Source organism: Pedobacter sp. GQ55, from assembly GCF_059758925.1.
In genome coordinates this window covers 689,989-747,659 of record NZ_JCAXEI010000002.1, presented here as the reverse complement: position 1 = coordinate 747,659, position 57,671 = coordinate 689,989, and the positions used below count along the sequence as shown (strand labels likewise).

35 protein-coding genes, 1 tRNA gene, 1 pseudogene and 1 riboswitch (2 of these 38 only partly in view) are annotated in these 57,671 nt (G+C 39.1%); of the genes and pseudogenes, 18 read left to right on the top strand and 19 right to left on the bottom strand.

The window, feature by feature from the left end; all coding sequences use genetic code 11:
• A protein-coding gene (locus tag AC6CH7_RS08025; protein ID WP_498262180.1) for a TonB-dependent receptor crosses the window boundary here: on the top strand, positions 1-354 show its 3' end. The gene continues 2,001 nt to the left of window position 1, outside the view; the window shows 354 of its 2,355 coding nt (coding positions 2,002-2,355); the start codon falls outside the window, past its left edge; it ends in the stop codon at positions 352-354.
• Positions 355-488: 134 nt separating this feature from the next.
• Here AC6CH7_RS08025 and AC6CH7_RS08020 read toward each other — a convergent pair whose 3' ends face one another.
• Entirely contained in the window at positions 489-3,095 is a 2,607-nt protein-coding gene (locus AC6CH7_RS08020) for a DUF7133 domain-containing protein (RefSeq protein WP_498262179.1), read from the bottom strand.
• A 34-nt stretch (positions 3,096-3,129) separates the two neighbouring features.
• Complete coding sequence (locus tag AC6CH7_RS08015) at positions 3,130-3,987, bottom strand: 3-keto-disaccharide hydrolase (protein ID WP_498262178.1); 858 nt, start codon at positions 3,985-3,987, stop codon at positions 3,130-3,132.
• A 209-nt stretch (positions 3,988-4,196) separates the two neighbouring features.
• On the opposite strand from AC6CH7_RS08015, the gene AC6CH7_RS08010 reads away from it, so the two are divergent.
• The 8 genes from AC6CH7_RS08010 to AC6CH7_RS07975 all read left to right on the top strand — a co-directional run bounded on the left by AC6CH7_RS08010 (position 4,197) and on the right by AC6CH7_RS07975 (position 19,198).
• Positions 4,197-6,371: a DUF5916 domain-containing protein gene (locus tag AC6CH7_RS08010; RefSeq protein ID WP_498262177.1), complete on the top strand. Its 2,175-nt coding sequence runs from the start codon at positions 4,197-4,199 to the stop codon at positions 6,369-6,371.
• 347 nt (positions 6,372-6,718) lie between these two features.
• Positions 6,719-8,212, top strand: a complete 1,494-nt coding sequence (locus tag AC6CH7_RS08005) for a L,D-transpeptidase family protein (RefSeq protein WP_498262176.1) — start codon at positions 6,719-6,721, stop codon at positions 8,210-8,212.
• 153 nt (positions 8,213-8,365) lie between these two features.
• Positions 8,366-11,650, top strand: coding sequence for a cytochrome c biogenesis protein (locus AC6CH7_RS08000; protein WP_498262175.1), 3,285 nt, complete (start codon positions 8,366-8,368; stop codon positions 11,648-11,650).
• A gap of 21 nt (positions 11,651-11,671) precedes the next feature.
• Positions 11,672-12,244 (top strand): 2'-5' RNA ligase family protein, encoded by a 573-nt coding sequence (locus AC6CH7_RS07995; RefSeq protein WP_498262174.1) that lies wholly within the window; start codon positions 11,672-11,674, stop codon positions 12,242-12,244.
• 303 nt (positions 12,245-12,547) lie between these two features.
• A complete protein-coding gene (locus AC6CH7_RS07990; RefSeq protein ID WP_498262173.1) occupies positions 12,548-12,931 on the top strand; it encodes a hypothetical protein in 384 nt (127 codons plus the stop codon).
• A 136-nt stretch (positions 12,932-13,067) separates the two neighbouring features.
• The gene (locus AC6CH7_RS07985; protein WP_498262172.1) at positions 13,068-14,033 is read left to right on the top strand and encodes a carboxylesterase family protein; all 966 of its coding nucleotides are present in this window, start codon (positions 13,068-13,070) and stop codon (positions 14,031-14,033) included.
• A 137-nt stretch (positions 14,034-14,170) separates the two neighbouring features.
• On the top strand, positions 14,171-16,441 hold the full coding sequence (locus tag AC6CH7_RS07980; protein WP_498262171.1) for a glycoside hydrolase family 95 protein: 2,271 nt from the start codon (positions 14,171-14,173) through the stop codon (positions 16,439-16,441).
• A gap of 99 nt (positions 16,442-16,540) precedes the next feature.
• The gene (locus AC6CH7_RS07975; protein ID WP_498262170.1) at positions 16,541-19,198 is read left to right on the top strand and encodes a family 78 glycoside hydrolase catalytic domain; all 2,658 of its coding nucleotides are present in this window, start codon (positions 16,541-16,543) and stop codon (positions 19,196-19,198) included.
• Positions 19,199-19,263: 65 nt separating this feature from the next.
• Here AC6CH7_RS07975 and AC6CH7_RS07970 read toward each other — a convergent pair whose 3' ends face one another.
• Positions 19,264-20,700 (bottom strand): SusD/RagB family nutrient-binding outer membrane lipoprotein, encoded by a 1,437-nt coding sequence (locus AC6CH7_RS07970; protein WP_498262169.1) that lies wholly within the window; start codon positions 20,698-20,700, stop codon positions 19,264-19,266.
• Positions 20,701-20,705: 5 nt separating this feature from the next.
• On the bottom strand, positions 20,706-23,834 hold the full coding sequence (locus tag AC6CH7_RS07965) for a SusC/RagA family TonB-linked outer membrane protein (protein ID WP_498262168.1): 3,129 nt from the start codon (positions 23,832-23,834) through the stop codon (positions 20,706-20,708).
• A 251-nt stretch (positions 23,835-24,085) separates the two neighbouring features.
• Positions 24,086-24,194: riboswitch (SAM riboswitch) on the bottom strand.
• 166 nt (positions 24,195-24,360) lie between these two features.
• Between AC6CH7_RS07965 and AC6CH7_RS07960 the strand changes: the two genes are divergently transcribed.
• The 6 genes from AC6CH7_RS07960 (at position 24,361) to AC6CH7_RS07935 (ending at position 34,123) form a co-directional block, all read left to right on the top strand.
• Positions 24,361-27,027 carry an alpha-L-rhamnosidase gene (locus tag AC6CH7_RS07960; RefSeq protein WP_498262167.1) on the top strand — a complete coding sequence of 889 codons (2,667 nt, stop codon included), beginning with the start codon at positions 24,361-24,363 and terminating at the stop codon, positions 27,025-27,027.
• Between the two features lie 53 nt (positions 27,028-27,080).
• Positions 27,081-28,109 (top strand): GntR family transcriptional regulator, encoded by a 1,029-nt coding sequence (locus AC6CH7_RS07955; protein ID WP_498262166.1) that lies wholly within the window; start codon positions 27,081-27,083, stop codon positions 28,107-28,109.
• Between the two features lie 118 nt (positions 28,110-28,227).
• Entirely contained in the window at positions 28,228-29,307 is a 1,080-nt protein-coding gene (rhaT, locus tag AC6CH7_RS07950) for an L-rhamnose/proton symporter RhaT (RefSeq protein ID WP_498262165.1), read from the top strand.
• Between the two features lie 28 nt (positions 29,308-29,335).
• Entirely contained in the window at positions 29,336-31,456 is a 2,121-nt protein-coding gene (locus AC6CH7_RS07945) for a bifunctional aldolase/short-chain dehydrogenase (RefSeq protein WP_498262164.1), read from the top strand.
• 18 nt (positions 31,457-31,474) lie between these two features.
• Positions 31,475-32,749 carry a sugar isomerase gene (locus tag AC6CH7_RS07940; protein WP_498262163.1) on the top strand — a complete coding sequence of 425 codons (1,275 nt, stop codon included), beginning with the start codon at positions 31,475-31,477 and terminating at the stop codon, positions 32,747-32,749.
• A 15-nt stretch (positions 32,750-32,764) separates the two neighbouring features.
• A complete protein-coding gene (locus AC6CH7_RS07935; protein WP_498262162.1) occupies positions 32,765-34,123 on the top strand; it encodes an FGGY-family carbohydrate kinase in 1,359 nt (452 codons plus the stop codon).
• A gap of 54 nt (positions 34,124-34,177) precedes the next feature.
• On the opposite strand, the gene AC6CH7_RS07930 is transcribed toward AC6CH7_RS07935, so the two are convergent.
• Together AC6CH7_RS07930 and AC6CH7_RS07925 are read right to left on the bottom strand one after the other, a co-directional pair.
• Entirely contained in the window at positions 34,178-35,125 is a 948-nt protein-coding gene (locus tag AC6CH7_RS07930) for an EamA family transporter (protein ID WP_498262161.1), read from the bottom strand.
• A 96-nt stretch (positions 35,126-35,221) separates the two neighbouring features.
• Positions 35,222-36,148: a hypothetical protein gene (locus tag AC6CH7_RS07925; RefSeq protein WP_498262160.1), complete on the bottom strand. Its 927-nt coding sequence runs from the start codon at positions 36,146-36,148 to the stop codon at positions 35,222-35,224.
• A 213-nt stretch (positions 36,149-36,361) separates the two neighbouring features.
• On the opposite strand from AC6CH7_RS07925, the gene AC6CH7_RS07920 reads away from it, so the two are divergent.
• Positions 36,362-36,436: transfer RNA gene (locus AC6CH7_RS07920), tRNA-Arg, on the top strand.
• Between the two features lie 126 nt (positions 36,437-36,562).
• On the opposite strand, the pseudogene AC6CH7_RS07915 reads toward AC6CH7_RS07920, so the two are convergent.
• The 3 genes and pseudogenes from AC6CH7_RS07915 to AC6CH7_RS07905 form a co-directional block, all read right to left on the bottom strand.
• A pseudogene (locus AC6CH7_RS07915) lies at positions 36,563-36,802 on the bottom strand (recombinase family protein); the annotation flags it as partial.
• Between the two features lie 105 nt (positions 36,803-36,907).
• Entirely contained in the window at positions 36,908-37,573 is a 666-nt protein-coding gene (locus AC6CH7_RS07910) for a hypothetical protein (RefSeq protein WP_498262159.1), read from the bottom strand.
• A gap of 2 nt (positions 37,574-37,575) precedes the next feature.
• Positions 37,576-37,794 (bottom strand): hypothetical protein, encoded by a 219-nt coding sequence (locus tag AC6CH7_RS07905; RefSeq protein ID WP_498262158.1) that lies wholly within the window; start codon positions 37,792-37,794, stop codon positions 37,576-37,578.
• 1,017 nt (positions 37,795-38,811) lie between these two features.
• Between AC6CH7_RS07905 and AC6CH7_RS07900 the strand changes: the two genes are divergently transcribed.
• The gene (locus tag AC6CH7_RS07900; RefSeq protein ID WP_498262157.1) at positions 38,812-40,218 is read left to right on the top strand and encodes a sialate O-acetylesterase; all 1,407 of its coding nucleotides are present in this window, start codon (positions 38,812-38,814) and stop codon (positions 40,216-40,218) included.
• A gap of 18 nt (positions 40,219-40,236) precedes the next feature.
• On the opposite strand, the gene AC6CH7_RS07895 is transcribed toward AC6CH7_RS07900, so the two are convergent.
• From AC6CH7_RS07895 to AC6CH7_RS07855, 9 genes are all read right to left on the bottom strand, one after another.
• Positions 40,237-41,031 carry an SDR family NAD(P)-dependent oxidoreductase gene (locus AC6CH7_RS07895; RefSeq protein ID WP_498262156.1) on the bottom strand — a complete coding sequence of 265 codons (795 nt, stop codon included), beginning with the start codon at positions 41,029-41,031 and terminating at the stop codon, positions 40,237-40,239.
• Positions 41,032-41,131: 100 nt separating this feature from the next.
• Positions 41,132-41,932, bottom strand: coding sequence for an endonuclease/exonuclease/phosphatase family protein (locus tag AC6CH7_RS07890; RefSeq protein WP_498262155.1), 801 nt, complete (start codon positions 41,930-41,932; stop codon positions 41,132-41,134).
• Between the two features lie 17 nt (positions 41,933-41,949).
• The gene (locus AC6CH7_RS07885; RefSeq protein ID WP_498262154.1) at positions 41,950-43,698 is read right to left on the bottom strand and encodes a RagB/SusD family nutrient uptake outer membrane protein; all 1,749 of its coding nucleotides are present in this window, start codon (positions 43,696-43,698) and stop codon (positions 41,950-41,952) included.
• A gap of 18 nt (positions 43,699-43,716) precedes the next feature.
• A complete protein-coding gene (locus tag AC6CH7_RS07880; RefSeq protein WP_498262153.1) occupies positions 43,717-47,007 on the bottom strand; it encodes a SusC/RagA family TonB-linked outer membrane protein in 3,291 nt (1,096 codons plus the stop codon).
• A 57-nt stretch (positions 47,008-47,064) separates the two neighbouring features.
• Positions 47,065-48,057, bottom strand: a complete 993-nt coding sequence (locus AC6CH7_RS07875; protein WP_498262152.1) for a FecR family protein — start codon at positions 48,055-48,057, stop codon at positions 47,065-47,067.
• Between the two features lie 108 nt (positions 48,058-48,165).
• The gene (locus AC6CH7_RS07870; RefSeq protein ID WP_498262151.1) at positions 48,166-48,720 is read right to left on the bottom strand and encodes an RNA polymerase sigma factor; all 555 of its coding nucleotides are present in this window, start codon (positions 48,718-48,720) and stop codon (positions 48,166-48,168) included.
• 59 nt (positions 48,721-48,779) lie between these two features.
• Entirely contained in the window at positions 48,780-50,042 is a 1,263-nt protein-coding gene (locus tag AC6CH7_RS07865; protein WP_498262150.1) for a hypothetical protein, read from the bottom strand.
• 148 nt (positions 50,043-50,190) lie between these two features.
• Positions 50,191-51,699 (bottom strand): RagB/SusD family nutrient uptake outer membrane protein, encoded by a 1,509-nt coding sequence (locus AC6CH7_RS07860; protein ID WP_498262149.1) that lies wholly within the window; start codon positions 51,697-51,699, stop codon positions 50,191-50,193.
• Between the two features lie 17 nt (positions 51,700-51,716).
• Positions 51,717-54,779 (bottom strand): SusC/RagA family TonB-linked outer membrane protein, encoded by a 3,063-nt coding sequence (locus AC6CH7_RS07855; protein WP_498262148.1) that lies wholly within the window; start codon positions 54,777-54,779, stop codon positions 51,717-51,719.
• Between the two features lie 568 nt (positions 54,780-55,347).
• Here AC6CH7_RS07855 and mgtE point away from each other — a divergent pair.
• Positions 55,348-56,721 carry a magnesium transporter gene (gene mgtE / locus AC6CH7_RS07850; protein WP_498262147.1) on the top strand — a complete coding sequence of 458 codons (1,374 nt, stop codon included), beginning with the start codon at positions 55,348-55,350 and terminating at the stop codon, positions 56,719-56,721.
• A gap of 174 nt (positions 56,722-56,895) precedes the next feature.
• Here mgtE and ychF read toward each other — a convergent pair whose 3' ends face one another.
• Positions 56,896-57,671, bottom strand: partial view of a redox-regulated ATPase YchF gene (ychF, locus tag AC6CH7_RS07845; RefSeq protein ID WP_498262146.1) — the 3' portion only. The gene runs 319 nt beyond the window's last position; 776 of the gene's 1,095 nt are visible here — the last part of the coding sequence; its start codon lies beyond the right edge, outside the window; its stop codon occupies positions 56,896-56,898.

Genomic DNA, 57,671 nt, shown 5'->3' with positions numbered 1-57,671 from the left:
GATAAGGAGGTTGTGAATTTTGATGGTAACAAACAGATATACACACCAGAGATGACTTCTATGCTTGCATTGCAGTACAGCTATCAAATTGAAAACCTTAAGAAGCTGAATTTAATTGCCCGAGGTGAGTGGGCATACACAGGAGATCAATTTTTTGACCTTCAAAACCGTTTTGAGCAAAAAGGCTATCATTTGTTTAATGCAAAAGTTGGTGTTTCTAATAAGAGATTTGACTTGTTTTTCTGGGGAAGAAATTTGAGTGATAAAACCTATGTAGATTATGTTTATGATTTCGGTGCTGCCCATTTGGGTAATCCGAAAACATATGGAATTTCATTGGCAGGAAAGTTTTAAAACGATCGCGACGGTCAGGTCGTCATCTCTCCTATCGAGATGACGAATGTACAGGAAAGACGATGTATAAAAAAACAGAGTGCACTTCAATTGAAGTGCACTCTGTTTTTTTAGCAAAGGCTCTTGAATATGCCTTATTTCTTTTGCTGAGAAAGGAAAGTAACAAGTGAAGCAAGTTCCTCGTACGACAATGAATTGGCTAAACCTGCTGGCATCATAGATGAATCCATTTCTTTGCGCGATAAGATGTCGCTTGCTTTAATAGTGAAAACTTCACCAGCAATATTACGCATCACAACCTTAGCAGCTGTTTCTTCAGTAATAAAACCCATATAAGTTTTATCTCCTTTAGCAGAGATCATTACAGTAGCAAATCCTTGCGAAATTGAAGCACTTGGTTTAAGGATAGATTCAGCAATTTGCTCACGATTCATAATTGAACCAATTTGGCCCATAAATGGTCCTTTCATTTTTTCGCCTTTGCTGATGCTATGGCAGGCAATACATCCCTGACGGGTAAATAATGCTTTACCTTTAACCGCGTCACCTTCTAGTTTATTGATGGCCAATAAAACATCCTCAATAGATGATTTACCAACCTGGCCTTTTTGATTCTTAATCTTTTCAAGGTCTACTTTAGGCTCTTCGGTAGCAGCAACTTTTTCTTCAGTAGCAAATGCACCAATATCCATACGGTTGCGGGCATCTAAGTCTACGAAAAATTGTTTTCCATTAGCATCTGCTTTTTCCCATTCTTCTTTTAAGAATTTCTCAATAGCAGGAGAAGCTTCCCAAACAACGCCTTTGTAGTATGGCCCATGAGAATCGGGTCTTGTACCCCACCACCATGATGCATCATATACGTCCTCTTTTTTATAAAGACGTGCTAAAGTAATCAGGATCTGTTTCTTTAATTTTTCATCTTTCGATTTCTGATAGGTATCGATTAATGCGTTAACCGCTTTTTGATCATGCATATAACGTAAAGCCCACAATGCAAGCGTTGAATTTTCGCCATTAATTGCTGCTATAGCAGCATCCACAGCTTTAAGGTTTACTAATGCCTGTACAGCTAAGTGAGGTTGAACAATAGCAGAATTAGGAGTAGCATGAGGACCTTCTACATCTTTAGCAGGTTCTACAAATGATGCGGGAACTTTGGTTTGTAATAGGGCAGCGGCAGTTTCTACATGTCCTAAACGACCTAATCCTATTGCAGCAACAGCTTGAACACGTGGCGAAGGATCTTTAAGCCCGTCTAAAAACGGCTCGGTGGGAACATTTTGTAAGTTGTTTTTGCGATCTGCAAGTGTTTTCAAAGCGAACTCCCTCATCGCATCTTCTTTCGTAAATGCTAATAAAGCGGGGATTCCATCAACACCAGCAGCTTGTGCGTAAGTGTAAATACCAGCAACACGTGCATATAAAGGAAGTTTTTTGTCAGACGCTATTTTTAAAGCAGCTGCAGTAGCTTGTTTGTTTGAACGGCTAATCAGTTCCTGTGAAGCACTCAAACGGGCTACTGCACTGGCTGATTTAAGCAATTCTGCTAATTGTTTAACAGAGGCTTTTGTAACATTTGGAAATGCTTTATAAGTCCAATTGTTTGGTACTGCACGAACTACATAACCCTTACTTGGGCTACCAGAATAGCCTGCGCCATCCCATGCAGAAAGGTAAAGCCTGCCTGAACCATCAACATCCAAATCTGTGATTTGAGGAAGTTTAATAAACTCTTCTTCTTTTTGGGTGAAAGTAGGACCATCTGGTGTAACCCTATGGATATACAGCATGCTTCTTCCCCAATCAGCCATCATTGGAACGTTGTTGTATTTTTCAGGCCAGTTTGGTTCGCTCATAAATAAAGCGCCTGTACCTGAACCGCCACCAACATCTACTAATGCAGGTAATATTTCATCAGTAAAGTGTTGAAACAAAACAGGGTATCCATATTCTCCAGACTGGATAAAATGCGAAAAGCGGACATTCCATCCACCGCCATCATTGGTGTTTTCTCTTGTGAAAACATTCATGTAGGGATCAATAGCAACATCATAAACGTTGCGCGTTCCATGAATAAATATTTCCATTTCGGTGCCATCAGGACGTACGCGGACAATACCACCACCTAGCATAGTTAGCTTTTTGCCAGAACGATCTACGGCATTATGAAATCCAAAATCACCAACAGAAATATAAATCCAACCGTCGATACCCATTCTGATTCCATTAGTAGCATGGTCTGTTCCACGCTCCTGGATGTATTTAGTATTACTAAGGTTTTCTATAAGAGGTTTTGCAGGGCCATCAGCCTTTCCGTCACCATCTTTATCTTCAAAAACGACCAGGGCCATTCCTGTAGCTTTACCGGTTTCTTTAGAGAAGGTTGTGTGTAATACAAAGACCTGATCGCCTTGCACGATAATACCACGGGGGTTATCAACCATTGCAAATTCTACATGCTGGTCCATTTTACCATCGTTGTCTTTATCAACAAGTTTAAGGATACGGCCTTTGCCCGGATCTTTACCTAATGATCCGATCATATCAACACCAACAAAAATTTCGCCCGTTGCAGCAACAGCCAAACAAGCCGGACTTGGTGTAACATCAGGGCCGGCAAACGGGGTAATTGTTAATTCAGGAGGGTCAAAGGAGGTGGCTTTAGGTTCGCCCACGAAGCTTTTTATTCCCAGGAATAGTATCAGGGAATAAATAAGGCTTAAAGAAAATTTAATCATTTGTGTATTCTATTAAGTGTTTGCTGTAAGTATGTTATTGTTTTGCTACTCTTTTTTCTGCCATTAGTTTTTGAACTACTTCCTGTAGCTTAGCAGGGTTCTTGGCATACTTTTCTAAATTGATGATTTCAACTTTTCTGAAATCTACCGGATGGCTTTCACTTTGTAAGGAAATCGAACCACCTTTTAAAAGCTGGCCTTCTGCAGCATCGCCAACAGGGTCTAGTTGTGGTCTGGTGTAACGTAATACCTCTTCGCCATTCACATAGTGAACCACTAAAGAGTCGGCAAGTACAAGAACTTCAACGCGTACCCATTGATCGCCATTGAAAGTTTTCGAGTTAGATTCAATGCAGTGGGTTTTGATCACTTTGCCGTCTTTTACAAATTGAGTACCAGGGGTACATAGGTTTGCAGTTGAGCGTTCGCCATTTCCGGCACCGCCTAATAGCTGAACTTCGATAGAGTTAGGGAAGTCCTGATCTTTTTTCATAGTAGCGGGGTCCTGGCCGTGGATCATGATGCCGCTGTTGCGGTATGCCCATCCCGGACCACCTTTTACCTGATCTTTGACAAAACGATACTCTACTCCTATAAGATAATATGAGTAAGGTTTTTTGTAAAACAGGTGACCATATTGCTCATCAAATTCAGAATATTGGTCATATCTTACCTGAATGTTTCCGTCTTTAACACTAAAAGTATTTCCGTAATTATCATTCAGATCATGCTTTCTTATTTTAACATCCCAGCCATTTAAGTCCTTTCCATCAAACATTTGTTCCCATTTTGGGCCTGGTGAGGACTGTTTAACTGAACAGCCAAAGAAAACAAGTGGGAAACTCAGGGCAATCGCTACCCTGAACATTGAAGAAATGAAGTTTTGTTTCATTATTGTGGTTTATGTGTAGGTTTTTCATTGTAAACTTAGGAATAATCTTTTTTAGATAAAGCCAATTTGTTGTTTCATCCTGTTTTTTTCCCAAAATTTTTCAGATTCATGGGTTTTATGCGCTATTATGTTCATCATGTTACAAATACATTATTGCAGTGCCTATCTTTTTTTTATACTTTGGCCCCCTTAACCGAACCTAACCTATTGTGCGAATTAGCCTCTTTTTATTTGCTTTCTTTTTCTGTTTATCTCTTTCAGCTCAAAAAAAGAATGATGCTTATCAGTTACGTATCAATAAAGCTTCGTCGACCATTAAACTAGATGGGGAATTAGATGAGCAAGCCTGGCAAGATGCCGATGTAGCATCAGATTTCTACATGATCCTGCCGATGGATACCAGTTATGCCAAAGTGCGTACTGATGTGCGGATGACCTATGATCAGCAGAATCTTTATCTTTCAGTAGTAAACTATAATGGGGCACCGGGCCCTTATATGGTAGAATCTCTGCGCCGTGATTTTTCTTTTTTAAAGAACGACAACTTTATTATGTTCATGGATCCATTTGATGATCAAACCAATGGTTTCGCCTTTGGTGCCAATGCTGCGGGTGCACAATGGGATGGCTTGATGTACGATGGAGGTAAGGTCGATCTGAGCTGGGACAATAAATGGCAATCTGTAGTAAAGAATTATCCTGATAAATGGGTTTTTGAAGCTGTAATCCCATTTAAAAGTATCAGATATAAGAAAGGTATTACAAAATGGGGAATAAACTTTGGCAGAAATGATCTGAAGACTACAGAGAAAAGCAGTTGGGCACCAGTGCCAAGACAGTTTCCATCAGCTTCGTTAGCTTATACAGGCACGCTGGTATGGGATATGCCACCACCAGACCCGGGAACTACTGTTTCTTTAATTCCGTATGCACTTGGTGGCGTTATTAAAGATTATGAAACTGATAAGCCCTCAACATATCGTAAAGATATAGGACTAGATGCTAAGGTGGCTATTACCTCTTCTTTAAACCTGGATCTTACTGTAAACCCTGATTTTTCGCAGGTAGATGTCGATAAACAAGTCACTAATTTAGATAGGTTTGAGTTATTTTATCCTGAAAGAAGACAGTTCTTCCTTGAAAATGGAGATCAGTTTACCAATTTCGGGTATGCAGGTATTCGCCCTTTCTTTTCACGCAGGATAGGTCTGGGGGTACCCATTAAATTTGGTGCACGCTTAAGCGGCAAATTAAACAAGGACTGGAGACTGGGCATTATGAATATGCAAACGGAGAAGCAAAACTCGACTGCCTTACCCGCTCAGAATTTTACGGTTGCAGCTTTGCAGCGCCGTGTATTTGCCCGCTCTAATGTTGGCTTTTTATTGATCAATAAAGAATCTTTAAATTATAATCCAAGTGATCTGGCTCCGGGCACAGCTACTTATTCCCGCTACAATAGAAACTTTGGGATGGAATACAATCTGGCTTCGGCCAATAACTTCTGGACTGGAAAGGCAATGGTGCTTAAATCTTTTAGTCCGGGGAAAAGCGGACACGATTGGACGCACGCCGCTAACCTGCAATACACAAGTGGTAAATGGAACATTAGCTGGCAACATGAATACGTAGGACGGAATTATACTGCTGAGGTAGGTTACGTGCCGCGCCAGGGATATGTTAAAATGGTACCACAGATTACTCGTCTTTTCTTTCCAAAGAAAGGACCATTGCTGAGTCATGGGCCACAAATTACATCTACCAATTTCTTTGATGAAAATATGCGCCGTACCGATAATGAGCTGTTGGCATCTTATGGGATGGTTTTTAGAAGCAGGAACACACTTACCGTATGGGGGTCTGGTACTTATATCAAGTTGCTGCAGCCTTTTGATCCGGTAAGTACTAAAATAGATACGCTTGTAGCTGGAAGCGAACATAATTGGACTACCGTAGGGGCCGATTATGTATCTAAACCTCAGAGCTTGTTTACATATGCATTGAATGCTCGCTATGGAGGTTACTATGCTGATGGTAAACGATTAACATTAGGCGGGGAATTTGGTTATCGTTTTCAGCCGTATGTAAGTATTGCTCTAAGTGCAAACTACAATAAGTTGAACCTACCAAAGCCATGGGGTTATAACGATTTCTGGCTTGTAGGCCCAAGACTGGATGTTACCATGACAAATACATTGTTTCTTACCGGCTTTGTGCAGTACAACGAGCAAATGAAAAATATGAATGTAAATACGAGGTTCCAATGGAGATATCGCCCAGCTTCAGATCTGTTTATTGTATATACCGATAACTATTTGCCCGAACCTTTTGCTGTCAAAAACAGGGCTTTGGTAATAAAATTGGTGTATTGGTTAAATATTTAGAAAAATTCATCAAATCTTCATAATTGGTCCATATGTTTGTATCGAGAGCGTTAATTTAAATAGCCTGCGACATTCATTTGTCGCGGGTTATTTTATGCTTTTTTTTACGAAAACTACAAATGTTTAGTAGCATTTACATAAATTTAGGCGTATTGATATTTCTGGCTAGTTGCCAGAATGTTGCTTAGGGGGTTGCTAAGGCATTGTTTGGGGTTGTTTCGGATGGGAGCCGAATAAACCGCTTAAGAAGCTCAAAGCAACCACCTGGCAATATTTCAGAAATGGGGGGGATGCAGGCAAAAACAAGTTGTTACTTTATTTGTTAATGAATAATAAGTCTCATCGAGATGATTAATACAAATCATTCCCTTAAACTCCCTTTTATGAGGGACGTGGCCATTGTAATAATGACTTGTATATTGTTTTGTCTATCCTGTACGGTTAAGCGTGCTGCTACTCCAAGTCCGTTGGTGCGGTTAAATAAAATAGAGCCTCCAATTTTAAGGAAACACGCCGAAAAAATGAATGTAGCGGCTGAATTCAAAAAAGTTTTTGAAGCCAGCCGTCTTACTTTCACTTATCCCGAAGAAATTGACTCTTTTTATAAGAGAAATGAGTTTCAACCTGTACTGGTGTCCAGGTTCATGCCAGATGATCAGCTACGAACTTTAGAGGATTATTTAGTGAAGGCGAATGTTCATGGAATAGATCCGGAAGTTTTTTCGGTAAGCCGTATAAAAAAGTTATTGGATAATTATAATGATAAAGATTCCCGGAGAAAAGAACGGGAAGTTTATCGGGATGCTATGGAGCTTGAATTGGTTATTGCCGATGCAATGATCAAATACAGCAATGCTTTGCAATTTGGGATTACTGATCCGGCAAGGGTTTATGCTAATTACAGCACTCCAACATTGCGGCCTGATAGCATGAGTGTTATACAGGTTTTCGAAGTAAGAAATATCAAAACTTATCTGGATAGCATACAGCCAAAAGACAAACAATACCTTGCTTTGCAAAAAGCACTAAAATCAGAAAAGGAAAGTGTACCGGAGAGTGACAGTATTTATCGTGCCCTAATGGTAAACCTGGAACGATTGAGATGGAGAAACAAGCCTGCAGCTGATAAATATGTATTGGTAAATATTCCCGAGTTTATGCTGAGTGTGATAGATAGTGGAAAAGTGGTGCTTCGCATGAAGGTTTGTGTTGGTGAAAAGGAAGTTAATAAGGAAACTCCTCAACTGAGCAGCATGATCTATAGTGTACAGGTAAATCCGGTTTGGAATATCCCACAAAGCATTGCAAGTAATGAGATCATCACTTCCGCTAAAAGAAACAGGTATTATTTTGCTAACAACGATATCAATGTATACCAAAATGGTAAGCTCGTAGGCGATCCGGAAGCCATCGACTGGAAATCTGAAGAAACAGGGTCTTATTCATTTAAACAACAGCCGGGTGAGCAAAACCCCCTTGGCAGAATCAAATTTCTTTTTAATAATGAGAGTAGCGTTTACCTCCATGATACACCCACACAATCACCCTTTAAGCAAAGCATAAGGGCAGTAAGCCATGGTTGTGTACGGGTAGAACAGCCTTTAAACCTTGCCTATGCATTGTTTGGTAAAGGGCAAAAGTTTGATCAGATAAAAAAAGCGATGGTTAATGGTTATCCAAGAGCAAAATATATCGGATTATCTCTTCAGGTACCTGTTTGGATTCGCTATTATACCGCCTGGGCAGATAAAAAGGGTGTTGTTCATTTCTATCAGGACATCTATGGTTTGGATGATGTTTTATATAAACAGATATCTTTCCCCTTTTCTCAACTCTATTAGGTGACGTTTAGTCTTATTTTTGCCATAAATTCATTTACCCTTATTTTTTTTGATTTGCTAGGGGCATCTTTGCCACCAATTATAATACACAAATCATTTTTTTGGTAAGATTCAGAAAATCTTATCGATAGAAATAAAAAAGAAATATTAATAATGATTAACAGGTTAGGTAAAATTCTCTTTTCAACCCGTACCACGGGTGTGATGTTGTTGCTTTATGCTTTTTCTATGGCAATGGCCACTTTTGTGGAAAATGACTATGGAACGTCTGTAGCCAAAGCGCTAATTTATGACTGTTGGTGGTTTGAATTGATTATGCTAATCCTGGTATTGAACTTTATTGGGAATATTGGCAGGTACCAGCTTTTGCAACGTAAAAAATGGCCTTTATTGGTATTCCACCTTGCATTTGTGCTTATTTTTATTGGTGGTTATATTACAAGATATATAAGTTTTGAAGGATCAATGCATATCCGAGAAGGCGAAACGAGTAAAGATATTATTTCGGATAAAACCTTTATTAAGGTGCAGATAGGTAAAGGTGATGCAGCATTGGCATATGATGATGTACCTGCCAATTTAACTTCTAACCGCATTCCGGTGTATTTAAAGCCTTTTAAAAAGACGTTTACTTCTGAGTACGATTACAATGGAGAGCGTGTTAAGTTAAAGGTGGTTGATTTTTATGCAAGGGCGCAGGATTCACTGGTGCGTGGGGAGACTGGTAAACCTACCTTACATCTTGTTGTACTTGAAAACGGTAAACGTGTAAATAAATATATTCCTACTGGTGGTGTGCAGCTGATGCAGAACATGTTGGTTTCTTTTAATAAAGAAACCCCGGGCGCCATCAATATAAGTGATACTAGTGGCGCGCTTCAGATTTTTTCTCCATACGAGGGTAATTATATGATTATGGCTACTCAGGAAAGAAAGCCTGTTGTTGGGAATAATGTTGCTCAGCCTTTCAATTTAAGAAGTTTATATACTTATGGAGGACTTGCTTTTGTTGTTCCTGAGCCTGCAATACCTGGTCGCATCATTTATTTTGAGGGTGATAAAAGGACTCATGAGCATGATCTGGATTTAGTGAAAGTACAAATTACTACACCAACTGCTGTTGATACTGTATCGTTTTACGGTGGAAAAGGGATGACGAATTTCCAACACCAAAGTGAGGTTGGTGGTTTGAGGATTTCGTTGGCTTATGGGTCTAAGATCTATCAAACACCATTTTCGCTTAAATTGGCAGATTTTAAAATGGAGAAATATCCAGGTAGTAATAGTCCGGCTTCTTATTCTTCTGATGTAATGATTTTGGATGAGGCTGGAGAAACACCATATAAAATATTTATGAACCATGTATTGGATCATTCAGGTTATCGCTTTTTTCAGGCAAGTTTTGATGAGGATGAAAAGGGTACGATACTGTCTGTAAATCATGATCAGTTGGGTACTAACGTTACCTACATTGGTTATATTTTACTTTTCTTAGGCATGTTTGTTACGCTATTCTGGAAAGGGACTCATTTTTCGAAATTGAATGAGCAATTAAAAACAATCTCTAAATCGAAAACATTGCTGTTGCTGCTTTTCTTTTTGCCTGTTGGCGCAGCTTTTAGTCAGAAGATAGATATGCATGGCACTGATGGTGCAACGACTCATGTTCATGAAAATGGTGAGGTTCACGATAATGAGCATAATGTTGTGCCCGGAAATGGTACTGCACCAGAACATAAACATGAGCATAATGATACGCAACTGTTTTTACCTACTAAAACCTTAGATCCTGTACAATTTGCTTCGTCTATTAAAATAGATGAGACGCATGCTGATAAGTTTGGTCATTTATTGGTGCAAAATATTGATGGCAGGATTGAACCGGTTAATACGATGGCACTGGAAATCCTTAGGAAATTACACCGCAAGGATCGTTTTTATACATTAAATGCAAACCAGTTTTTCTTATCTATTTCCACAATGCCTTTTAACTGGATCAACGTTCCGTTGATTAAAGTAAATACTAAGGGTGGGCCTGAATTGCTTAAAACTGTGAGCGCTACTCCTGAAGGTTATACTTCGATGGTAAATTTGATAAAGATTAATCCGGATGGGACTGCTGAGTTTAAGTTAAAAGACGATTATGCAAAGGCGTTTGCTAAGAAACCCGCTGAACAAAATAGCTATGATAAAGATGTAATTGATCTGAATGATAAATTACAGGCTATGGAACAATTGATTTATGGTCAGTATTTACGTGTTTCACCAATTATTGGTGATGCAAATAATACCTGGATTGCTATGACAATAAGTGATTTGGATAGTATTTCTGTTAAGCCAAGCGCCATTAGTCGTTATGTTAAGGCTGTAAATGAGGCTCAGGTATCAGGTAATTGGTCTTCGGCTGATGCCGCGCTGAAAGATATTGGCGAAGCGCAACAGAAATATGGTAAGAATGTAGTGCCTTCGCAGTCGAAAGTTGAATGGGAGATCAGTTATAACTCATGGAATATATTCCTGAATCTGATGATTACTTATGCCATTTTAGGGGTAGTGATACTTTCACTTGCATTTATGAAGTTGTTTAAGAATTCTAAATCACTTGATACACTGGTTAAGGTGGTTTTAATACTTATTGGCATTGCCGCAACTTTGCAGGCTGTAGGTTTGGGAGCTCGTTGGTATATTTCGGGGCATGAGCCTTGGAGTAATGGTTATGAAGCGGTATTGTTTATTAGCTGGATAGGTGTTTTATCTGGTTTATTGATGTATAGAAACAGTAATGCATTCATACCTGCTGCGGGGTGTTTAATTGCCGTGATTTTGATGGGTTTTGCACATGGTGGTTCTCAGATGAATCCTCAGATTACGCCGTTGGTTCCCGTATTGAAATCATATTGGTTAATGATTCACGTAGCAATTATTACTTCTAGCTATGGTTTCTTTGGGTTAAGTGCATTGATCGGAACAGTTGTATTGATACTTTATGTGATTGATAATAATAAAATTAGTGCAAAGGTTAAGGCTTCTATTACTGAGCTAACGATTGTGAATGAAATGTCGTTAACGGTAGGTTTATTTTTACTAACTGTTGGTACGTTTTTAGGTGGTGTGTGGGCTAATGAGAGTTGGGGCCGTTATTGGAGCTGGGATCCGAAAGAAACCTGGGCGTTTATTTCTGTTATTGTTTATGCGTTTGTGTTGCACGTTCGTTTAATTCCGGGCTTAAGAAGTAAATACTTGTTTAATTTGCTGTCGCTGTTAAGTTTCTCCAGTATAATCATGACTTATTTTGGGGTTAATTACTACCTGACTGGTTTGCATTCGTATGCGCAGGGTGATCCTGTGCCGATTCCATCGTGGGTATATATTACGCTGGCGGTAGTTTTTGCTTTGGCGTTTGTTTCTTATAGAAGATTTAAAGCAAGGAGTAAATAATCTCTTATCTTTAGTATAGATATGAGTGAAATTTCTGTTTATTCAGTGGCGATATATCCTATTTTCTCCATAATGGAAAAGGTGAAGGCTATGAAGGATGAGCTGGCATCCGTAGCTGGTTGGTATGGCAGTAGAAATTCAAAGGCTCACATAACAATATGTGAGTTTAATGTAGTTGGTGAAAGAGAATTGCTAGCTATTAAAAACCAATTACTTAAGCTTTGTTCTTCTGAACCGCCTTTAGATTTAACATTTGATCGTATCGACTTATATGAAAATGGAGTAATATGCATATTGCCAGATATGGAGTCAGAGATTATACTTAAACCATGTATGAAGAGGATTCAACAAGGTATGAAAGTTAAGTTGACTCATAGAAGTTATAACCCTCATATATCAATAGGTAGGAGGTTAAACCACGAACAATTATCCGTGGCAAGAGATCTGTTTATGGATGCAAAAGTAAATCTAAACTTTATTTGCGATAGAATAGTTCTTCGTGTTCGTGCAAACGAAGGCCAATTTGTAGTAATTGAAGAGTTTGTTTTTCAAAGTAACTCTCAATCGAGAGACGAGCAACTATCAATGTTTTAGGTAGACTGACATGGGGTATATATAGATATAAAACAGTCTTGTTTTTTTCTTATTTTTGTAATGAGGATATCAATTTTTAGTGATTTCATCGTAGTCTTAAGATATGGCGCACAGTAGAAAAATAGCTATGGTAGTTAATCAGGTCAAAATGGAAGACGAGGACAGTCTCGATGTTCTATTTTGGCTTAGCAGAACAGTTTCCGAGAGATTATCTGAAGTTAGTCGCTTGAGAAAAAACTATTTTACCTGGGCAGATGGTAAATTTCCTGAGAAAATTGAAAAAGTAGTTCAACAAAGGAAATTATGATCTTCGAACAAGATTTTATTGATTTTATAGAATTGCTCAATCTTCATAAGGTTGATTATATGATAGTGAGGGCTCATGCACTTGCGTACCATGGCCGCCCCAGACATACCGGAGATTTAGATATTTGGATTAAACCAAGCGCCGAAAATGCATCAAGAATGATTAAGGTACTGAACGATTTTGGTTTTGGATCATTAGGTTTAACTGAACAAGATTTTTTAAAGGAAAATTATGTTACTCAATTGGGATATCCGCCCTTACGGATTGATATTCTAAATGCAATATCCGGTGTTGAATTTGATGAAGCTTATATAAATAGGGTGGATGTCGAGGTTGATAATCTTAAAGTTAACTTTATTAATGTAACCGAGTTCATATAAAATAAAGAAGCCTCGGGAAGAAAAAAAGATCTCGGAGATATCGCTTCTATAAAAAAGATAAAATCTTAGCTTTAACTAACTGGTTAATTTAGTAACATTCTCGTATATTAAGAGTCTGACTACTAAATTGTTCAATATGAAATTCTTACTCGCTTTCTTTGTCGTTTTCAATCTGTTTTGTGGTGCTTTATTAGCCCAGCAAACTCAGGAAAAATATACCAACGAATTAAAGTACCTTCTTTATTTGCCAGAAAATTATAACAAGGATGACCAACAAAAATTTCCTGTTGTATTATTTTTACACGGTAGTGGTGAACGTGGGGAGGATGTAAGCAAGGTGGCAGTAAATGGTTTACCAAAGTTGATCGCCAACGGCAAAAAGTTTCCTTTTATTGTGGTATCGCCCCAAGTGCCGGAAGGAGAACGTTGGGAAAGCACAGATTTAATGCGTTTAATGAAGGATATTAAGAAAAAATATAGAATTGATGAGGATCGTTTGTACTTAACAGGTTTAAGTATGGGCGGTTATGGCAGTTGGGATATGGCAATGAAATATCCTCAGATGTTTGCCGCAGTTATACCGATCTGTGGAGGGGGAGATGTTTCTAAAGTCTGGACAATAAGGCATACGCCTGTTTGGGTTTTTCATGGTGGAAAGGATAATGTTGTTCCGCTTAAAGCAAGTCAGGATATGGTTGATGTGCTAAAACCTATAAATCCTGATGTTAAATTCACCATTTTTCCGGAAGACGGCCATGACAGCTGGACTTCAGCATACAATACCGATAGTTTGTATATCTGGATGTTGGGCATCAAAAAATTTAAGTACACTAAGGTTTCGGTAAATCAGGAAATACTGGATACTTATCAGGGTTCTTATTATAATGATCTTGCCAACGATACCTTGAAGATAACGGTCACAACCGGTGTAGTTACAATGATTCGTAAAAAAGGAGTCACTGAACTAAAGCCCTATGCAAATGACAAGTTCTTTGTAAATGAAAATGATCCGGTTGATGCTGTATTCTCTGGCAAAAAACGGAAAATGCAACTCCTTGTAAATGCCGACAGACAGTATATTTACAAAAGGATTGGTGATTAAAAAGTACAGCTAATCTCAGGGATCATTACCTATTGTATGTTAAAATTCCTTAAGATGATGTAAGAATTGCTGAATTTTTATGTGCTTTATTTAAGTATCATTGAAAAAACTTTTTAACCAAACCTGTATATCACAAAATGAAACCACACAAAAAACAAATTTATGCACTTTTTATTTTCCTGCTATTTCAGCTTAGTCTGTCTGCTCAGGTAAAAAAAGTAGTGCAACCCACGCAGGACTTAAAACTATGGGATAATAAGCCTGCCAAAGAATGGATGACGGAAGCTTTCCCTATGGGAAATGGAAGAATTGGCGGGATGGTATTTGGCGGAATCTCACAAGAACGCATTCAATTTAATGAAATTAGTTTTTGGACCGGGGACGAAACAAATACAGGAGCTTATCAGGCATTTGGCGATGTATATATCAATTTTAAAGACAAAGATGCTGTTCCTGCCGACTACCGCAGAGAAACCGACATTAGCAAAGCTGTTCAGAAAATCTCTTTTACAGACAACGGCGTTGCCTATAAACGTGAATATTTTTGCAGTTTCCCTGATAAGGTAATGGTATTGCGTTTTACTGCCAATAAAAAGGCAGGCTACTCGGCTACTATACAACTTAAGGATGCTCATGATGCAAAAGTTACTGCAGATGGAACAAGGTTAACCATTGCAGGCAAACTTGAAAATGGAATGGCATACAGTTCTACTTTATTGGTAAAAACGGAAGGTGGATCTGCGGTTATAGAATCGGATGGTAAAGGTGGCTCTCAATTAAATATTAATAAGGCTGATGCATTTACCATTTTACTCTCGGCAGCAACTGATTATAGCAATAAGCGCGATCAGCAATGGAAGGGTGATGCTCCTGATGCTAAAGTTAAACAGATTTTGGCCACAGCATCAACTAAAAACTATCAGCTGCTGTTAAACAATCACATTAAAGACTATCAGAATTTATTTGGCAGGGTTTCATTAAACCTGGGTGCTACCCCGACAGCTACGCTATTGCTTCCAACTTATAAAAGGATAATTAATTATAAGAAAGCAACAGATCCTCAGCTGGAAGCGCTTATTTTTCAGTATGGAAGATATTTGTTAATTAACTCATCAAGAAAAGGTGGCTTGCCTGCCAATTTGCAAGGCTTATGGAACGAAAGCAACAACCCGCCATGGCGGTCTGATTATCACTCGAACATTAATATACAAATGAATTATTGGCTTGCAGAGCCTACCAATCTTTCTGAATCTCATTTCCCGTACCTGGATTACATAAACAGTATGCGCGAGGTGAAAAAGGAAAATACTAAAAAGGAATATCCTGGGGTACGTGGGTGGACTGTGAAAACGGAAAATAACATTTTTGGTGGCGAAAGCTTTTTATGGAATACACCAGGTAGTGCATGGTATGTACAGTCTATTTGGGAACATTACGCATTTACAAGAGACAAAGCTTATCTTAAAAACTTTGGTTACCCGATACTAAAAGAGATCACGGAGTTTTGGGATGATTATTTGAAACGCAGAGATGACGGCACTTTGGTAGCACCAAAGGGCTGGTCACCAGAACATGGACCTACTGAAGATGGTGTTTCCTACGATCAGCAAATCGTGTATGATCTGTTTACCAATTACATTGAAGCTGCTGATGCTTTAGGCGTTGACAAAGCTTATAGAGATAAAGTAATAGATATGCGTGAGCATTTATTGAAACCTAAAATTGGTAAATGGGGACAGTTACAAGAGTGGGAAACGGATCGTGATGATCCAAAGGATAACCACCGACATGCATCTCATCTTTTTGGTCTACATCCGGGCAGACAGTTCAGTACGACTGAAACACCAGAACTAACAAAGGCAGCTAAAGTAAGTTTACTTGCACGTGGCGATGCGTCAACTGGTTGGTCTATGGCCTGGAAAATGAACTTCTGGGCAAGGTTACATGATGGTGATCATGCCTATCTGATCCTTAAGAACTTTATCACACTTGTTGGTGGCTCTGGTGTTGATTATAATGAAGGTGGTGGAATTTATGCGAATTTGTTTTGCGCACATCCTCCTTTCCAGATAGACGGTAACTTTGGTTATACTGCCGGTGTTGCAGAGATGTTGCTTCAAAGTCAGACGTCAGAAATTGAATTGCTTCCCGCTTTACCTAAAGAATGGACTAGTGGGAGTGTAAATGGCTTGCGTGCAAGAGGTAATTTTGAAATTACTGATCTGCAGTGGAAAGATGGAAAGATCGTTAAGCTTTCTGTAAAATCGCTATCTGGCGGAGATTGCAATCTTCGTGTGCCAAATGCTTTAAAAGCAGTTTTTGCTGTAAAAAACAGCAAAGACGAAAATGAATATAAATATGGTTTTAAAACTGTCGCTGGTAAGGTTTATGGTTTTGTAGGCCAGTAATTAATTAAGGACAGGATAGTGCATGACACTTATGTCAAATTAATTACGGATAATAGTGAGTTGCTTAGGATTTCCGGGCAACTCATTATTAAATCAAATATGAGACCATGTATTAAGACGTTGCTGCAGAAATGTGCAGTATTTGGGCTTTTGTTTGCCGTTAACCTTACGGCCCTTGCCCAGAAATTAAGTGTAAATGACCTTAAGGTTGAGCATCTTAAAAATCCATTGGCCATTGAAACGCCAAAACCCAGATTTAGCTGGAAAATCATTTCAACAGTAAAAAATACCTTACAATCTTCTTATGAAATCAGAGTAGGCACTAGCAAGGCCTCAGTAAATGCAGGTAAGGACCTTGTCTGGAAAGGATCTACCACAGGAGATCAATCTGTATTGATCGAATATGCAGGATCAGAGTTACAATCAAAAAAGAGATATTATTGGCAGGTTAGGGTAAAAGACAATCACGGTAATACCTCTGCCTGGTCTGAACCTGGTCTCTTTCAAATGGGAATTGCTCCGGCAGACTGGACCGCAAAATGGATTACCGTAGCGGGAAAAGATAGCTCTGCAAGAAGTCCGCTTTTTAGAAAGGAATTCTCCTTACAAAAGAAAGTCAAATCGGCTATAGCCTACATTACTGCAAAAGGATTATACGAAGCCAACATCAATGGCCAGCGCATAAGCGATACCTATTTTGCACCGGGATGGACCAGTTATAAAGATCACCTGCAATATCAGGTATATGATGTGACCGCTGCTTTGAAAAGTGGAGCTAATGTACTGGGTGTAAGTTTAGGAAACGGATGGTATAAAGGGCGAATCGGTTTTGGAAATCAGCACAACTTTTATGGTGATACACGCGGATTGTTGATGCAGGTAGAGGTGGAATATACTGATGGCACCGAGGAAACGATAAATACTGATGAGAGCTGGAAATATACCTACGGACCAATCATGGCTTCGGACATTTATGATGGCGAGATTTATGATGCCAGGATGGAAATAGCCGGTTGGAATAATACGGGTTTTAAAGAGGATGCTGCATGGATTGGAGTTGGCACGATGGAGAAAGGGACTGAAAGGCTGGTGGCTATGAGTGGTCCGCCGGTAAGAAAACATGAGCAATTTAAAGCACTTAAAGTTTTCAAAACACCAGCAGGTGAAACGGTAGTGGATTTCGGACAAAACCTGGTAGGTTGGGTAATGCTTAAAGCCAAGGGTGTTGGCGGAACTAAGATCACATTGAGCCATGCCGAGGTGCTTACAAAAGAGGGTAACTTTTATACGGTAAATCTGAGATCTGCAAAGGCACAGGATATTTATATTTTAAAAGAAAATGCGGAACAGGTTTTTGAGCCTCATTTTACTTTTCAGGGATTCAGATATGTGAAGGTAGAAGGCTATCCAGGAGAATTGAAGACGGAAGATTTAACCGCAGTGGCTGTGTATTCGGATATGGAAACGACAGGTAAGTTTTCAACTTCTAATGCCATGCTGAATCAATTGCAGCACAACATCCAATGGGGACAAAAAGGAAATTTTGTAGATGTACCAACTGATTGCCCGCAGCGTGATGAGCGCCTGGGCTGGACAGGGGATGCACAGGCTTTTGCCAATACAGCAGCTTATAATATGGATGTGGCTGGGTTTTTTACCAAATGGTTAAAAGATGTAAAGACAGATCAGCAGCCTAATGGCTCAATTCCGCATGTGATCCCAAATGTATTAGGACCAAATGATGGTGCCTCTGCTGGATGGGCAGATGTATCTACGATTATTCCATGGGATATGTATGTAGCTTATGGAGATCGCAGGATATTAGAAACACAATATGAAAGTATGCAGAAATGGGTGGGGTATATTTCATCCGTTGCAAAAAATAATCTTTGGAATTCAGGTTTCCACTTTGGCGACTGGCTGTTCTATCGTCCGAATGATGATAATGATGGCAGGGCCGCGGTAACCGATAAATATTTGATTGCACAGACCTTTTATGCGCATTCTACACAGTTGCTGATCAATGCGGCAAAAGTATTAGGTAAACAGGATGATGTAGCTAAATACACGGCACTTCTTGCTGAGATCAAAGCAGCGTTTGTGAAGGAATACATGACGCCAACAGGCCGACTGGTATCTGGAACGCAGACCGCATATGTTTTGGCTCTTAATTTTGACATGCTGCCTGAAGAACTGAGAGCACCGTGTGCTGAACGTCTGGTGGCCAATATCCGTGACTATGGAAATCATTTGACAACCGGTTTTTTGGGAACACCTTATTTATGTCATGTGCTAACGAGATTTGGACACAACAATGTGGCTTATGATCTTTTGATGCAGGAAAGCTATCCTTCGTGGCTTTACCCTGTAAAAATGGGTGCTACTACGATATGGGAAAGATGGGACGGTATTAAACCTGATGGATCTTTTCAAACTCCTGATATGAACTCTTATAACCACTATGCTTATGGTGCTATAGGTGACTGGATGTATAGAACAATTGCAGGAATCAATTCGGTAGCTGATCAGCCAGGATATAAGTCTATTGTTATTGCACCAAAACCGGGCGGAAAAATAACTAATGCATCGGCAGAATTAGAAACTGTATATGGTACGGTAAAATCTGCATGGACACTGGAAAATGGATTGTTAAAACTTGATGTTACAGTGCCGGCAAATACCAAAGCTAAGATAGTATTGCCAGATACAACTAAAGAGATTGGATCTGGTAGTTATCACTTTGAAAGTAGGATTTAATAAAAAAGACCTGTATCAATATGAGGTGATGATACAGGTCTTTTTGTTTACTGGAATTTATAATATTATTTTATGTCAAACCACACCCTCGTAGTTAATATATCCGCACCTTGTCTTGCGACTGCGGCTTTGTAATTTGCACCGTTAAGCGATTGTTCACGTCCTGGATATATAAATCTTACAGGTAGTTTTCCTCCTAATGTACCTGCAGCAGCAGGAGCAAGTTCCGGATAATCCAATCTTCTCCACTCAGCAAAGGCTTCTAATCCTTGTCCAAATAAAGCAATCCATTTCTGGTCTCCAATAGATTTTTTGTAGTTACCAGCATTGTATTTAACCGAAGACTGGTTTGTATATGTTGCGATTTCACCTTCTGTAACCCCATACTGTCTTAATGATTCTTCAACAGCTTGTTTGTATAAAGCTGCAGGATCCTCACTGCTAAAACCGCGTGCTGCTATTTCTGCACGATCAAATAATACCTCGGCATAGCTGATGATAACTGCAGGTGCTGAAGGAGCAAGGAAATAAGTGCCGGGTTTAGAAGTTTTATTTAAACCAAGGCTGTTGGCATCACTTGTTAACAAACCATTTGGAACACCAACATAAGTTTCTGGTGTAGCATCTTTAGTTGGACTGGCAAATATTGGAAGACGGGGATCGCTTAGACTCCTCAATTTATCTACAATTGTTTTGCTTATCCTATGGTCATTACGCGTGTCAAATGTATTGCTTATAGGGTTCTGATTAGGAGAAGTAACATATACCAATTGAGCTATTTCGGCATTGCTGCTAATATAAGCACCATCTTCTGCTGCAATTTCAGCTAATACAGCCTTAGTTTTTTCTGGTTCACGGTCGGCTATTCGAAGTGCAATGCGCAATCTTAATGCATTTGCAAACTTTTTCCAACGATCTATCTTACCAGCATAAATGATGTCACCTGCAATTGCTGTACCATTTTGATTCAAATCAGCTTGCGCTGATTTCAGATCCTCAAGTAATCCAAAATAAACATCTTTCTGGCTATCATATACTGGAGTTACGAATTCCTTTATCTGGATAGATTGAGAATAGGGTATATCTCCGTAAGCATCTGTTAGCAATAAAAATGTCCATGATCTTAATATTTTAGCCACCCCTCTGTAATTGGTGTTTTGTTGTATATCGGCTAGCTCAATCAGTTTATTAAGGTTAGTAATACCTTTTGTATATCCGGTGTTCCATAAATCCTGAAGATCGGTATTAGAAAAAATATAACGATCGGCATCGGTATACTGTATTTTTGACCAATGCTGAACAAATAGCAAACTTGAGTTAATATTGTTAGTTCCCCAGTATGCATCAGCAGTGTTCTTTATAGCACCTGTTAACAAATAATCAGGAAGTGGGTTTTCTGCAGCATTGGGATTTTTGTTGATATCTGCCAGCTCATCTTTGCACGAAGTGAAAACAGTTGCTATTATTGCAGAAAAAAGAATTGGAATATATTTGAATTTCATGATGTCTAGAATTTAAAGTTAAGGTTAAAACCAAATGATCTTGTTGTTGGAAGAGTTAGATCCTCCAGACCTTGAGCGTTTCCTGTATTGAATGCAGTTTCAGGATCAATGTTTGGCACATCTTTATGGATGATCCAAAGATTACGTCCCACTATTGAGAAAGTAGCGTCTTGTAACCCGATCTTTTTAACCCATTGCGAAGGAATGTTGTAACTTAATCTAGCTTCTCTTAATTTGATATAAGAAGCGCTGTAAACAAATTGCTCATCTGCATTGGTTGTAGCTTTGTAATACTCTTCTGCAGCAATAATTTTATTGTTCTTAGTGCCATCAGCCAGAACTCCGTCAAAGATCATCCCGTCATTAAATGTAGTACTACCCACGGTATAGGTAAGTCCGCCATTTTCAGCATTTCTTCCTCTCATTGTACTTGCCAGTACTCCTGTGTAAGTTCCTGTAGCGTTACTGCCAGAGAATACTTTACCACCAATTCTGGCGTCTACAAGGAAATTCAGATTGAAATTCTTGTAAGTAAAGTTATTCGTAATTCCGCCTATCCAGTTTGGTGTAAACTTGCCAAGAATTTGTTTTTCAGGATTGATAACCGGAGTGCCATCAGAGCTTACCAGAATTTGTCCGGTAGCATCACGCTGATAGGCAGTTCCGAAGAAAGTACCATAAGGCTGGCCTACTGCAGCCAATACATCAAGCGTTCCACTGGTGCCAATTGTATAGCTGCTAATGCGTCCTTCTTTATCAAGTTCTGTAACCTTACTGCGATTACGTGAATAGTTTAAATTGATGTCCCAGCTAAAGTCTTTAAGTTTAACAGGAGTTAAACCTAATTGAACTTCTATTCCCTTGTTATTGATACTGCCGCCATTAATAAGTTTTTGTGTATATCCTGTTCCTGAACTTACATCAACTTTTAAAATCTGGTTAATACTGTTTGTATTGTATACACTTAGATCCAGCTTAATGCGGTTATCAAACAAGCCAATTTCGGCACCCGCCTCAGTCGATTTAGTGATTTCTGGCAGAAGGTTTGGGTTAAGGTCGATCGTATTGACTGATTGTTGTGGGTTTCCATCAAATGGAGCGGTGAAGCTATAGGTGTTGATCAGCTGATAAGGATCTGTTGCCTTTCCTACTTTAGACCAACCTCCTCTTAGTTTAGCGAAACTGAGCACCTCGCTTTTAATGTCAAAAGCTTCTGTAAGAATTAAACTTCCGTTAACAGAAGGATAGAAGTAAGATAGGTTCGGTTTTGGTAAACTGGAATCCCAGTCGTTACGTGCTGTTAAGTTCAGATATGCATAGTCTCTAAAGCCCAATTGAGCGGATCCAAATAAACTATAGGTTCTAAGTTTGGTGTAAACGTTTGAAGATACCAATGGATCTCTTGAGTTGCTCAATGTATATAAGCCGTTTACTGCCAGCTTGGTCGCTTTCTGATTGTTTTGTTCGAAAGTAGAGGTTCTAATGTTCCCGCCACCCAAAATATCTATCGAGAAATCTGAATTCAGTTTCTTATTGAACTCTAAACGACCTTCGGTATTATTTTCATTAACCGTGTATGCATCTTCCTCGTATGAACCGAAGGGGGTACCATTTGTGCCGTAAGCGATTTTGATCTTTCTACGATCTGTATAGTAATCATTTCCTGTTCTGAAGTTGGCAGAAAGTGCACTTGTAATTTTATAGTTTAATTCGGCATTACCAATAATACGATCGCGTTTCTGGCCAACGGTATTCTCGTAGGCTATGAAGTACGGGTTACTATAGTAACTGTTGTTCCAGTTGAAATCGTTTCCGTTTTCGTCTTTATAGTTTTTAAGCTGATTAACATCTACCTGTCTTCCAAACCATGTAAATTGAAGCATCGGGCCTGTTGCACGTTTTCCGCCAGATGCAGGAAGGTTATCGGCATTGCTTTTTATATAATTTGCAGAAGCGTTTAATGTTAATTTAGGAGTGATTCTGTATGTGGTATTTAATAATAACGAATTCTTGTCCTGAGAAGAATTTGGCAGTATACCACCTTGCGTAAGGTTGTTGTAAGAGAAACGGACATCTTGTTTTTCTCCAGAGCCTGCAATAGCAATACCATTATTAAGCGCAAAACCTGTTTCGAAGAAGTCCCTAACATTATCTGGATGAGCAATAAATGGAACAGCAACACCTTTAGAGTTAAACTGCGGAATTAAACGGCCGTCTAATGCAGGTCCCCAGCTTTCATCTACACCGTCATTTACACCTCCACCTTTTCCATCTACAAAGCTAAACTTGCCGCTTGTGCCTTGTCCGAATGAGTTTTGATAATCGGGTAAGGTTAGCAGATTTGAAAATGTAGCATTAGAGTTAACGCTGATACCTAAGCCTTTTTGACCTCTGCCTGTTTTGGTTTTAATAAGGATAACACCCGCTGCTGCACGTGATCCATATAGTGCTGCTGCATTTGGACCTTTAAGCACACTGATTGATTCAATGTCTTCTGAATTAATATCAGAAATCGTGTTGGCAAAATCCCTTGATCCAGCTATACCTAGATTCTGCGAGTTATCAACAGGTACTCCGTCCACTACAAAGAGGGGTTGGTTGTTACCTGATATAGAGGTTTCGCCACGAATAATAATTCTTGATGAACCCATATCGCCCTGGCTACTTGTAGTTTGTACACCTGCAATTTTTCCGGCCAAAGAGTTGATCAGGTTGGTTTCTTTTGCAGTAGCAATATCTTTAGATTTTAATTCCTGAACTGAGTAGCCCAGCGATTTCTTTTCTTTAGAGATACCAAGGGCTGTAACAACAACTTCACTTAAAGCATTGGCCGAAACATCAAGTGCAATATTTAATGTAGTTGTGGCTGCGGTAACGGTTATCTCTTTTGTAGTATATCCAAGATAAGATATACTAAGCACATCATTAACATCTGCAGCAAGAGAAAACTTACCGCTACCATCTGTAGTGGTTCCGCTTTTTTTACCTTTTATAGTAATTGATGCCCCTGGAATGGTTTCGCCATCAGGATTTCCGGTAACAGTACCTGTTATCTTAACAGATTGTGCCTGTACGGTTTGCAGGAAAAAAAAGGATATAAGTATCCCCGCAAAAATTTTGTATATTTTTAACATGTGAATTAAATAAATGGGTGTATAATAAATTCTTTTGGTTTGTATTAAATAACGCAACAGTGCATTCGTTTTTGACTGATCATAAGACCAGATGAAGGATAATGAGATGGAGATGAGCAGCGCATTTCTTTTTGGTGTACTTTCTGTGTCATGTTTTTATACATTTATAGTTTAGGTCATCCCTTACATACTTTGTCGTGAACAGAATTAGATTTGGTTATGATGATTGATAAGGAGCATTGCGCTGTTTAATCTTATCTTTTCCGCTTTGCAGCGAATTGGAATTAGCACCTTTTACAATAAATTGTAGAGGTTGCTAAGACATCATAGGGCCAATCCCTCAGTCTTTCTTGATAAGCAGGAAGTTTTAAGAACCATTTGCTGCGACAAATATAGGAATAATCTAGTATTCCTATAGAAATTAATAAAATAAATATTCTGTATTTTGAGCAGGACAGTACAGGTTGCTGAAAATGCCTAAGAAAATTAACATTGTAAACACACTCAACTTTACCTGAATATTCTAATGAAATTTCTTTATTCTTTCTTGCTGATACTTTTCGCCATTCCTATGGTAGAAAAAGCATACTCTAATGAAGTTAAACCCTCCGGTTTGCAATGCGAACATTTGATAAACCCAATTGGGGTAGATTTGTTAAATCCGCGCTTGTCGTGGATGATGGCAGATACCCGTCAGGGTGCTAAACAAACTGCCTATAGAATTATTGTAGGTAAAGATTCATCAGAAGTAGCAAGAAAAAAGGGGCTTTCATGGGAGTCTGGCAAAGTAACCTCGTCTGCCAACCTTGTTAATTATAAAGGCAAAACCCTGGAGCCATTTACTAAATACTACTGGTTTGTTGAGCTTTGGGATAAAGATGGTAAACCAGCTTCATCTGGTGCGGTGGCGAGTTTCGAAACAGGAATGATGAAAGTCGACAACTGGAAAGGTACCTGGATTAGTGACGGTAACGATATTGATAAACGTGAGGCTCCATATTTCAGAAAAGTATTTGAACCCGCTAAAAAAATAAAATCTGCAAGGGCATATATTGCTGCTGCTGGTTTATACGAATTATATTTAAATGGGAAAAAAGTAGGCAATCATAGACTTGATCCTATGTACACCCGTTTCGACAGACGTAACTTGTATGTTTCTTACGATGTTACTGCGCAACTTCAAAAAGGTAAAAATGCTGTTGGTGTTTTACTTGGCAATGGATGGTATAACCATCAATCTATTGCGGTATGGAATTTTGACAAGGCACCCTGGAGAGCAAGACCTACTTTTTGTCTGGATTTAAGAATCACTTATGAAGATGGAACTGTTGATGTGGTTACTTCCGGTGGCGACTGGAAAACAAGTTCAAGTCCAATAGTGCTTAACAATATTTATACTGCCGAGCATTATGATGCGCGTAAGGAACAACCAGGTTGGAATACTGCAGATTTTGATGATAAGAAGTGGAATGGAATCTCGCTTAGAGCTGCTCCATCAAATAATGTTGTAAGTCAGGTAATGCAGCCAATTCGTAATGTCGAAGAAATTCCTTCGAAAACAATGCAAAAGGTTAATGACACCGTATATGTTTTTGATCTGGGTCGCAATATTTCCGGAGTTACAAAAATGAAAGTAAGCGGAGAGGAAGGAACTGTTATTCGTATTAAGCATGGCGAACGTTTGCATGCTAATGGAAGATTAGACCTATCTAATATTGATGTTTACTATCGCCCGAAAGACAATACCGATCCTTTTCAAACAGATATCGTTACCTTATCAGGTAAAGGGGAACTTGAGTTTATGCCTAAGTTCAATTACAAGGGATTCCAGTATGTTGAGATAACCAGCAGTAAGCCTATACAATTAACTAAAGAAAGTATCACCGGCTACTTCATGCACAGTGATGTTACCGCGACAGGTAAAATAAGCTCTTCAAATAAGCTAATTGACCGGTTATGGTGGGCAACCAACAATTCTTACTTGTCTAACCTAATGGGGTATCCTACCGATTGTCCGCAAAGAGAAAAGAATGGATGGACTGGCGATGGGCACTTTGCTGTTGAAACAGGCCTGTTTAATTTTGACGGAATCACGGTTTATGAAAAATGGCTTGCCGACCACAGGGATGAGCAACAACCAAATGGCGTACTTCCTGATATTATACCTACAGGTGGATGGGGCTATGGATCAGCAAATGGAACCGACTGGACAAGTACAATTGCAATAATTCCATGGAATATATATATGTTTTACGGCGATAGCAAGTTGCTTTCAGATTCTTATAACAGCATTAAAAGATATGTGAATTACATAGAGCAAATTAGTCCGGCGGGATTAACAACCTTTGGTAGGGGCGATTGGGTGCCTGTTAAATCACAATCATCATTAGAGTATACTTCTTCTACTTATTACTATGTAGATGCAGTTATCCTCGCGAAGGCGGCAAAAATGTTCGGTAAGCAGGGTGATTACAGTTACTACAGCAACCTTGCCGAGAAAATTAAAAAAGCAATAAACGATAAGTATTTAAACCGCGCAACGGGCATTTATGCATCAGGTGTACAAACTGAATTAAGTGTTGCCCTGCAATGGGGATTGGTACCAGAAGAGCTTATTGCAAAAGTTGCAGAGAATCTTGCCAAAAGAGTTGCTGCCGATGGAATGCATCTTGATGTGGGTGTTTTGGGTGCAAAAGCAATATTAAATGCATTGAGTGATAATGGCCAGGCAGAAACTGCATATAAACTTGCCGCTCAAGATACCTACCCTTCATGGGGATGGTGGATTGTGAATGGAGCAACTACTTTATATGAAAACTGGGATATAAAAGCTGAAAGAGACATTTCTTTAAATCACATGATGTTTGGTGAAATAGGAGGCTGGTTCTTTAAAGGTTTGGGTGGAATTCATCCTGATGAACAACAACCAGGATTTAAGAATATTCAGCTTCGTCCTAATTTCGTTTCAGGATTAGAACATTTCGAGGCAGAGCATGATGGTCCTTATGGTAAGATCGTGTCTTCATGGAAAAGATCTGGAAATGCTGTAATCTATACCGTAACTATTCCTGCAAATTCAAGTGCTACAATTACTTTTCCATTAACAGAGGGGAAAAAAGCCTTTAAAGATGGTAAACCTGTTACTGGTAAAACAAACGTTGGGGCAGGTAAATATCAGTTTGAAATCAGATAGCAGTTATTTGTCTGATATAGCCGAATTGCATTAAATTACTTACTTTTAGAAAGATGAAGACTAAGTTTTTTGATTTTATTCATATTGATGAGTATTCTGCAACACCTAAATATTTGCAACTGTCCAGCGCAATTATAAAAGCTGTTGAGCTAGGTAAGTTAAAGAAAGACAATTTATTGCCCTCTATTAATGAGTTGAGTTATAAGTTGGAGATTTCGCGTGATACCGCTGAAAAAGGATACAAGTACCTTAAAAACATAGGTGTAATTAACTCCGTTCCGGGTAAAGGCTATTATATTGCCAATATAGATTTTAAGCAGAAACTAAAGGTGTTTCTACTTTTCAATAAACTTAGCGCACATAAAAAGATTGTTTACGATGCATTTATTGCTGCATTGGGCGAGGATGTATCCGTGGATTTTTATATCTATAACAATGATTTCAGACTTTTTAAACGATTTCTGACCGATAAAAAAGAAGAATATTCTCATTATGTGATTATTCCTCATTTTATTGAAGGCGAAGAATATGCCAGAGATATCATAAATACCATTCCAAAAGAAAAACTCGTTTTACTGGATAAAAAAATAAAAGGGGTTGATGGCGATTATGCTGCGGCTTATGAAAACTTTGAAAAGAATATTTACGATGCTTTAGAACAGGCTCGTAATGAGCTTAGCAAATACCACACACTAAAAATCATTTTTCCTAAAAAAAGTTATTTTCCTAAAGAGATTTTAGATGGGTTCCATCGCTTTTGTCACCAGTATGCCTTTTCTCATCACGTAGTAAGTGACATATCTGTAGAGCCGATAAACGAAGGAGAAGCTTTTATTAATTTAATGGAAGCCGATCTGGTGATTTTATTAGAGCGGCTTATTAGTATGAAATATAAAATAGGAAAGAATGTAGGCGTAATATCTTACAATGAAACACCTTTAAAGAAAATATTATTAAACGGTATTACTACTATTTCTACTGACTTTAGATTTATGGGTACTGTGGCTGCAAATCTTATCCTGGATAACTCCAGACGTCATATTGAAGTGCCTTTTTACTATACCCGCAGAGCATCAATTTAATTTTTTTTAGACTGTAATGAATTTATTTGTACTTCTTCATGATAGTACATGACAGTTTTAAAAATCTACTTGTATAAATTAGGCTTATTATTTTAACCAAATATAAAGTTCAATAAATATGCAAGTAATTTTCGGGGTCATTTTCCATTTTATAGGAGGTTTTGCCTCTGGTAGTTTTTATATTCCTTATAAGAAGGTTAAAGGATGGGCCTGGGAGAGTTACTGGATTGTAGGTGGTATCTTTTCGTGGTTACTTGTGCCGCCTTTTGCAGCATGGCTTACCATCCCGGGTTTTACAGATATCATTGCTGCAACAAACGGTAAAATCTTATTACTTACTTATTTTTTCGGCGCGTTGTGGGGAATAGGCGGATTAACTTATGGTTTAGGCGTTAGGTACCTCGGGGTATCATTAGGGAGCTCTATTATTCTCGGACTATGTTCTGTTTTCGGAGCAATAATTCCTTCAATATATTATAATTTTAATCCAAAACCCGGAAAGGATAGTTTAACAGATATGTTGAACAGCCAATGGGGACAAATGGTTTTACTGGGATTAGCGATCTGCGTTATAGGGATTATAGTTTGTGGTAAGGCCGGCGGTATGAAAGAAAAAGACCTGGTAGCGGCAGGTAAGGCCGATCCATCTAATAACGAATACAAAATTGGTCTGGGCCTTACCGTATCAATTATTTCGGGTATCCTTAGTGCTTGTTTTGCATTTGGTATTGATGCCGGAAAAGACATGGCCAATGCCGCAAATGATATTTGGAAAAGTACACATCCGGGGCAGGGCGAATTCCTTTTCCAAAACAATGTAACTTATATCCTCATATTATGGGGCGGGTTAACTACCAACCTGATCTGGTGTATGATCTTGAATTTCCGTAACAAAACTTTCGGTGATTATACCAACAAAGAGACACCTCTTTTAAAGAACTACATATTTTCTGCGCTGGCAGGTACCACCTGGTTTTTGCAATTCTTCTTTTATGGAATGGGCGAAAGTAAACTAGGTAACGGAGCCAGTTCATGGATACTGCACATGGCATTTATTATTCTAATTGCTAATGCCTGGGGTCTTGCATTGAAGGAATGGTCGGGAGTAAAGAAGAAAACTTTCGGTACCGTGATAGCAGGTATAGCTATTATTATTATTTCTGTGCTAATTGTTGGCTACGGAAACTCAATCAAGTAAATACAAATTTAATTAATGAAATATTTTTATGACTGTTAGAACAACTGATTTTAAACATGTAAGTTATTTGTGGGATGATGCAAAGGCTGCTGAACTGGCTGGTGACGAGGTTGCATTGTTAATCTACCGTTCAAATTTACTAGGTGCTGATCTAAGACTTACAAACTATGGAGGTGGCAATACCTCTTGTAAGGCAATTGCAAAGCACCCTTTAACCGGGCAGGATACCGAAGTAATGTGGGTTAAAGGATCTGGAGGAGATTTAGGTACATTGAAACAAAGCGGTTTGGCTGCATTGTATGTGGATAGCTTGCGTAATCTTAAAAATATTTACAGAGGACTTGCACATGAAGATGAAATGGTTGAATTGTTTAACCATTGCATATATGACTTGAAATCTAAAGCTCCGTCTATCGATACGCCATTACATGGTTTTTTACCTTTTAAACACATAGATCACCTGCATCCAGATGCTGCAATTGCGATAGCAGCAGCTAAAGATGGTGAACGTATCACTAAAGAATTATTTAACGGAACAATTGGCTGGGTACCGTGGCAAAAACCAGGCTTTGAGCTTGGATTACAATTACGTAAATGTTTAGATGAAAACCCAGGCATAAGAGGCATTATGTTAGGCTCGCACGGGTTGTTTACCTGGGGAGATACAGCCTTCGAAAGTTATATCAATACCCTTGAAGTAATAGAAAAATGTGCCGAATATCTTGAAGCCAACTACGGTAAGAAAAAACCTGTATTTGGAGGTCAGAAAATTGAAAGTGCCGCACAAAATCTACGCCGTAAACAAGCCGCTGCTATTGCTCCTGTATTAAGAGGATTCTGCTCAAGTGAAAAGCATATGGCAGGTCATTTTACTGATGATGCAAGAGTGCTGGAGTTTATTAACTCTAATGATTTAGATCGTTTAGCGCCACTTGGAACAAGCTGTCCTGATCATTTCCTGCGCACTAAGATAAGTCCGCTGGTACTTAAACTTGCACCTAATGAGGACATCAGTGAGGTTAAAGCACTGAAAGAAAGATTGGCTCCTGAATTTGAAGCATATCGTAAAATGTATGCCGAATATTATAATTCTTGTAAACATGATAACAGTCCGGCAATGCGCGATGCTAATCCGGTAATTATATTATATCCTGGAATAGGAATGTTCTCTTTCTCTAAGGATAAACAAACTGCCAGAGTTGCTGCCGAGTTTTATACTAATGCCATCAATGTAATGAAAGGCGCTGAAGCCATATCTGAATACACTTCTTTACCGAGACAGGAAGCATTCAATATTGAATATTGGCTTTTGGAAGAGGCAAAATTGCAAAGAATGCCTAAACCAAAACCACTTTCGGGTAAAGTAGCCCTCATTACTGGCAGCGCCGGCGGTATTGGTAAAGCCATTGCCCGCAAATTTATAGAAGAAGGTGCATGTGCTGTAATCAATGATAATGATGCAGGCAGGCTGCAAAAAGCTAACGACAGCTTTAACAATGAGTTCGGTAAGGATGCTTATACTGCTGTAATATTAGATGTAACCGATTCAGCAAGCATTAAAAATGCTTTTGAAGACGCAAGTCTGGAATTTGGAGGGGTGGATATAGTGGTAAATTGTGCCGGTATCTCTATTTCAAAACCTATTGAAGAGCATACTGAAAAAGATTGGGATCTATTATATGATATTCTGGTAAAGGGTCAGTTCCTTGTTACCCAGGCCGGGGTAGAGATAATGCGTAAACAGGCTACTGGTGGCGATGTATTGAATATAGTTAGTAAAAATGCATTGGTTTCGGGACCAAACAACGCTGGCTATGGATCTGCAAAAGCTGCTCAGTTACACTTAAGCAGATTAAATGCAGCTGAACTTGGGGCCGATCATATCCGCGTAAATACGGTTAACCCTGATGCTGTAATATCAGACAGTAAGATTTGGGAAGGCGAATGGGCTGCAGGCAGAGCTAAAGCATATGGAATTACGGTACAAGAGTTGCCAGCTTTCTATGCAAAGCGTACCTTGCTTAATGAAGTGATATTGCCTGAGGATATCTCTAACGCATGTTTTGCTTTTGTTGGCGGACTAATGAATAAATCAACAGGTAATGTATTGAATGTGGATGGGGGCGTTGCAAATGCCTTTGTTCGTTAAAACTTAAAACCTACACAGATGAAACTAGAAAATTATCAATTAGAATCACATAACAGCGAGCTTTTGGCCAAACATGAGCGTCAGCTTGACTTCATTACATCAGAAATTTCTAACGCTCAAGGTATTATTCAGAAACTGGTAGATTTCCAGATCGCTATTCCAAGCTGGGCTTTAGGTACAGGCGGAACAAGATTTGGGCGTTTCTCCTCAGGAGGTGAACCTAGAAATCTGGAAGAAAAAATTGAAGATATAGGTTTGCTACACAAGCTTAACGGCTCAAGTGGTGCTATTTCTTTACACATTCCATGGGACGTAGCTGATAATACAAATGCAATTAAAGCTTTGGCTGCACAGCATGGTTTACGTTTTGATGCTATGAACTCAAATACGTTTCAGGATCAGCCAGATCAGGCACAGAGTTATAAATTCGGATCGTTACAGCACGTAGATAAAGCTGTGAGAAAACATGCCATTGACCATAACATAGAAGTTATTCGTCAGGGTATTGAATTGGGTTCCAAAGCGCTTACTGTATGGCTGGCAGATGGATCTTGTTTCCCGGGGCAGCTTAATTTCAGAAAAGCCTTTCAAAATACTTTAGAAAGTTTGCGCGAAATCTATGCAGCTTTACCAAGTGACTGGAAGATATTTGTAGAATATAAAGCTTTTGAGCCTAATTTTTATTCAACAACAGTGGGAGACTGGGGGCAATCTTTATTATTTGCCAATAAACTAGGGCCAAAAGCATATACTTTGGTAGATCTTGGCCACCACCTGCCAAATGCAAATATTGAGCAAATTGTTTCGCTTTTGCTAATGGAAGAAAAACTAGGTGGTTTCCACTTTAACGATTCAAAATATGGTGATGATGATTTAACCGCCGGTAGCATTAAACCGTATCAACTGTTCCTTATATTTAATGAACTTGTTGAAGGTATGGACGCCCGCGGAATGGATCATAGAGAAGACCTGGGTTGGATGATTGATGCATCACATAATGTAAAAGATCCGCTTGAAGATCTTTTACAATCTGTAGAGGCTATAATGATTGCTTACGCTCAGGCACTATCTGTTGATCGTGTTGCTTTACAGGAAGCACAAGCTATGAATGATGTAGCACGCAGTCAGGAAATCTTACAGCAGGCCTTCAGAACAGATGTACGTCCGTTGGTAGCCGAAGCACGTTTACGTTCAGGTGCAGCATTATCACCGCTTGAAGCTTTCAGGAAATTCAATGTGCGACAAGAGTTAATTAAAAACCGTGGAGCAAAAACGGTAGCAACAGGGTTGTAATTGATGGGAGTTAAAATGAAGGCAATCCCTGTAATAGCGATTTTTGATGTTGGTAAAACCAATAAGAAGCTGTTTCTTTTTGATGAGAACTATAAAATAGTTTTTGAAAGATCAGCACGTTTTACTGAAACTGTAGATGAGGATGGGGACCCGTGCGAGAATTTGGAAAGCTTAAGGTTATCTATTTTTGATTCCTTAAGGGAGGTTTTTAGAAATCCGGCTTTCGAAATAAAGTCTATTAATTTTGCAACTTACGGTGCCAGCTTTGTTTATATAGATGAGACCGGGAATCCTTTGGCACCACTATATAATTATCTGAAGGCCTATCCAGAGGAACTCACGGAACAATTTTATAATACCTACGGAGGAAAAGAAGCGTTCTCTAATCTCACCGCATCTCCGGTATTAGGGAGCCTGAATTCGGGAATGCAATTGTATCGGATTAAATACGAGAACCCTGAACTCTTTAAAAGAATAAAGTATGCGCTTCATTTACCGCAGTACCTTAGCTATCTGATTTCAGGCGAAGCATATTCGGACCTTACCAGTATAGGCTGTCATACCAACTTATGGGATTTCACTAAAAACACATACCACGAATGGGTTAAAAAAGAAGGTCTATTTGACAAGCTTGCACCCATTGTTCCTTCAAACAGTGTAATGCCTGCTGCATTTCCAGGCAACAATTATGCTGTAGGGGCAGGGCTTCATGATAGCTCAGCGGCTTTGGTGCCTTATTTGGTAAATTTCCACGAACCATTTATTTTATTATCTACAGGTACATGGTGTATTAGCCTTAACCCTTTTAACGCTAGCCCGCTTACAGCAGAGGAGCTGGAAAATGATTGCCTTTGTTATCTGCAATACGAGGGTAAGCCGGTTAAAGCATCACGTCTTTTTTCAGGATATGAGCATGAACAGCAGGTGAAACGAATTGCAACTCATTTCGGTACAGACATCATCACTTATCGCTCTGTTCCGTACGATCCAAAGATTATCGAAGAGCTGGAGCAAAAGCCCCAATCGGATATTACTTCTTTTGGAGAGCGAAGCCTGGCAGACTATTCATCAGATATTATAGCTTATCATCAACTTGTTTTAGATCTGGTAAATCTGCAGTATATAGCTACAAACAGGGTGCTTAAGGGGACCAAGGTAAAACGAATATTTGTAGACGGAGGATTTAGTAAAAATGCCATATTTATGAATTTGCTGGCCATCGCATTTCCTGAACTTGAAGTATTTGCAGCCTTTATGGCGCAGGCAACTTCAGTTGGAGCAGCTTTGGCCATTCACAAATCATGGAACACTAAACCCTTACCAAATGATATTATTGAACTAAAGTATTATTCTGTAGTTCAGCACCAGAATTAATTATCGTGAGGCAAATTTAGCGGTAATTAATATTGGTTAATTTTAGTTTATGAATTAAGTCGCCTTAACGGGCGACTTTTTATATTTAGACAGGTTAATGAGTAAAACACTGGCCAAAATAATAACTAGACCTGTTATCTGAATAATGCTTATGATCTCATTTGCAAAAAATACAGCAAGTAATACCGCGACCACAGGGTTTACATAAGCATAAGTGCTTACCTGTGTTGCAGGGCGAACCTGTAACAGCCATACATAGGCGCTAAATGCCACTATTGATCCAAATATAATCAGATAGACAATTGACCACCATGCAGATTCAGGAACATTTTGGAACTGAAAGCCATTCATTTCTCCAGCAATCATACTTCCCGGTATAAATAAAACTCCTGCAATTAACATCTGCCATGCGGTAGAAACTGATGCAGGGGTATCAGGTGCGGGATGATATTTTGAATACAAGGACCCGCCAGCCCAGCCAATTGGGCCAATGATTAAAAGGATCATGCCAAGAACATTTCGAGAGTCTTGCTGCACAGAGAAGCTGGCAGTTAGCTGTTCCCAGAATAAAAGAATTACACCTAAAAAGCCGATGATTAAACCTGCAACAGTAAATTTGTTGCTAAAGTTTTCTTTCCATTTACCCTTATCTAATATCACGAACCAGATTGCTGCTGACGAAACCATAATGGCAACCAGTCCACTCGGTAAAAATTGTTCTACCCAGATCACTATTCCATTACCCACGCCAAGCATCAGTATACCGCTTATGCCTGCATGAAATATATTCTTTTTATTAAATACGGGTAAACCATTAAAAATGCACCAGCCAAGGAGGAGGGTGCCTGCAATGATAAATCTAAATGCGCCTAAAAAGAATGGTGGAAAGCCGGCTACAGCTTTAGAAATGAAAAAATAGGTTGAGCCCCATACCGCGTAAACGATAAGAAAGGCCAATACAACAAGTAAAAGTGGGGCAGATTTCTTTTGAACGGAGGGCATAATTATTTTTTAACAAATAGAACATTTATCAAAGAGAAAATCCTTCTTTAATAAATTATATAACAATTCTATTACCAAAGGTGCCTTGTATTGGCTTTACAGCTCTTCTCCGGTTGTTGACCTTATTTCGTTTCTGACATCGATGCTTACACCGTCTTTGTTAACCACCGAATAATCGATTTCAATTGAACTGCTGTTAATCTTTATTTCATTAATAACACCGCTTCTAATTTCTCCGATTTTTTCCAAAAGATCTATGTCGTATTTTACAGAATTATCAGCCAGTCTTTTACAAACAAAATGAAAATCGCTGGTTACTAGGATATATTCAGAATCAGATAAAGCCTTTTCAGCATATTTAAGGTCTCTTGGAGAAGGAAAACTTCCTGCCAGGGTTCCTTGTTGGTTGTATATATAATTTACAGAGCTTATAATCTTACCAGCAATGTCTAATTTGCTTTTTGTGATCTCGGTAAGGCTACTAGTCCATGGCAACATTTCAGAAGTGAAAGGCTCATCTTTGCCAGGTATTACAGGGGTGTAAGTATTCGTAATTGCACTGCTGTTGATGTCAATTTTAGTGAAGTCTTCAATAAACGGATCGGCCGCATTATTTATCTGGCTTTCTCTCATTTGTCGGGTAATGTAAACAACTTTATTTACCTCTTTTATTCTGATATAAAAATTATAGCCCACCTGGACTTTAGTTCCACTAGCTGTTGGAATTTCAGTAGGATCTTCTGTGTAAGTTTTAACCTTTAATTGATTTCCAGACCCATCAAAATAGCCTATCCAGTATTTTTTGTCCTTAGCTCCGGCAATTACATAACTACCTTTACTATCTTTAAAAACCAATACTTTAACGATCAGATTTTGTTTATCAGTAATTTTTAGATTTAATCTTTTAACCAAAGAGTCATTACCTAAACTAACATCATCGTCGGGTTGGTTTTCAGTAGGCTTTTTACTGCAACTTGCAATTACAAGGCATATCATTACCAATAGAGTTAAATGTAGTTTCATAAGGTTAATTTGGTTCTTTGTTGTTATATTGATTTTTCTGATCCGTACAGAACTTGATAGGGTAAATATATTGTTTTGTATTAAATAGTTAAAGCGTAGTTGCTATATTTTTCTGGTGATAATAGTTATTGATTGCTTTTAATGTTGGATAATGCGTTAATGTCTAAAACAGGCATTAATGTATTCAATCAATTTTATATATTTGCGGACTTTGTCTTCGTAGTTCAATGGATAGAATGTCAGATTCCGGTTCTGATGATGGGGGTTCGAATCCCTTCGAGGACACCAGACTGGATGCCGTATTTTAAAAGATCTGGCATCCTTTTTTCGTTTTAAGGGGGGTATTGGGTAGTTTGTTTCTATTTTATTAATAATGGAACTTCCATCTGCTGCATTTCTGCTGAACCTGTGCCATTTGGTAAATAGGATAAGGTTGGGCCTGTTTGCCTTGCCACCGTTGAAATCTGCCATAAGTCCTGACCAGGCGGGCCTGTGGAATGTTTTGGCAGGATGATCTTCGTAGATGACCCCGGAAATTTCGATATTACTGGCTGTGCAGAATTTTTGAAGCCGGTCTCCCTGGCTTCGTTCTGAGTAACCTTTTTGAGCTTGCTCATCGGTGCTTACACCAATGTATATAACCGCGGTTGACACGATTGAAGGTATAATTACATATATAACGTATTTCTGCAATTATGTATATCAAGTCGTATAGTTAGTCTGGATTTCAAGAAAAGATAGCTAAAGTAGATTAGATAATTAGATACCTTTGCCTTTTCTTCTTTTAATGCCCTTAGTCCTTTTGTGAATTTTAGTTTTTAATGATTGTGACTGTTTAACCTGTGATTCTAGAAAGTTTAAAAGATCATCTTCTATCCATTTGGGGTGCTGGTTGTCTAAGATTAGCTTATTTTCTGATCTACTATATTCAAGGCAGATTTTTGGTAGATCTTCAGGGGTTACATTTACAGCAACAAAAGTTGACACCAAAGGAAAATTTGCCATTAACAGAGGAATAGTATTTTGATACATCTCTTTGATGGTGTCAGGCTTAACAAGATGAAGTCCTGATTGGTATCTTCTTTCCGCTCTTTGGAGGCAAAGATTAATGGTGTCTGTGTGGAATAGTAGTACGTCGATAGTGTTATCGGTATTGAAATTTTTGATAGAGGTTATAAAGTCATAGTGATTTTGATAACCCAGATTTAATTCAATTACAAAGTCATCTCCTTTAAAAAGCTTTTTTTTTACCAGCTCATTAAATCTTAAATTACCTATGTCCTTATAATCTGAAAAGCCTTGGGTTTTATAGCGATTAGCAATTTGATCTGGATCTAATATAGTAAGTCCATCGGGAACAACCGAACTTCCTGATGTACTTTTGCCAACACCTGGAGGGCCTGCAATGATGTAAATTTTAGCCAAAGCTAGATGTTTTCTACTCGACCATCAGCATACTCAGCTACCATTTTGCCATTTTTTTTATAGACCAATGGCTGGCCAATAGAAAATAGATAATTACGAACGTAGGCTTTTTCCTTTTCTTCCCATCTTTTTAATTCTTCAGGTTGCATATGAAAGGGTGATTTTTTCATGCGCCCCTTTTTTACAAAGCCTTCTTCAGAAATAATACCTTGATTAATCATATTACTAAGTTAAAAATTTAATAGTCCATCTTTTCACTCTCTGTAAAGATACAACAAATGATAGATTGAAAAAAAGAATCCCCACACTATCTGCAAATCTAGATCCGATATGAACTGGATCTTGAAAAATTTGAACTATGTAGGAAAAATGCTGTTGTCAAGGTAAAGTTATTCTTGAAGGAACGATTTCAAATGAACTAGAGTTGGCTCAGGATCTTTTTTGCGTGATATATTGACGAAATTTAAACATATTGTAGCCATTACATAGGTAGGTTTGGGTGTTTTCTTTAATTTCTTCATGTTTTTTAAGGATGAATTTTTGGGCAAAGTGCAACCATTACGATAATTTGATTCGTTTTTTAAATGTTGTTATGTTAGTATGGAGTAGCTAGTAATTAGTATTTAGACAATTCAAAATTGCTTATGCAATGTGTAATGATTGCGTGGCATTGTATAAACCCTCAATTCATGGCGGCTTTGCTCAATCTGGTGGGTAAAGAATTAGAGCGTAAAGTATTGTTATGAGTACTTCCATATTTAATGATCATGGCTGATATTATATGGAATCTGATAGGAGGGGTGAATGCAAAAAACGCGGAACCCCACTTATCGAGCCAGAGGTACTAGGAGACCGCACAACGGATAAGCAGGGCCCACGCGATAAGCGTGAGCTCTGTTTATCGTCTTGCTACTATTTGAAATTTCTTAGGTTTCTGGCTCAAGATTCTTAAGGGCTAAATGCGTCAAATATTTTGAAGATTTCGCAAATTTATAATAATAGCTTGTTACATATCTTTTTAGTTTTATCAAATATACTAAAGCGCTATTCCAAGAACGATAATTTCTAAATAATCAATTTATGTAATAATAATTAAAAATTTGAAATAAAAATCAGGATTTTGTAAATATTCAAGTTGATTTAATGCTACAGAGAGGTCACTTTATAAATAATTTTATATATTAAAGACAAAATCTCTTACGGAGAAACCGCTTTTAAACTATTGAAAATATAACCAAATGAAAAAAACCTTACTATCCCTGATTCTTTCTTTTTTGACCTTTTCCCTATATGCGAATATCCGTTTGCCAAATATATTAAGTAGCAATATGGTATTACAGCAGAAATCGGCCACTAAGCTCTGGGGCTGGGGTTCGCCTGGTGAGAAGATAAAAATTACTACTTCATGGGACAATAAAACCATCGAAGCATTAACAGATGGAAATGCAAGCTGGCAAATTAGTATTCAAACACCACAAGCAGGTGGCCCTTATACTGTTGTGCTTGAAGGTGAAAATAAAATTACACTCGAAAATATATTTATCGGAGAAGTATGGATATGCAGTGGACAATCTAACATGGAGTGGAGCCACAATAATGGACTTACTAGCATTAAGGAAGAATTTGCGCAGCTTAGTAAGCTAAATATTAAACTCTTCAAAATACCTAAAACAACTTCAAAAACACCTCAGGATAATACCGAGGGTAGCTGGGTCGCTTGCGATAGCAATACCTTAAAGGCATTTAGTGCTGTAGGCTATTATTTTGGGAAAGAGTTGAACAAAGATTTAAACGTGCCGATAGGACTGATCAGCAGCAATTGGGGTGGTACACCTGCCGAAGTTTGGACACCTGAAAATTTAGTAGAAGGTAATGCGATTTTAAAGGATGCGGCAGCAAAAAAAACGCCTGCTCCATGGTGGCCTATCGCCCCGGGTTACGCTTACAATGCAATGATTGCTCCCCTTGTTAATTATAACATAGCAGGTTCTATCTGGTACCAGGGCGAAAGTAATACCACAACTGCATCAAGCTATGCTGAATTAATGAATACCATGATAAGTGCCTGGCGCAAGGCCTGGAATAATAATTTCCCTTTTTATTATGTACAAATAGCTCCTTATAAGTATGATAGTTATAATATTGGTGCATTATTGAGGGAAGCACAGACAAAAAACCTCGCTATAGAAAAGACAGGAATGGTAGTAGTTTCTGATTTGGTTAGCGATACATTAAACATCCATCCAACCAATAAAAAGGATGTAGGTCTACGGTTGGCTAATTTGGCTTTAGTTGAAACCTACGGCTTAAAAAAAGGCGCTTATAAAAGCCCAATTTTTAAATCTTTAAATGTGAATGGAAGTAATGCAGAGATTGATTTGGATTTCGCCGAAACAGGACTAGTGCTGAAGGGCGACAAACCAAAGGAGATTTTTATAGCTGGCACCGATAAAGTGTTTTACCCTGCAGCGGTTAAAATAAAAGGTAATAAAATCATTGTTTCAAATAAGCAAGTAAAAGCACCGGTTGCTGTCCGCTACCAATTTAGTAATGCAGGGCTGGGTAATCTTTTTAGTAGGGCCGGTTTGCCCGTAGCACCTTTTAGAACAGACGACTGGGAACTTGATACCAGTAAGATAAAGTAATATTTGACAGCTTTTTCTTTACAGGATCGATCTTACCAATCCACCTTCCACTCGAATTGCAGCTCCATTTGTACCAGATGCTAATGGACTTGCATAGTAGGTAACTGTATTGGCAATTTCATCGACTGAAAGAAATCTTTGCAGTAAAGAGGTTGGGCGCATGTTCTTAAAAAAATCGACTTCTACTTCGGCAACTGAAATGTTTCCTGCTTTTGCTAAATCTTCAATAAAAGCACCTACACCCTGAGATTTAGTTGGGCCGGGAAGAATGCTGTTTACCGTTACTCCAGTGTTCTTACTAAGCTCCGCCAAGCCTCTGCTAATAGCTAACTGTGCTGTTTTGGTCATTCCGTAGTGGATCATTTCATCCGGAATAAAAACTGCGGATTCGCTTGAAATAAATATGATCCGACCCCAGTTTTTCTTTAACATTTTTGGAAATAGGTGACGGGACAGCCTGATGCCACTCATAACGTTTACTTCAAAAAACCTGAACCAATCCTCGTCCGGTATTTCTTCAAAGGGTTTTGGTTCAAAAATACCTGCATTGTTAATGAGTATATCAATATCAGTAAGGTTTTTGACTAATGTATTTACTTCTTCCGCATTTCCGAAATCGGCAGCCAGCCCTGAAACATCTGCGCCCTTTACAAGGCTTTTCAATTTTTCTACGGCAGCATTAACACCTTTCTCCGCGCGACCGTTGATAATCACTTTTACGCCTTCCTTTAATAAGCTGTGTGCAATGGCAAATCCTATTCCTGCTGTAGAACCACTAATAAAAGCGACTTTACCCTGAAGTTTTAAATCCATAATCTAAATTTAAGTTAAAACAAATATACGTTATGAGGATTTAAGTAGGAGATATTTAAGCGCGTATCTGCATGGGCAGATGCGCGCTTAAATAAGGTTCCTATTTGGAGTAAGTAACCACCAAAGGAAGGTGATCTGAGGCATGAATATCATTTATAACCTGATGAGAGGTAACCTTAAGTTTGCTTCCCTTTTTTAAGAGGATAAAGTCAATCTCTTTATTTGGATTTACATCTGGGATGGTAGGCGCACAATGCTGTTCGCAGCTGCGGGTAAAATGTTTCTCCAATATAGCCATGGCAGGAGTAGTAGCGGTAAGGTTAAGGTCTCCGGCGAGAATAACATCTGTTTTCCTACTTCCCAATATCTTGCTGATCTCGGCAACCTGCAATAAGCGATGCTCGTCTTTCAGATCAAGGTGGGTACAAGCAAAAACCAGTTTAGTCCCATCTGGCAGTGTAACATTTACTATTGCCAGTGAGCGTTGCTCTGCTTTTAGCCCTTCTTTAAACGGAAGCGGGAAGCGCTCAGATTTGTTGATTTTAAATTTAGAGAGTATCGCAACGCCATATTCTCCTCCATCATAATCTATTCCTTTTGAAAAGAAACTATACATACCTGTTAATTCTGCCAGCTTTTTTACCTGATCAACATTGCCGCTTCGCGGAGTTAATACATCCAGTTCCTGCAAAGCTACAAGGTCTGGCGACTGGCTTTTGATGACATCGGCTATTGCCTGAAGATCAATTACGCCTTCCTGAGCCGGAGGATTTGCATGATGAATATTATAGGTCATTATTTTTAAAGAGTCTGCTCCTTTATTTACAATATTTGCCATAGCAAGCAAACTGAAGCTACTTAAGACCAAAATTACTGTCAGATGTTTAAGATATGTTTTCATATACGTGTTAAATTAAATTAATTTCTGCCTTCCCAATTAGGGTTTTGTACCAGGTTCTCATTCAACTGAAGCTCTTGTATTGGAATTGGAAATAGATAGTCTCTGTCTTCACGGAAAGTTTTGGGCGTTCCCGGATTAACCAATACGTTACCCCCACTAGTGTTGTTTTCAAGGATGATCTCACTTCCTAGTTTCAAGAACTGTACTCCTGGTCCTGTGGGTTTGTCGCCAGTATAGATTTCCACATCCGTTGTCCCATTTTTATCCAGGTCATATTTACCAAGCCCCGGAAAATACATGCCTTTATATGGTTCTGCATTTAGGTGACCCTCTTTCCATCTCATCAAATCATTCCAACGCAGACTTTCCATCACCAGTTCAATTCTGCGCTCACGTCTAACTTCCAAAATCAAACCTTTGTTTCCTCCATTTACGTTTTGATACTGTGAAGCAAGATAAGCATCGGGGTTAGCATTTGCAGCAACAATATTTAAATTTGGCATTGCAACTCTATCGCGTAATAGCTTAATTGATCGATCAATATCTGGTTGGGTTGCTTCTCCCAGTTCAGCTTTTGCTTCAGCGAAATTTAGTAATACCTCTGCCATTCTAAAAATAGGCATATCATTATCAGATTTATTGAATGAGTCATTTGCTTCGCTGGTCACGTATTTTATAACCTGGTAACCGGTAGTTGAAGCATTAAACTCGGGCACTAACACTTTGGTATTTCCTATACGTGTGTAACCAGGCGTACGGATGGTTTGTGCTAAGCGTGGATCACGGTTTTGTACTTCTTCAAAGAATTGAATCTTATTAAATTCAGGTTTGTCGGTAAATCTGCTGCCGTCTTTCATTAGATAGGTGTTCACCAGACTTTTGTTTAATCCCGGTCTGCCATATGATGCCGTAATGGTGTAATAATTCAAGTTATGCCAAACCTGTAATCCGGTACTAAAGCGTCTGGTTAGAATAACTTCCTGATCTATTGCAGCTTTTGATGCAAAAAGATCGAGGTAAGACTTTTCGGGAGTTGATTTGTATATACTATATGGGCCTGTCGACATTAATTGATCTGAAGCTGAAACCGATTCTCGCAGAAAACGATCTGCATCGGGTAGTGTAAATTCAGCATGATATTTTCTGAATGTACCTTCAAAAAGACATATTCTAGATTTTAGTGCAAGCGCAGTCCATTTGGTTACCCGTTCTACATTCTTACCCTCATCAGCATTGGCAATAGCAAAATCCAGATCGGCAAGCACTGAATCCATTACCTGAGCTCTTGGTGTGCGCGCTTTTGATAAGGCTTCTTCGTCCTCAAATGCAATTGTTTTTGAATACCATGGGACATCACCAAATCTCGAAACTTTGTCGAAATAAAAATATGCCCTGAAAAATCTTGCTACTGCTGCATATTTTTTACCAGCTTCTGATGGCATAATGTTGTCGTAATTTTCCAGAAAATAGTTGATCTTTCTCAGTTCAGTCCACGTCCAACCGCCTCCGGAAATAGGCACTGTACGGTTTCCTGTAATCAGCTCTCCAAGATCGGACTTTACAACGTTATCTACGCCCTCGTTATAGATGCCTTCGGCAGAGGGAATAACAGTATAAAAGGAATTGGTATAAAGTTTTAAGTCGCTTTCTGTTCTAAAAAAAGCATCAGGTGAAATCTGAGCCAAAGGTTGCCTGTCAAGGAAGTCCTTTTTACATGCCGTAAAAAGAATACAAAGGGCAATTGTTGATATTTTTATATTTTTCATCTTAAGTATAGTTAATAATTAAAAGGATATATCTAAACCGAAAGAGTAAAGTTTACTGAAAGGATATACTCTTGCGTTTGGATCTGCAGTAGTATTGTTATAATCTCCGGCTGCTTGTTCAGGGTCAATATAATCGGATCGCAGTTTGGTGAAAGTAAACAGGTTTTCTCCACTTAAGTACACCCTTACTTTTGACAGCTTGATCTTTTTTAATACGGTTTCAGGAAGGCTAAATCCTATTGTTAGATTTTTTAATCTGATGTATGCCAGATCCTGTAAATACCTGTCGTTTTTTACATTTAACTCTCCCCTGTCATTTAATGCTTCGTAACCTCTCAGCTTTGGGAAATAAGCATTTGGGTTTTCTGGAGTCCATACGTCACTAAGGAAGTCTTTATCTACGAAAGAGTAATAAGGTCGGGAGAAGGGGCCCCAGAATTTATCGGCATTGTTTCCAGGGTACCACTGTTGTTTTCCTATCCCCTGGAACATAACCGAAAGGTCAAAATTTCCCCAGTTAACCCCTGCGTTGATGCCGTAAGAATAACGGGGCAGAGAATTCCCTATCACTTCCAAATCTCCATGATCTGTTAATGTATTTTTTCCGTTATTTACAACTCCATCTCCATTGACATCGAGAAATTTTACATCACCAGCGGCTAGTTTAGCCCAGTTTCCGGGTGCTCTTAAGCGCTGCTGGTTTACATAGTCTTGATTTATTTTATAAGCCTGGGCTTCTGCATCTGTTTGGAAGAGACCACCTACACGATAACCCCAGATCTCGCCTATTTGTTGTCCTACATAGTAGGTGCTCAGCAGGTTGTTTGGGTTATCAAATCTTGTGATTTCGGCAGTGTAATCCGATATACCAAAGCCAACATTCCAGTTAAACGGTTTTCCGGCCAATGAGCCGTTCTGTGTCCAGTTTAGGGCAAGTTCCCATCCCTTGCTTTGCAAATCTGCTGCATTTTGTTTTGGTGAAGCAGCACCGAAAACCGACGATACGGTTCTGCCTTCCGTTAACATGTCGAATGTATTGCGAACATAGTAGTCAAATGTCGCGGTTAAACGATTATCCAGAAATCCGGCATCTGCTCCAAAGTTTGCAGAAGTTGCTCTTTCCCAGGTCAGGTTGGGAGAAATAGGAGTTGGAGAGGATAAATATTCAGTCTTTTTTCCATCAGTTATATAGGCTATAGTTCCACGGGATAATAACGGGATATAGCCATATTCTGCTGCTTCTTGCTGATTGCCGAGCGAACCATAGGATCCTCTGAATTTCAGCTCGTCAACAATGCCTTTTAGGGGGAAGAATTTCTCCTGACTGATACGCCATCCTGCTGAAATAGACGGGAAAAATCCAAAACGACTTCCGGGAGGGAATTTAGAGGTGCCGTCATAACGTCCATTTATTTCTAAAAGATACCGGCCTTCGTAATCATAATTTACCCGAAAGAAACCTCCTAATAGTGCATATTCATTAGCATTTCCATTAGCAAGAACATCACCTGATCCGAGATCGAGATCATTTAGGTCCTGTGATATCAGGTCGTTTCTTTGCGCAAACACTCTTTTGTAAGTGTTCAATTCCTGATTATAACCTAGTAATGCTTTGAAGGTGTGTTTGCCTAAAGTCTTGGTATAATCTCCGAAGATATTCACCACATGTGATTGTCTTGTGTAACTGGTTTCAGAATACTGATCAAATCCAAACTGACTGATTACTCCGGGATATATTGACCATGGTGCCTGTGCCCTGCGTATCCAGTTGTCTGATGGCATAAAGGAATAGGTGTAGTTACCTTTTAGTTCCAATCCTTCGGCCAAATGAGCGTTTACGTTAAATAAGTTAATAAATTCATATTCTTTTTCATTTCCTTTAGATTTTCCGTGTAAAAGATCTGCAAAAAGACCGTCCCCAATAGTATAGTTGTTCAGTTCTGTACGATAGGTTGCTGTGCCGTCTGGATTCATTGGCAAATAGGAGGGTAATGCATGCACGGATACTGAAACAAAGTTGGCATTTACGCCCCAGCCGGGATAATCGTAGTTAGAGGCATTGAACTGTAGGTTATTGCCAATGGTTAACCACTTATTTACTTTGGTGTTTATTTTAGCGCGCAAGTTATAGGATTTATACTTGTCTTGATTTATTTGCATCATTCCGTTTTTCTGATACATACGTCCTGAAAATAAGAAGTCGGTGTTTTCACTTCCTCCAGATACGGATAAGGAATGATCCATACTCGTCTGCCTGTCGCGGAATATGGTATGCCACCAATCGGTATCGCCATAATAAACGTATTGGTCTTTACCTTTTCTGTTGTCAATAATATAATTAGGCAGACTTTTATCAGTTTTGCGTCGTAACAGGTAAGCGTAATCCTCATCCGTATAGCCTGTATATGAATTTCCAACTGCACGGATGAAAGCCTCATCGTTCATTTTTGCAGCATCATAGGCATCGGTCATAAAATCGGTACTTGTTGTTGGGGCTGTAAAACCAAAATTGTTGCTGTAACTGATTGTGGTTCTACCTTTTTTTCCATTTTTAGTGGTTACCAGAACCACACCAAAGGCGGCGCGGGCACCATATATAGCCGCTGACGAAGCATCTTTTAATACAGAGATGCTTGCTACATCTTTAGGATTCAGGTTGTTTATTGATCCGGGAACACCATCAACTAATACAAGCGGACCGCCGCCATTAGCACCACTGTTAATGGAGGTAAAGCCGCGTATATTAATCTTTCCGCCTGATCCAGGCCTGCCATCTCCAAAGGAGATGTTTAAATTAGGAACGGCTCCTTGTAAGCCCTGCGTTATGTTGGCTATCGGACGATCTTCAAGGGTTTTAGTATTTACAGTGGCTACTGCACCGGTCAGGTTCACTTTTTTCTGTGTGCCATAACCAACTACTACAACCTCATTCAGATCGCTCTGATCTTCGAGCATTCTCACAATTAATGAAATTTGCTCACCGGCTTTAATTTCATAATTCTTTAAGTTCTGGGTACGAAAGCCAACGTAACTGATAATAAATGAATATCCTTTGCCAGCAGGTAGATCGGTAAAGGTGAAAAAACCTTTGCTGTCGCTAGATGTGTTTTTTTTCAACTGAATAGACTCGTTAATAGCCATAATAGAAACACCAACAAGTGGGAGACCTTTTTCGTCGTTAACTGATCCCGTTACCTTACCACCCGTATTTACCTGGGCAAAGCCAAGAGAGGTGATGCTGAGCCCTAGCAGAAGAAATAGGAGCCTCCTGCTAAAGCATTTTAAAAAAAGAGTAATTTTTAGCTGCATGATTTTGGTTGTTTTAGTAGATTGTGATTTATTATGGTTTTATTAAATGATGATTTCTTATTTTTCCTCTGTGATTTGATAAGAGCTATCAGGAAGCTCGGTTATTGTCAGGTTGTTTAGCAATGCGATTTTATTCAGTATTTCTTTCAACTTATCCGTTCCATTGAATTGCCCGGTTAAAAGGATTGGCTTTTGAACTTTATCGCAATTTATAGGTCGGTTATAGCGTTCTGAAAGTTCTGAGCAAACTTGTGTTAATGGTGTCTTATCAAACTCAAGTAGGCCACCAACCATTGGAGCAGGACTTTCAATTACAGCTGGTTTTGGTTTTTTAATTCGTATTTGTTGTTTTAAGCCTTGCTCAAACTGACTGATTTTTATTTTTCCGGCAGCGTAACGGAACTGCTGGCCAGGATAGAGGATAACCTGGTTGAATGGCTCTTTTGATGTTCCAATTGCTCTTTCTATCCTTATTTTTCCCTTAAAGAGTCGTACCTCAACGCTAGTTCCTTTATAGGCTCTAACACGGAATGAGGTTCCTAAGGCTGTGGTATTGATGCCTTCTCCTGTAACTGTAAATGGGCGGGTGCTATCGTGTGCTACATCAAATGTGGCCTCGCCCAGGAGCATCAGATTTCGCTGAGTTGCAGGAAAGGGTTGTTGATATTGAAGGGTGCTATTCGGACTTAATTTAACAACAGTGCCATCCTGTAAATTAATTGTTTGCACTGTTGGGCCCGAATTGTGTACGGTAATTTCCTTATTCTTAGGTGCAGATTGCTGATAGGATAGTTGTTGTTTGTTCCCTGCTGGAACAACATATGTTAGCATTAAGATTGTTAAAACTGCATAAGCAAGTACAGCAGCAACAGCAGTCCAATTGAATTGCTGCCACCAGATTATTTTAACATGTCCGGCCTCTATCCATTCTTCTTCGGGTAGCAATCGCTCTAATAAGTCCGGATCTTTCTGAAGGCAATTGTATACATATTCAGCCTCCGATGGGCTACATTGTTGATGAAGGAATTTTTGAAGCAGTTGCTTGTCCATTTTGATCGCATTTATATACTAATACGCATACAAAATGCTTTGCCCCTGCTGTTTACATTAATTTAATGTTATTAATATTTAGATAACATCGTGTGCCGCAATGCAGGCTTAGATGAAAAAAAAGAAAATACTATCCCTTAATTTTCTTCTCAGGAGCTTTAGGGCTTTTCCAATATGATCTTCAACGGTACCGGTAGAGATGGACATCATCTGGGCAATTTCCTTATGGGAGTATCCTTCGATCCGGCTTAGTTGGAAAACCTTTTTCCTTGCCGGGGGCAGTGCGGAAATTGCGGAGTGGATATCGTCATTAAGTTGTTTTACTAAGGCATCATTACTTGCTGAAGGTTCGCCAACAACATCAAGGTAACTCATCTCGGTATTTTTGCGTACGGCTAACCGCCTGATCTCATCGATCATTACTGTTCTGCAAATTCTGAATAGCTGAGCATTTAAGGCTATATTTGGGTTTAATGCAGAGGCATTTTTCCAAAGCTTAATGAAGCTTAGCTGAACAAGCTCTTCGGCAAATGTGACAGACTCAGTTCGTCGGTATAAATAAGTATAAACTTGACGATGGTAGGTGTGATAAACATTTGAAAAGGCTTTATCACTACCGGCAATTAGATCAATAAGGAGAGCATGATCATCTTTCGGGTACATCTACATCATTTTGATCTGCAAAAAGAAACAAATAGTATTGCAGAAAATATATAAACAGATTATTTTTTTGTTAAGTCTGCAGTGGTTCTGCCCTTGGCCCAAATATCTCTGATTGTATCTTCATCGCCATGTCCATTAGGGACGGCAGCACTCCGATTATTGGCATCATACCATTTCTTATTGGTAAGTTTTGTAGTTTGCCTGCTTCCGGGCATTTCAAGAAATCCATTAGGATCAGCCTTTGCAAGCCAATTATACGCATAGTGTAACCAATCGCGGCGATACTGATCGCTTTGCTTTGCGAACCAGCTGATTTCATCGTATCCCCAAACATAAATATCGCCAACAGGTTTGCCTGGAGATTTACTTGCACCAAAGTTATCTAGCTCTGCTAAGTAAGGCAGATGTTCACATGTCCATCCACTTGGGGTTATTCCTCCTTTGCTGCGGTTAAAAAGGGCGTCAGAATGTCCAACTTTAAGAATTGCTTCTTCAGGCTTTTTAGGTGTTTCCAGTATCCTTAAAGGGAAAGAATGAAAGTCCATAAGCAATTTTCCTTTGCGCACAAAACCACCGCTTGGAACATGTGAGTCGCATATCAGCATCTTTCTTCTAGCATGTTTAGCTGCATAATCCCTAATAATATCTAATACCTGGGCATAATGATCAAGGTTTTTATCATTTTTATTCATTAACTCAACCTGGCCAAAGTGTATACCCTCTATGCCTGCATCGATATATGAAGCGGCAAGAAAATAGAAGAGTAGTTTTGTTTCAGATCTGCTGATGTCGGGCACACCCGAATTTCCCCAATGCTTGTTCATTCTTCCGTCGGCATAAAGTAGGTCTAAATAGCGAAAGTTTCGTTTTTCTACCGTAAGGTTAAGCGCTTTAAAAGCCCATTCCGGTACAGGAACTTTTTCAATTTCAGGGGTGACGATTTCAAAGATACAGGCTTGTAAAATAATATCCGGATCTATCTGGTGTACCCTGGAAGCCAACTGTTTTTCCTGTTCAAAGTTCTTTAAAAGATCAGCTTCGCCTCCCCATTGGCAAACCGCGCGACCGATGAACTTAGCACCTATGTTTTTAATCATCCTTAAGTTATCGTCAAAATTGCCTTCTCCGGTAAGCATCCTTTGCATGGTTATAGAACGATCTAAATAATTTTCCAATACTTTTTTTGAGATCTTGCCTTTAAACTTGTAGTCAGTTTTCTGAGGAGAAGAAGTTGCTGATCCATGTATTCCGGCCATAGCAGAACTAATGAAGCAAATAAAAGTCAGCATCAATAAAGTCGATTTTAAAAACTTTGGGTTCATATAATCAATATTAGGTGTTAAGTGGTTGCTTATCAAACTTAAACAGTATACGGATGAAATGATCATGATCGAGTGTAAAGTGATTGATACGCAGTAGGTTTTGTAAATTAGCCCTGGCTTTTAATACCAGGGCTAGTTTTAACAAGGCTTAGTAGCCAGGATTCTGTGTGTAATTTGGATTTGCCAATTGATTTGATGGGATTGGGAAAACAAGATACTTAGGGTCGTCAGTTGGTTTTTCCTGCCATGGGGTAAGGTATTTTCCAAATCGAATAAGGTCTTGTCTTCTTACTCCTTCCCAGAAAAACTCGCGTCCTCTTTCATCTAACAACTGGTCAAGTGTTACGGCAGTCCATACGGTTGCCTTTCTCACTACCCTTATCTGATTAACTAATGCTAAAGCAGGCACAGACTGTTGTGTTCTTAACATCGCTTCGGCCTTCATTAGCAAAACATCTGAGTAGCGATAATACACCCAATCGTTTTCAGGTATTCCTGTGGCTGAATTAGTATAGTCAATAGGATACTTGATGACACGTATACCGGCAACCTCTAATCTGTCTTTATCCCTTTCAATGATGTTAACCTCGGGTGTGAATATCAAATTATTGCCTCTTCTGTCTTTTATGGCAACTCCATTCTGGTTTACTTGCTGCCCAACAAGGAAGCCAACTCTTACTCCGGATACGTCTGTTACACCCGGATAGGCTGTGCCTCTTCTGGAATCTACACTTTCAAACTTATTGTAGAAGTCGGATAAGGTACAAAAACCATTATTGCCACTTGGATTTTGGTTGTAGTGTAAAGGAGCAACCCACATGGCATTCAGACCGCCTGCATCTGATCCTCCAACATTACGTCCGGTAAAAACATTCTCCTTTGATGCATCGTTTGAAGGTGCAAAATTGTCAAAGTAATTTGTAGCCAGTACATATTTGTTGGTGCTAATAATTTCATCGGCAAGGCTAATTACTTTTGCCATATCTGCTGCATCAAATGTTGGCGCTGCACGATTTAAGAAAGCTCCTTTGTTCAAATAACATTTCATGAGTAGCATACGTGCGGCATTTTTGTTGGCACTTGTTGTAGGACCATCTGGTAAATTAGGGATAATTGCCGTTATCTCCGTAATCAGGTAATCGATCTCATCGGCAGCGTTTCTTACTCTTGAAGGTTGGGTAACATCTTCGCCCGGTTCTCTATAGGGTACCTGGCCCCAGCCATCCAGAATAGCAAATTCAGAAAATGCACGAATGAATCTGGCTTCGGCTGCTTGTTGTGGACTAGGATTGAATTGAAGTACACTGGTAGCAACATAACTTGCACTACCCAGGTCTCTGAATACACTATGAATACGGGTATGATCTGGTGCCCATTTGTGCAAATGGAGCGCTCTCCATGCACCATTGTCGTCCCAATCTCCACCGCGGGTTGGCACAATGGCCTCATCGGTAGGAAACTCCTGCAGCGCCCACCATCCGTATGGTCCCTGGAAAGGAGCCCTCATTGCATTATAACTTGCATTTAGTACAGCAGCTACATTACCAGAACTTACACCACTATCATTGATCTCGCCATTAAGTGTTTCATCAAGTTTTGTACAGCCCGCAATTGATAAGGCTGTAATCACTAAGGCTGTTATATATCTATTTTTCATGTCTGAGAATATTTAAATTAAAGAGAGAAATTTACCCCGAAATTGAACGTCCTTGCGGATGGGTAAGGCACATATTCTATACCTGCCGATGGAACGCCATTGATGCTCTTGTCAACATTTACCTCCGGATCAAAACCTGAATAATTTGTAAGCACAAATAGATTTTGTCCGTTAACATATACGTTTAGGCCTTTAATTGCCTTTCCTATATTTCCGATGTTATAGCTTATTGTAGCATTCGCCAGTTTTAGGTAATCGCCCTTTTCTATATAGCGAGATGATGCAGAAATGGGGTTGGCCAACGACTCAAGTATCCCGGAATTTAGCAATGCTGATGCAACATTTCTTGTACCTAAATTGGTAATTGGCAATACAGAGTTGGCGGTGTTGTTATACACGTCTTGCCCTAAAGAACCATTGAAATTAAGACCCAATGATAATTTTTTATACCTGAAATCTGTGCTGATACCAAGCATTACACTTGGATTAGGATTACCAACATAATAATAAGTAAAACCATCGTCGGCATATTTCGAAAATCCATTCTCATCTAAGCCCTCATAACGGCGGGTAACCATAGCAAAAAGTGGCAGGCCATTCTGGATCACTTCTAATGTTACATCACTTAATCCCTGTCCGTTTAAAGAACCGGTATTAATAATCCCTGTAACGTCCTGTACTTTGTTTTTTATAAACGTAGCATTACCACCTAACGACCAGCTGATGTTTTCTTTATCAATGATACTTCCATTTAATGTTAACTCAATACCATTGTTTTTGATTTTGCCGGGAAGATTTACCCAGGTAACTGAAGCTCCTGCAGCAGAAGGATAGAATGGTATTTGTGGAAACAACAGATCAGTCGTGGTTTTTCTAAAATAATCTACCGACCCTGTTAACCTGCTTTTAAAAAGACCAAAGTCGATTCCAATATTGGTCTGCTCATCTGCCTGCCATTTTAATTTATCATTTTTATTGTTTATCCCCCTTAAAGTCTGACCTCCCTGGTCATAACCAAAAGCATAGCGTTGTTGTGCCGATCCGGAAGGGAACTCCTGATTTCCTGTTTTACCGTAGCCGGCTCTGATTTTAAGCTGGTCCAACCACCCTGTTTCTGAAAGGAATGCTTCATTTTTAATATTCCAGGCAGCAGAGAAAGATGGGAAATAACCATACTTATTATCGGCCCCGAACTTGGTAGAACCATCTGCTCTGAAAGTTGCCGTTAACAGATATTTATCGGCATAGTTAAAGATGGCTCTTGCAAAGTAAGATTGAAGCTGTGTTTTAGGGTCGTAGTATGAACTCATTTTACGATTAGCCGGTGCGGTTGCCTGTAGGGCATCTGTATAATCTACAGGAATGTTTCCAAAACCTGTTGCATTCATGTTTGAACCCTTATTGATGTAGTTGGTATATTCATAACCAACAAGCGCATTCAGGTTTAAACGCGAGGCAATCTCTTTATTAAAAGTTAAGGTATTGGTAAATTGCTGCGTTATTAATTCTGTGCTCGAATAACTTGCGTAACCACCCAAAAAGTTCTGATCTGGTTTTTCCTGTACACCTTCCAGATTAATAAAGCTACGGGTAGATGATCTTCTTACCCCAGTGCTGTAGTTTATACTGGCCAGCATTCGGAATTCAAGCCATGGGGCAATTTTGTAATATGGCGAAATACTACCCAGTATGGTTGATACTTTTGATTTATCGTTATACGCTTCAGACATGGCTAAAGGGTTAACAATTCTACCGTTCTCAATAAATAATGATCCGTCGGCATTCCTTAATGGTTGGGTTGGATTCCAGGAAAGGGCCTGACTGATCAAACTACCGGTAAAACCTGCATCTGTTGTTATAGGTGCGATGGTTTCATTGAATTGACTACTTAACAGATTTACATCAAGGCCAAGGTTTTTGCTTTCCAGAAACTTGAAATTTCCGTTAAATGACCCTGTGTATTTTTTTAAACCTGTTTTTCTGATAATACCTTGCTGATCCTGGTAGCCTAATGATGCACGATAGGTGTTCCCATCGCCACCTCCACTTAAACCAACGGAATAATTCTGGTTGTAGGCAGTACGGGTAATGGCATCCATAGCATCTACATTGCTTCCAAAATCACCACTTGTAAGTCCGTATTTGTTCAATGCTGAGCGATAGGCATCGCCGTCTAAAACATCAATCTGGCGCATGATATTGGAAACACCAGTTGAGGCATTAACATCTAACTTTACGCCTCCGCTAGAACCTCTCTTTGTTGTAATTAAAACCACACCATAAGCAGCTCTTGATCCGTAAATTGCAGTAGCAGAAGCATCTTTAAGAATCTCCATAGAGGCGATGTCATTCGGATTAATAAAGTTTAACGGGTTTCCACCTGGTGCAGCTCCAATACCTCCTCCTGGAGAGCTTTTAACTCCTCCAACGCTGCTTGGACTTGCCGATGGTCTGGCCGAGCGGCCATCGAGAGCAATCCCATCAACCACATATAAGGGTTGTCCGGAACCGGTCATGGCTGTATTACCTCTTATCCTTACTGTTGTAGAGCCTCCGGGTTGTCCGCTGTTATTGATCATTTGTACCCCGGCAACCTTGCCCTGAATAAGTTGGTCAGGTGCAATGAGCGGGCCTTTATTGAAATCTTTTTCAGCTAAAGTGGCCACTGCTCCGGTAAGGTCTTTCTTTTTCACGGACCCGTAGCCTATTACCTGAACCTCACTTAAATTATTTGCCGATTGTAATACAGGGTTTATTACATTTTTACCCCCAATTTCGACAGTTAAACTTTCCATGCCCACATAACTGAAAATTAGCCGTTTTGCTGTCTGTGGGACCTGAATGGAGTATTTTCCACTGCCGTCGGTAAGGGCCTTTACATTTGTGCCTTCAACACTAACCGTAACACCAATTAAGGTGTTGTTTTCTTTATCTGATACTGTACCTGTAACTACCGACTGCGCAAAAGCAGCTGAATTGATCACTAGTAGCACAAGTAAAGCTGCTGCTTTTTGCAGCATACGTACTCCGGGCCTGTTTTTTAAAACAATGCCGGTACTTTTTAATAAATAGTAATTCATCGTAAATTTTAGTTAGATTATTAGAATAAGAGTTGATTACAGTGATGATCGTAGTCTGCCTGGCAAAAGCAATGCGCATATAAATTCCCCGACGTGAATACGCCAAAAAACCAGGGCCTGATTTTGCAGGATATACTACTTTAAGGTAATATCAATACAGAATTTAAGATTAGCCAGCTATTCTTTATTGGGTTTGTAAAGATGGATTAGCTCAACGTAAGAAGTAAGCTTAAATAAGCTTAGGTGAATAAAATGTAGGTTCATAAAGGTTAGGATTAGGATGATTAATAATAGGATTAGGGAGGTGTTGGGGTTAACTATAGAGGCTTTTTAGTCATATCTGTTCGTTAGTGTTAGGAATTGAGACAATATTTGGTGTATTAAATTTAGAAAAATTTTTGGGAACTATGCTAACTAATAAACTGCAGGTTTATTAACGAAAAGGATAAGCTTTGACAGTCCTCATTTTTATTGTAATAATTTTCTGATTATAAGTGCCTTTTTTAAAAATAAAAAGGCATTTTTGCACCCGTAAAATAGTGAAAATCATGTAAAGAATTTAGTGCATATGGAAGAGGTAGTTGTTGAAGAAATCGTAAGGCTTTTAGAGCTTCAAGACGATGCGCAATTAAAGGCTTATTTAGATGATCTGAATATATCAGATGTAGAGCATCTGATAGACGAACTCCCCCAGCATGCAGTAAAATTTATTGAAACTTTATCTGTTAAGAGGGCGGTAAATGTATTCCGTATACTTGATTTCCCTACACAGGAAAAGATCATTAAAAAGCTTCCTGGCAATAAGTTAGCTGAATTAATCAATTTACTTCCACCCGATGACCGTACTTCGCTTTTTAGTGAACTGAAGGGCGATGCTGTTAAAAAGTTGATTATTCTTTTGCCTGCCAAAGACAGAGTAGAAGCACTTTCGCTTCTGGGTTATGAAGAGGATAGTGTGGGTAGGTTGATGACTCCAGACTATGTTGCAGTTAAAAAGGACTGGACGGTAACACGAGTGCTTTCGCACATCAGACGTTATGGTAAAAACTCTGAGACCATTGATGTAATTTATGTGATCGATAAAGACGGCGTATTGTTAGATGACATCAGAATAAGGGAAATTCTACTTGCAGATCCGGAAGCAAAAATCGGTGATCTTACAGATCAGCGGTTGATTGCTTTAAAAGCAAGTGACCATCAGGAGGAAGCCATTAATATATTTAGAATGAACAACAGGGTAGCATTACCGGTTGTAGATGAGAATAATGTATTGCTGGGGATAGTTACCGTAGATGATATCTTATGGATTGCAAACGAAGAGTATACCGAAGACATACATAAAATTGGGGGTACCCAGGCTTTAGATGAGCCTTATTTAGATATGCCTATACTTGGCCTGTTTAAAAGAAGGATAGGCTGGCTTGTTGTACTTTTCCTTGGAGAAATGCTTACCGCTACTGCGATGGCACATTTTGAAGCTGATATTGCCAAGGCGGTCATATTGGCCATGTTTGTTCCGCTAATTATTTCGAGTGGAGGAAATAGTGGTTCTCAGGCATCTACTTTAATCATTCAGGCAATGGCTCTTGGCGAAATCACTATTGGTGATTGGTGGAGGGTAATGCGCCGAGAGATCATCTCTGGCTTGATGCTGGGAATTGTTTTAGGTACTATAGGGTTCTTAAGGATCTTTGCCTGGACTTTCTTTACCGATATGTATGGCCCACATTGGATGCTTATAGGTTTAACAGTTGGAGTGGCCTTGGTAGGGGTAGTATTATGGGGCTCGCTTGCGGGATCAATGCTTCCCTTATTGCTCAAGAAATTAGGAGCCGACCCTGCAACGTCATCTGCTCCGTTTGTAGCCACCCTGGTGGATGTAACGGGCTTGATCATCTATTTCTCGGTAGCAGTGTTGTTTCTTACCGGAGTGCTGTTATAAAGGACAAAATAGGCCGTTCTATTCAAAGACTGGCATCTGTTACCCGCTGCGCTAAATGGTCAACAGCGCCTAGGTCTTTTTCTTAGAAGACCGATTTTGTGGAAGCATGGTGCATTTATAAAAAAGGCTTACTATTCTGAATAGTAAGCCTTTTTTAACTAGAGAATAATAATCTTAGACGTTAAAACGGAAGTGCATAATATCTCCGTCTTCAACAACATAAGTTTTTCCTTCAACACCTAGTTTTCCGGCATCTTTACATGCGTTCTCAGAGCCTAGTGTTACGAAGTCGTTATATTTAATTACCTCAGCACGAATAAATCCTTTTTCAAAATCTGTATGAATTACACCAGCAGCCTGAGGCGCAGTGAAACCTTTTGTGATTGTCCAGGCCCTTACTTCCTGTACACCTGCCGTAAAGTAAGTATATAGGTCTAGTAACCTGTACGCTGCGCGGATCAGTTTATTTACACCCGATTCAGTTAAACCAAGATCGGCAAGGAATTCCTGGCGTTCTTCATAACTTTCAAGCTCAGCAATTTCAGATTCAATTTTAGCGGAGATCACCAATACCTCAGCATTTTCATCTTTTACTGCTTCTTTAACGCGGTCAACATAAGCATTTCCGGTTATAACAGAGTTCTCATCAACATTACAAACATACATTACAGGCTTTTGGGTAAGTAAGCCTAGATCCTGAATAAATTCAAAATCTTCAGCAGAAACTGCGGCAGAACGAACTGACTTGCCACTCTCTATATGAGGTTTTATTATGCTTAGGATATCGAAAGTTCTTTTGGCCTCTTTATCAGTTTTAGCCATTTTTTCAACCTTCTGGATGCGTTTTTCAACAGTATCCAAATCTTTAAGCTGTAATTCGGTATCAATAATTTCTTTATCGCGAATAGGGTCTACTGATCCGTCAACGTGAATCACATTTCCGTCATCAA

Coding starts and splice junctions, on each gene's coding strand:
- AC6CH7_RS08015 (WP_498262178.1), bottom strand. CDS start 3,987: ATGAAACAAAACTTCATTTCTTCAATGTTCAGGGTAGCGATTGCCCTG.
- AC6CH7_RS07970 (WP_498262169.1), bottom strand. CDS start 20,700: ATGAAATTCAAATATATTCCAATTCTTTTTTCTGCAATAATAGCAACT.
- AC6CH7_RS07900 (WP_498262157.1), top strand. CDS start 38,812: ATGAAAAAAACCTTACTATCCCTGATTCTTTCTTTTTTGACCTTTTCC.
- AC6CH7_RS07890 (WP_498262155.1), bottom strand. CDS start 41,932: ATGAAAACATATCTTAAACATCTGACAGTAATTTTGGTCTTAAGTAGC.
- AC6CH7_RS07875 (WP_498262152.1), bottom strand. CDS start 48,057: ATGGACAAGCAACTGCTTCAAAAATTCCTTCATCAACAATGTAGCCCA.
- AC6CH7_RS07930 (WP_498262161.1), bottom strand. CDS start 35,125: ATGCCCTCCGTTCAAAAGAAATCTGCCCCACTTTTACTTGTTGTATTG.
- AC6CH7_RS08005 (WP_498262176.1), top strand. CDS start 6,719: ATGATTAATACAAATCATTCCCTTAAACTCCCTTTTATGAGGGACGTG.
- AC6CH7_RS07955 (WP_498262166.1), top strand. CDS start 27,081: ATGAAGACTAAGTTTTTTGATTTTATTCATATTGATGAGTATTCTGCA.
- AC6CH7_RS07880 (WP_498262153.1), bottom strand. CDS start 47,007: ATGCAGCTAAAAATTACTCTTTTTTTAAAATGCTTTAGCAGGAGGCTC.
- AC6CH7_RS07980 (WP_498262171.1), top strand. CDS start 14,171: ATGAAACCACACAAAAAACAAATTTATGCACTTTTTATTTTCCTGCTA.
- AC6CH7_RS07990 (WP_498262173.1), top strand. CDS start 12,548: ATGATCTTCGAACAAGATTTTATTGATTTTATAGAATTGCTCAATCTT.
- AC6CH7_RS07975 (WP_498262170.1), top strand. CDS start 16,541: ATGAGACCATGTATTAAGACGTTGCTGCAGAAATGTGCAGTATTTGGG.
- AC6CH7_RS07945 (WP_498262164.1), top strand. CDS start 29,336: ATGACTGTTAGAACAACTGATTTTAAACATGTAAGTTATTTGTGGGAT.
- AC6CH7_RS08000 (WP_498262175.1), top strand. CDS start 8,366: ATGATTAACAGGTTAGGTAAAATTCTCTTTTCAACCCGTACCACGGGT.
- AC6CH7_RS07960 (WP_498262167.1), top strand. CDS start 24,361: ATGAAATTTCTTTATTCTTTCTTGCTGATACTTTTCGCCATTCCTATG.
- AC6CH7_RS07925 (WP_498262160.1), bottom strand. CDS start 36,148: ATGAAACTACATTTAACTCTATTGGTAATGATATGCCTTGTAATTGCA.
- rhaT (WP_498262165.1), top strand. CDS start 28,228: ATGCAAGTAATTTTCGGGGTCATTTTCCATTTTATAGGAGGTTTTGCC.
- AC6CH7_RS07860 (WP_498262149.1), bottom strand. CDS start 51,699: ATGAAAAATAGATATATAACAGCCTTAGTGATTACAGCCTTATCAATT.
- mgtE (WP_498262147.1), top strand. CDS start 55,348: ATGGAAGAGGTAGTTGTTGAAGAAATCGTAAGGCTTTTAGAGCTTCAA.
- AC6CH7_RS07965 (WP_498262168.1), bottom strand. CDS start 23,834: ATGTTAAAAATATACAAAATTTTTGCGGGGATACTTATATCCTTTTTT.
- AC6CH7_RS08020 (WP_498262179.1), bottom strand. CDS start 3,095: ATGATTAAATTTTCTTTAAGCCTTATTTATTCCCTGATACTATTCCTG.
- AC6CH7_RS07995 (WP_498262174.1), top strand. CDS start 11,672: ATGAGTGAAATTTCTGTTTATTCAGTGGCGATATATCCTATTTTCTCC.
- AC6CH7_RS07865 (WP_498262150.1), bottom strand. CDS start 50,042: ATGAACCCAAAGTTTTTAAAATCGACTTTATTGATGCTGACTTTTATT.
- AC6CH7_RS07895 (WP_498262156.1), bottom strand. CDS start 41,031: ATGGATTTAAAACTTCAGGGTAAAGTCGCTTTTATTAGTGGTTCTACA.
- AC6CH7_RS07870 (WP_498262151.1), bottom strand. CDS start 48,720: ATGTACCCGAAAGATGATCATGCTCTCCTTATTGATCTAATTGCCGGT.
- AC6CH7_RS07885 (WP_498262154.1), bottom strand. CDS start 43,698: ATGAAAAATATAAAAATATCAACAATTGCCCTTTGTATTCTTTTTACG.
- AC6CH7_RS07935 (WP_498262162.1), top strand. CDS start 32,765: ATGAAGGCAATCCCTGTAATAGCGATTTTTGATGTTGGTAAAACCAAT.
- AC6CH7_RS07985 (WP_498262172.1), top strand. CDS start 13,068: ATGAAATTCTTACTCGCTTTCTTTGTCGTTTTCAATCTGTTTTGTGGT.
- AC6CH7_RS07940 (WP_498262163.1), top strand. CDS start 31,475: ATGAAACTAGAAAATTATCAATTAGAATCACATAACAGCGAGCTTTTG.
- AC6CH7_RS07905 (WP_498262158.1), bottom strand. CDS start 37,794: ATGATTAATCAAGGTATTATTTCTGAAGAAGGCTTTGTAAAAAAGGGG.
- AC6CH7_RS07855 (WP_498262148.1), bottom strand. CDS start 54,779: ATGAATTACTATTTATTAAAAAGTACCGGCATTGTTTTAAAAAACAGG.